This is a genomic window from Streptomyces sp. NPDC050674, assembly GCF_040654575.1.
GTDB lineage: Bacteria > Actinomycetota > Actinomycetes > Streptomycetales > Streptomycetaceae > Streptomyces.
The window spans coordinates 112,896-170,026 of the sequence record NZ_JBFAIG010000002.1; the positions used below are offsets into that span (position 1 = coordinate 112,896).

Below are 57,131 nucleotides of genomic sequence, written 5' to 3' on the forward strand. Positions count from 1 at the left end.
GTCGACGCGGGTGACGCCCTCGACCGCGGAGACCGCGTCCGTCACGCGCTGCGTGATCGTGTCCCGCATCGGGCAGCCCGAGACCGTGAGGTACACGGTGACCGCGACCGCCCCGTCCGCGCCGATCTCCACCGACTTGACCATCCCGAGTTCGGTGATGGGCTTGTGGATCTCGGGGTCGTTCACCGTCGCCAGTGCCTCGCGCACCGCGTCTTCCGTAGCCATAAGGACGATGGTACGGCGCCGTACCGGTGCGTAGGAAAGTGTCTCAGCGGTCGTCTGCGTCACGTCCCCGTGACCGTTCCGCCGGGAATACGACGGGGTCGCGGTGGCCGTTCTGCCGTTCCTCCATCTCCTTGACCATGTCCTGCAGCTCCGAGCGGATCCAGTCGCGGGTGGCGACCTCGCCCAGGCCGATGCGCAGGGCGGCGATCTCGCGGGTCAGGTACTCGGTGTCCGCGATCGACCGCTCGTTCTGCTTGCGGTCCTGCTCCAGGTTGACCCGGTCCCGGTCGTCCTGCCGGTTCTGCGCGAGCAGGATCAGCGGAGCCGCGTAGGAGGCCTGGAGCGACAGCATCAGGGTCAGGAAGATGAACGGGTACTCGTCGAAGCGCAGGTCGCGGGGCGCGAAGATGTTCCACACCACCCACAGGATGATGACGACCGTCATCCAGACGATGAACCGCCCCGTGCCCAGGAAGCGCGCGATGCGCTCCGACAGCCGCCCGAAGGCCTCCGGGTCGTACTCGGGCAGGAACCGGCGCCGGCGGGGCAGCGGCTGGTCGAGCCGGGTGCGCGGCCGAGAGGCGGCCGTGGCGCCCGCCGGGGTGCGTTCGCGCGGGCTCTCGCGCTCAGGAACCATCGGTCGCCACCTCCTCGTCCAGGTGGAACTCCTGCTCCCGCCAGTCCTCCGGGAGCATGTGGTCGAGCACGTCGTCCACGGTGACCGCGCCCAGCAGCGATCCGGCCTCGTCGACGACGGGCGCCGCGACCATGTCGTACGTGGCGAAGAACCCGGCGATGGCCGGCAGCTCGGCCTCCGGGTCGAGCGGCTGGAGATCGGTGTCCACGATCGAGCTGACCAAGGACGGCGGTGGCTCGCGCAGCAGCCGCTGGAAGTGGACCGTGCCCAGGTACTTGCCGGTCGGTGTCTCGTCCGGCGGCCGGCAGACGTAGACCTGGGCGGCCAGCGCGGGGGAGAGGTCGCGGTTGCGGACGCGGGCCAGGGCGTCGGCGACGGTGGCGTCCGGGCGCAGCACGATCGGCTCGGTGGTCATCAGACCGCCCGCCGTGCGGTCCTCGTACGACATCAGGCGGCGCATGTCGGCCGCGTCGCCGGGCTGCATCAGGCTCAGCAGCCGCTCCTGCTCGTCCGTCGGCAGCTCGCCCAGCAGGTCGGCCGCGTCGTCGGGGTCCATGGCCTCCAGGACGTCGGCGGCGCGCTCCTCCTTCAGCTTGCCGAGGATCTCGATCTGGTCGTCCTCCGGGAGCTCCTCCAGGACGTCGGCGAGCCGGTCGTCGTCGAGGGCGGCGGCTACCTCGGCGCGGCGCTTGGGGGAGAGGTGGTGCAGGACGTTGGCGAGGTCGGCGGGGCGCAGCTGCTCGAACGTGGCGAGCAGGTTCTCGGCGCCCTGCCCCTGCTCCTCCAGGGAGAAACCGGTGACGGCGGTCCACTCGACGGTCAGCGCCTCGCCCTTGGCCCGCCGGAAGGCACTGCCCTTCCTGCCCTTGCGGACGAAGACCCGGTCGATCTCCCACTCCCGGCGGGCCGGCAGCTGATGCACCGACAGGTCGAGGACGGTGACCTCCTCGCCGGTCTCGCTGAGCATCACGCGCCGGTCCAGCAGCTCCCCGAAGACCAGCCGTTCGGTGGGCCGCTGCTCGAAGCGGCGGACGTTGAGCACGCCGGTGGTGATGATCTGGCCCGACTGGATGGCGGTGACCCGGGTCATCGGCAGGAAGATACGGCGGCGGGTGGCGAGTTCGACGACGAGGCCGAGCAGCCTCGGTGGCCGCTGCCCCACCCGGAGCATGACGACCAGATCGCGCACCCGCCCCACCTGGTCACCGGCCGGGTCGAAGACGGCGACACCTTGGAGGTGCGATACGAAGATCCGGGGGGCGCCCGCTGCCATGGCCGCGGCTCCTTTTCGTGCGGGGTGGTTCGTGGTGGCTGTCCGGGTGGCTGTCTTTGTGCCTGTGTCTTCCGAATTGCCCGCTCGGGTGGGCTTCAGGCTAGCCCGTCCTGATCGCGGTCGCGTCGGCGGGCGGTCCGGACGGACTGGCTCCGATCCGCCCGCACGACCCCGGTACCCTGCGGTACGCCGTTCAGGTCTCCCGTCAGAGAGGCAGCCCCACCTGTGACTCCGATTCGCCCGAGCCGCAGCCGCAGTCGCAGTGCCGCACTCGCCAGCGCGACGTGCGCGCTGCTCGTGACGGGAATGGTGCTCACCGGCTGTGCGGAGGATCCGAACGAGGGCACCAACGGCGTCGGCAGACTTCCCGCAGCCAAGATCCAGGGCAGGACCCGGTCGGCCGCCGAGTCCGCCGGGGCGGTCCGGGTGCACGGCAATGTCGTCAGCGGCGGGCGCACGTACGCCCTCGACATGCGGCTGAAGGACGACGGCGGTGACGGCTCGGTCACCACCGAGGGTGCGACCTTCAAGCTGCTGCGCATCGGCGAGCAGCTCTACGTCAAGGCGGACGCCGCGTTCTGGGCTCATGGCAGCGGCCAGGGCGAGGACGGCGAGGGGGACGCGGCGGCGGCCTCCAAGCTCGGCGGCAAGTACGTGAAGGTGCCGCAGGGCGACCCTTCGTACAAGAAGTTCAGCGGGTTCACGGACAAGACTCTCCTCCTCGACGGTCTGCTGACCCTGCACGGGACGCTCGCCACGGACGGCCACGACGAGGAGGCGGGCGTCCGCACCATCCGCGTCACCGGCGACAAGGGCTCCGGCGGCACCCTGGAGGTCTCCCTGGAGGGCAAGCCGTATCCGCTGCGCCTGGAGCGGGCCGGCGGAGCGGGCACCCTCACGCTCTCCGCCTGGGGCGAGGACTTCTCCCTGCGGGAGCCGGAGCGGAACGAGACGGTGGACTACGGCAAGCAGCTGCCGGCGTCGTAGGCCGTCAGGCCCGTTTGCGCCGCTTCAGCAGCAGGCGGGGCAGCCCCGCCGGGATCGGCCGACGGGTGATCGCCGGGGACGGCAGGGGCGGCTCGGACAGGGAGCCGTCGGGCAGCGGCGCCGTCGCACCGGTCGGCTCCAGGCGCAGCACCCGGCACTCGCGGGCCCAGCGCTCGGGCATGGCCTCGCCGTCGGGCGCGTTCAGCCGCTTGCCCTTGAGCTCGGCGACCGCCGCGTCCCACGCCTCGGAGCCCGGTGCGAGCCGGGTGACGCGGGCCGTCCAGGTGACCAGCCGGCCGCCCTTGTCCTTGCTGCGGACCGTCACCGTCGCCTCGGCGCCGTCGGCAAGACCCGTCAGCGGCTGCTCGCCGGGCCCGTCGCCGACCAGGCACGCGGCGCCCTCGTGCCACACGTGCCACAGCGCGCGCGCCGGGCCGTCGGGGCCCTGGACCCAGACGAGGCCGGACTTCTTCGTGGCCTCCTCGACGAGGGCCTGGTCGAGCAGCTCGCTTGTCATGGGCCCCAGCCTAACCAGGCCGCTCACAGCCACCCGTTCCGCTTCAGGGCGCGGTGGATGCCGAGACAGACGACCACCGTGAAGCCCAGGATCACCGGGTAGCCGTAGCGCCAGTGCAGCTCGGGCATGTAGTCGAAGTTCATGCCGTACACACCGCACACCATCGTCGGCACGGCGATGATCGCGGCCCACGAGGTGATCTTCCGCATGTCCTCGTTCTGGGCGACGGACGCCTGCGCGAGGTTGGCCTGGAGGATGGAGTTGAGCAGTTCGTCGAAGCCGAGGACCTGCTCCTGGACGCGGGCGAGGTGGTCGGCGACGTCCCGGAAGTACTTCTGGATGTCGGGGTCGATCAGCCGCATCGGCCGCTCGCTCAGCAGCTGCATGGGCCGCAGCAGCGGCGACACGGCCCGCTTGAACTCCAGTACCTCGCGCTTGAGTTGGTAGATCCGCCCGGCGTCCGAACCGCGCGGCGAGCCCTTGCGGCCCGGGGAGAAGACCTCGGTCTCGACCTCGTCGATGTCGTCCTGCACCGCGTCGGCGACGGCGATGTACCCGTCGACCACGTGGTCCGCGATGGCGTGCAGCACGGCCGAGGGGCCTTTGGCGAGCAGCTCGGGGTCGTCCTGGAGGCGGTGCCTGAGGGCCCGCAGGGAGCCCTGCCCGCCGTGCCGGACGGTGATGAAGAAGTCCCGCCCGGTGAAGCACATGACCTCGCCGGACTCCACGACCTCGCTGTTGGCGTCGAGCTGGTCGTGCTCGACGTAGTGGATGGTCTTGAAGACCGTGAACAGGGAGTCGTCGTAGCGCTCCAGCTTGGGCCGCTGGTGGGCCTGGACGGCGTCCTCCACGGCCAGCGGGTGCAGCCCGAACTCACTGGCGATGCCGGAGAATTCGGCCTCCGTCGGCTCGTGCAGGCCGATCCACACGAACCCCCCGTCACGGCGCACCAGGCGCACCGCCTCGTGCGGGGTCAGCGCGTTCTCGGTCTCGAGGCGGCGGCCGTCGCGGTAGACGGCGCAGTCGACGACGGCGGAGGACGCTGCGGGACTGCGGGTGGCGTCGTAGGCGCCGCCCTCCTTGCGCAGCGACACACGGGACGGACGGACGACTGCGCGCAGGTCGCGGATCATCGACATGGCGGGCTCCTTCGCGGGCGTGCAACGAACGGCGCCGGCGACGGGTGGAACAACCCGGAATGAGGACGTAGGAACTACGGATGTTTGGCACGTCCACAAAGCGGGGAGCACCGCACCGTCGCGGTGGCCGGTTTCGTTACTGATTCAGCTACTGAGGCAGATCAGGCAAAGCGAAACGAAGCGCTCTTCCGCGGTGAAGCGAGTGCGAGAGGTGGCAGCCAGGTACAGAAGCAGCTACATCGGCGGCGCGAAGAGCGTGGTGCTACTGCACGGTCGACTTCGATCCATTGCAGCCCCACCTCCTCCGGCCGGTCCCTCGTAAGGGAGTTCCTTCGGCGTCGGGGCTTGATCGCGACGCTTCTGCGTGCTGCCCCGAACCACCGGGCAAGAGTAGCAGCCGACACAACTGTCAAGGTGCTGCTTTGCCCGCTACTGGCGAGTTCTATGCTCGCCGCATGGCAGATGTTCTTCCTCTGGTCGAGGCCCGGTTGCGTACCGCGCTGGGCGAACCGGACGCGCGCGCGGCGGTCACCTTCCTGGGCACGGACCGTATCGAGGTGCTCCGCTTCCAGGAGGGCGGCATCGTCCGCTACGCCACGCTGGGCATGTCCGCGCACCCCATGACGGACCCCACGGCGGTGGTCGCCGACCCCGTCAAGGGGCCGCGCGCCGAGCTGGTCCTCTCCGTCCGTTCCGGGCGGGCCGACACCGACAAGGCGTTCCGGCCGCTCGCCGTGCTCGCGGCGTCTCCGCAGGTGGAGGGTTTGGTCGTGGCCCCCGGCGCGTCCCTCGACGTGGGTGAGCCGCTGTGGCCGGGCGCTCCGTTCACCTCGGTCCTGGTCGCCGAGCCGGGCGGTCTGGTGGAGGACCTGGAGCTCGACGAGCCCCTCGACCCCGTGCGGTTCCTGCCGCTGCTGCCGATGACGCCGAACGAGGCCGCCTGGAAGCGGGTGCACGGCGCGCAGGCGCTTCAGGAGAAGTGGCTCAACTCCGGGACGGACCTCCGGGATCCGTCCCGGAAGTCCGTCCCACTGGAGTGAGGAAGCTCACCAACGCCGGTCCGCGAAGCGTCAGTTGGCGAACACGGTGACGCTGCCCTCGGTCGCGTGCCTCGGCTCGGGTTCCGCCGCCTCGTGCGTGAGCGCCTTGCGACGCACGACGACCACGGCCGCGCCGAGGACCGCGGTGACCGCCGCCACCACGAACGGGACGTGGGCGTCGGTCCACTCCTCGATCTTCGGCGCGAAGAACGGAGCGGCCGCCGCCGCGAACCAGCGCACGAAGTTGTAGCCCGCGCTCGCCACGGGCCGGGGCGCGTCGGAGACGCCGAGGGCCAGTTCGGTGTAGACGGTGTTGTTCACGCCGATGAAGGCGCCGGACAGGATGGTGCAGACCACGGCCGTGGTGTGGGAGCCGTAGCCGAGCACCAGCACGTCGGCCGCGAGCAGCACCAGCGAACCGCCGAGCACCTTCAGGGAACCGAACCGCTTCTGGAGCCGGGGCGCGACGATCACCGAGAAGACGGCGAGCAGCACACCCCAGGCGAAGAACACCGCACCCGACCGGTACGGGCTCATGTTCAGCACGAACGGCGTGAAGGCCAGCACGGTGAAGAACGTGTAGTTGTAGAAGAACGCCGAGACCGCCGCGGAGGCGAGACCGCCGTGGCCGAGGGCCTTGAGGGGGTCGAGCAGCGAGGTCTTGCGGGCCGGCTTGGGCTGCTCCTTCAGGAACACAGTGATGCACAGGAAGCCGACGGCCATCAGGAACGCCGTGCCGAAGAAGGGGTAGCGCCAGCTGGCGTCGCCGAGCAGGGCGCCCAGCAGCGGGCCGCAGGCCATGCCGAGGCCGAGGGCCGACTCGTACAGCAGGATCGCCGCGGCGCTGCCGCCGGCCGCCGCTCCGACGATGACCGCGAGGGCGGTCGAGACGAACAGCGCGTTGCCCAGGCCCCACCCGGCCCGGAAGCCGACCAGTTCGCCGACGGATCCGGAGGTGCCCGCGAGTCCGGCGAACACCACGACGAACGCGAGGCCGAGCAGCAGGGTCTTGCGGCCGCCGATCCGGCTGGAGACCCAGCCGGTCACCAGCATCGCGACGGCGGTGATGAGGAAGTACGACGTGAAGAGCAGGGAGACCTGGCTCGCCGTGGCGTCGAGACCCTGGGCGATGGACGGCAGGATCGGGTCGACGAGCCCGATGCCCATGAAGGCGACGACCGACGCCCCGGCGGTCGCCCACACGGACGTGGGCTGCTTCAGGAGGCCGCCCGCTCCGGCGTCGAAGGGGTCCATTGCTCGCTCCCTTTCCCGAGACTGGGGTAGTTGGTATATGCACACACTAAGTTAGCCAAGCTAATTAATGCAAGCTACATCTAATGTGGCTGGTGAAGGGTTCCCTCCGGATGGGTGATCGTCCTTGACGCGGCGCGGCAGGGGTAGGACCGTGGGGCCCTATGAGGGGCGAACCCAGTTGCCCGAAGTGCGGTGGCCGGGTCAGGGCTCCCGGCCTCTTCTCCGACTCGTGGCAGTGCGATGTGCACGGCACCGTTCACCCGGTGCAGCCCGTGATACCGCCCAGCGTCGACGCCCTCGACGTCGTGGTGCACCGCACCCGGGTCCCGTTGTGGATGCCGTGGCCGCTGCCGGTCGGGTGGCTGTTCACGGGCGTGGCCTGCGCGGGTGACGACCGCACCGGCGGCCGCGCGACCGCCGTCGCCTGCACAGGCCCCGGGCCGCTCGGCGGCATGGGTGAGCTGATCCTGGTGGCCGAGGAACTGGGGGTCGGGCTCGGCGCGCGGTACGCGGGCATGGACGGCCCCGACCCCGGGCCCCACATGGACGTCGAGAAACCGCCCCAGGCGAAGGTGCTGGCCGCCGGGCGTCCCACGCCGTTGTGGCATGTGGCCGGGGCGCCGGAGGACCGGGCCGTCTTCGCCGGTGAGGCGCTGGGCATGTGGCTGTGGGCCGTGGTGTGGCCCGAGCAGTCAGGGCTGCTGATGTACGACGAACTGGTGCTGACGGACCTGCGCGATGCCGGTGCGGAGGTCGAGCTGGTCCCCTGCGGCGCCCTGTCCCCGCGGTTGCTCGGGCCCTGAGGGAGCGGGCCGGAGAGCGGGGAGCGCCGGGAGTGTAGGGGGCGCCTGGCGGGTTCGGGTGTGACATCCGGGGTGGAAAAGCCGGTTATCCTGGAGCAGCCCTGTTCGTGCCGTCCCCGTCTGGAGTCCGTGTCGTGCGCATCGACCTGCACACCCACTCCACCGCTTCCGACGGCACGGACACCCCGTCCGAGCTGGTGCGCAAGGCCGCTGTGGCCGGGCTGGACGTCGTCGCGCTGACGGACCACGACACCACCCGCGGGCATGCCGAGGCCATCGCGGCGCTGCCCGAAGGGGTCACGCTGGTCACCGGGGCCGAGCTCTCCTGCCGGCTCGACGGGATCAGCATGCACATGCTGGCGTACCTCTTCGACGCCGAGGAGCCGGCTCTGCTCGCCGAGCGCGAGCTGGTCCGGGACGACCGGGTGCCGCGCGCCCAGGGGATGATCGCCAAGCTCCAGGAGCTGGGCGTGCCGGTGACGTGGGAGCAGGTGGCGCGGATCGCCGGTGAGGGGTCCGTCGGACGCCCGCACGTGGCGAGCGCGCTCGTCGAGCTCGGTGTCGTGCCGACCGTGAACGACGCCTTCACCCAGGACTGGCTGGCCGACGGCGGCCGGGTCTTCGTGGAGAAGCACGAGACCGACCCCTTCGAGGCCATCCGGCTGATCAAGGGCGCTGGCGGAGTCGCGGTGTTCGCGCACCCCGCGGCCAGCAAGCGGGGGCGCACGGTGCCGGAGGCCGCCATCGCCGAGATGGCCGCCGCCGGGCTGGACGGCCTCGAGGTCGACCACATGGACCACGACGCCGACACCAGGGCGCGGCTGCGGGGGCTGGCGAAGGAGCTCGGGCTCCTCGTCACCGGGTCGTCGGACTACCACGGCAGCCGCAAGACGTGCGTGCTCGGGGAGTACACGACGGACCCCGAGGTCTACGGGGAGATCACCCGGCGGGCCTTCGGGGCGTTTCCCGTGCCGGGCGCCGGCGGAGCCCTCTGAGGTTCTCCCGCCGTAGGCCCGTTCCTCACTTCTTCCTTCTCTCTCACTCGGCGCTGCGCGCCGTGCCCGCCCGTTCCCGCGGAACGGCCCGGCCACGGCCGTAGCCCCCTGCGCAAGGCTCACTCATGTTCGACCTCGCCGTCTTCGGCTCCCTGTTCCTGACCCTCTTCGTCATCATGGATCCCCCCGGGATCACCCCGATCTTCCTCGCGCTCACCGCCGGCCGGCCCGGAAAGGTGCAGAAGCGGATGGCCTTCCAGGCCGTCTGCGTGGCCGGTGGGGTGATCACCGTGTTCGGGCTCCTCGGGCACCAGATCCTGAACTACCTGCACGTGTCCGTGCCCGCGCTGATGATCGCGGGCGGACTGCTGCTCCTGCTGATCGCGCTGGACCTGCTCACCGGCAAGACCGACGAGCCCAAGCAGACCAAGGACGTGAACGTCGCCCTCGTGCCGCTGGGCATGCCGCTGCTGGCCGGGCCCGGGGCGATCGTGTCGGTCATCCTCGCCGTGCAGAAGGCCCACAGCGTCGCCACGCAGGTGTCGGTGTGGGCGGCGATCCTCGCCATCCATGTGGTGCTGTGGCTGGTGATGCGCTATTCGCTGGTGATCATCCGGATCATCAAGGACGGCGGTGTCGTCCTGGTGACCCGGCTCGCGGGCATGATGCTCTCCGCGATCGCCGTGCAGCAGATCATCAACGGTGTCACACAGGTGATCCAGGGCAGCTGACGGCCCCTGCGGGTCCAGAGGTGCTCACGGCCCGCGCGGGTCCAGAGGTTCCGACGGCCCCTCACGCCTGGTGGGTCAGGACGCCGCGGATCTCCCGGGCCACCGCCGGGTGGCCGAGGTACTCGTCCATCTTGTGCGCCCGCTCCCGGCCGTTGCGGACGGCCGGCTGGGAGAGCTTTCCCCACCGTTCGTCCTCCAGGGGGCAGCCGATGGCCACCGCGTCGGTGGGGCACCAGGCGTTGACCCAGTCCCGCACCCGGGGCGGCCGGTGCGGGCCCCGGGCGAGCAGCCGCTCGTTGACGCCGTCCAGCCCGAGCGGGCTGCCCGCGGTGACCAGCAGGACCGGGTCCAGGGTGTCGGGGAGGCGGGTCAGGAGGTCCATGCCCACGACCGTGCCCAGACTGTGCGTGACCAGCACCAGCTCACCGCTGGTGGGCATCGTCTCCATGACGCTGTCCAGCACCGCCTGCCGCACCGCGCCGTCACCGAGGTACAGGTCGACGTCCCGCAGGAACGTCGCGATGGTCCACTCGTCCACGTCGGACTTGGCGGCGAGCCAGCTCAGGGGGCGGTGCAACGCCCCGACCAGGCCCGCACCGAAGCCCTCCGTGGTCGCCGGCCCGTTCTGCGGCATGCCGGCCCGGGCGGCGGCCTCGTACAGCAGCCGTTCGTAGGAACCCGTCGGCGACTGCGCGGCGAACACCTCGGCGGCGACCGCGGCGCTCACCCGGTCCAGGCCGATGGACTCGGCCGCGATGCTCTCCCTGCCGCTCACGAGGTCGTGCAGGCGCACGCCGTAGAACGGGAACCACGCGTCCTGCGGGTCGAGCGGGGGCAGGGACGCGAGGGTGAGCCCGCGGTTCAGGCCGGCCGTCCAGGTACGGCGCAACTCGGCGGGGTCCTGTTTCTGCTGGTCCCGGCCGTGCAGGAAGACCAGGTGCTGCCGGCCGCCGAAGGCGGTGGCGCGGGCCCGGAGCCCGACCTTGGGCCCCTCGCCCCCGGTCCCGGTCTCGGTGACCCGGACGGCGGGGACCGGCGGGCTCGTGACGCCGCCTCCGCCCGGCACCGGCGCCGTCGCCCCGCCGGGCTGCGCCCGGAGGCCGGGCATGGCCGTGTCGGGCTGCGCCCCGAGGCCGGGGGACGCGGGGCCGGGAGACGCGAGGCCGGGTGCCGTGAGAGAGGCCGGCGCGCCTGCCAAGGCCTGGTCGAGACCGCTGTCCGGGCCCATCTCCGCCAGCAGCGCACCCCGCTGTGGGGTGAGGTCCAGCCCGGCCAGGTGCTTGAGGATCGAGCTGATGCGGACGCCTTCGTTCGCGACCCACTCGACGGTGTCGCCGTCGCCCTCCTGCCAGGGCCGGCCGTCCTTGCGCAGCACACGGCCCTGGTCGTCCCGCTTCGGCACGCCGCTGTGGTGCAGCGCCACGACCTCCCACTGGTCGTTGAAGACCGGGGAACCGGAGTTCCCCGGTTCCGTGTCGGTCGTGTAGTGCACGAAGTCGTCGAGCCGGACCAGCACCGCGTTGTCGCGCAGCGCGATCTCCTTCAGCCGCCCCTGAGGGTGGCCGATGATGTTCACCTTCTCGCCGAGCACCAGCTTGCCGATCTGCACGCTCAGCCGGTTCCAGCCGAAGACCTCACCCGGTGGCGGGCCGTCCGGGGCGGGCGCCACCGCCACGAGCGCGAAGTCGAGCCGTCCGTCCGCCGCGAAGAAGGCCCCGGGGTCGAGCTCCATCCGGACGACGGTGTCGGGCTGGTTGTCGGCCGTGACCTGGGCGTTGAACTCCACGAAGCAGGTGCGGGCGAAGCTCTCGTCCGGAAGGACGTGGTGGTTGGTCATCAGCAGCCGCGGCGAGACCAGGAAGCCGGTGCCGTGCGGCAGCTCACGGCCGTCGCGCCGCCGGGTGATCCGGGCGACCGTGGCCCCGGCCCTGACACCGCGCGGCAGGAAGCTCCAGGCCTGGAGCTCGTTGGACAGGTCGATGATCCGCTCGTTGGCGTCGGGCAGGGCCATGGCCTCGCGGTGGATGTCCGCCACCACCGCCGAGGGCGACAGACCGCCCCGGTCCATGATCCGGTCGGCGCGCACGGCGAGCGCGTCAGGGGAGTCCGGGAACCGCACACCGGCCGCCAGCCGGTCCTCGACCCGCTCGCGTTCGGCGGTGGAGTCCTCGTAGCGCCGGGCGGCCTCGGCGGCGGCCCGCTCGTGCAGCTCCCTGTGCGACTGGTCCGTCACCGACATGCTCCACCGTCCCGTCCTGGTTCGCGTGCCCCCCAGCCAGTACGCCCCCGGCCGGTGAGGTCCGCAACAGCGGAGCCCCCGCACGGCCGATGCCGGGCGGGGGCTCCGCGTACGGGAGAGCTGCGCGCGTTATGAGGCCGTGGTCTCGGCCGGGCGGATCCAGAGGCGCTGCCCTACGGCGGCCGCCTGCTGAACGATGCGGTTGACGGAGGCGGCGTCCACGACGGTCGTGTCCACCGGTGTGCCGTCCACGTCGTCCAGCCGCATGATTTCGAAGCGCATGGGCTTCTCCCTTCGTCTGGTCATCCTCCTGAGGAGAACTACTTGGTGGTGCTGCGTTGTCCGGTCCACCGGGTCCGTGCCCGGTGTTCCGTATGAGTCAACAGCGATGGGTGCATCAAACATTCCCTACGCTAAGGAAATTTTTCGAACGGCTAATTACCGAGACGTAAGAGTGTGGTTACGGGACCGACCGGGACCGGTTGTGTTCGCAGTGTGACCGCCCGGACAATGGAGGTGATGAACGACGACCCAGCGGCTCTCCACGCCCGCATCGACCGCACGAACGAGCTGCTCCAGCGCATGCTCGCCGAGGTGGCGAAGACGCCCTCCACCCACGCGATCTTCGTGGACGCGGGGTATCTGTACGCGGCCGCGGGACGCCTCGTCGCCGGCACGGAGGACCGCCGCGCCTTCGACCTGGACGCCGAAGGCCTGATCGACGCGCTCATCGACAAGGCCCGCACGATCTTCGCGGACAGCCGGCTGCTGCGGGTCTACTGGTACGACGGCGCCCGGCGCCGCATCCACACGGCCGAGCAGCAGACCATCGCGGAACTGCCGGACGTCAAGGTGCGCCTGGGCAACCTCAACGCCAACAACCAGCAGAAGGGCGTCGACTCCCTCATCCGCTCCGACCTGGAGTCCCTAGCCCGGCACCGCGCCATCAGCGACGCCGCCCTGCTCGGCGGCGACGAGGACCTGGTGTCGGCGGTGGAGGCGGCCCAGGGGTACGGCGCCCGGGTCCACCTCTGGGGCATCGAGGCACCCGAGGGCCGCAACCAGGCGGAGCCCCTGCTCTGGGAGGTCGACAGCCAGCGCACCTTCGACCTCGACTTCTTCAAGCCGTACGTCTCCCGCCGCACAGCCGCCGTCCATGAGCCGGGAGCGGCCCGGCCCGGCCGTGAGGACGTGCGGTTCGTGGGCGCCCAGATCGCCGCGAAGTGGCTGGCGGCACGCGGCCGGGACACCCTGGTGGAACTGCTGCCCGGACACCCGTACCTGCCCGGTTCGGTGGACCAGGACCTGCTCGTGGAGGCGGAGGGACTCCTGCAGTACTCGCTGCGCGGTCAGGCGGACCTGCGGCGAGCCCTGCGCGACGGCTTCTGGGAGCACCTGAGGACGCAGTACTGAGCCCCGCTCCAGTGCGGGTCGGCCGGATGGCTAGGCCCGCCGCAGGCCGTCCCAGAAGTCCGCGAGGGCGTGGGCCGTCGGAACGGGCCGGTCGGCGTTGGGGGAGTGCTCCGCCCCTGTGATGACGGTGCGGTGCGCGTTCAGCCGCCGGGCCATGTCGTCGAGGATCGCCACCGGCCAGGTGTCGTCGTGCGCGCCCGACAGCACGTGGAACGGCAGCGGCAGCGCCGCCAGTTCGGCGACGCGGTCCGGCTCGGTGCACAACTGGCGTCCGGTAGCGAGCAGTTGGGCAGGACTGTGGCCCAGCCAGCGGCGGCGCAACTGCTCCTCGGTCCCGAGGCCGCGGGCGGGTCCGCCCACCTCCTCCGGCGGGCCCATGGCCCGGATGGCCCCCCACACCTCCTCCATCGACAGCACGGCGAGCGCGTCGCGCAGCAGCTTCACCCGCTGCTGCTGGGAGACGGAGATCTCCGCCGGGCCGGACGAGACGAGGGTGAGGGAGAGGAAGGGGGAGTGGTCGAGCAGCACGGCCGCACGGGCGATCTGCCCGCCGAGGGAGTGCCCGACGAGGTGCACGGGGCCGCCCAGCGCCTCGGCCTGTGCGAGCACGTCCCGCGCCAGTTCCCGCTGGGCGTAAGGGGTTTCGTCGTCCAGGGGGCCGCCGGACTCGTGCTGTCCCCGCCCGTCCACGGCGACGAGCCGGTATCCGCGCTCGGCGAGCGGCTCGTGCAGCAGCCTGAAGTCCTCCTTGCTCCCGGTGAACCCGGGCAGCATCAGGACCACACCCGCGGTCCGCACGCCCGCCACCGGCGACGAGTCGACGGCGGCGAACTCGCCCCGTGAGGTGCGCAGGCGGCGGGCACGGGCGCCCGGGGGCGGAGGGAAGACGGGGTGGCTGGTCACGGGGTGAGGGTAGCGGCTGGGACACCGGCCCGGTGCCCCGGTGAACGCCGGACGGCCCGGCCCCCTGTGAGGGGGACCGGGCCGTCCGAGAGGGGTGTGTCAGCCCTCCGTGGACTCCGCGGCGGCCGTGGCCTTGCGCGGGCGACGGGTCCGGGGCTTCGCCTCGGCCGCGTCCTCAGCGGTCGCGGTGGCCGTGGTCGCCTTGCGCGTCCGGCGCGGCTTGGCGGCGGTCTCCGGCTCCTGATCCGCCTGGGCGGGGATCTCGGTGGGCTCGGCGGCCTTACGGGCGCGGCGGCGCGGCTTGGCCTCCGTGCCATCGGCCGTGTCGGCGCTCGCCTCGGCCGCCGCGGCGGTCTTCCGCGTCCGGCGTGGCTTGGCCTCGACGGCCTCCCCGTCCGGAGCGGCGGCAACCGCCTTGCGCGTCCGGCGCGGCTTCGCCTCCGTGCCCTCGGCCGTGTCGACGCTCGCCTCGGCCTTGGCGGCCGCCGCCTTGCGGGTACGCCGCGGCTTGGCCTCGGCGGTCTCCGGCTCCTGAACCGACTGGGCCGGGATCTCGGCGACGGCGGGTGCGGCCTCGGCGGCCTTGCGGGTCCGGCGGCGCGGCTTGGCCTCGGTGCCCTCGGCCGTGTCGACGGCTTCCTCGGCTGCGACCGCGGTCTTGCGGGTGCGGCGGCGCGGCGCGGCCTCGGTGGCCTCCGCCGTGTCGACGGCCGACTCGGCCGCGGTCGCCTTGCGCGTACGCCGGGGCTTCGCCTCCGCCGCCTCGACGCCGTCCTGTGCCGCCGCGGCGGTCTTGCGGGTGCGGCGGCGCGGCGCGGCCTCGGTCGCCTCGGCCGTGTCGACGGCCGACTCGGCCTGCGCGGCCGTCTTGCGGGTGCGGCGCGGCTTCGTCTCCGACGGCTCCGGAGCGGACTCGGTGGTCCCCTCGGCCGTGTCGACCGCCGCCTCGGCCGCGGAGGCCGTGGCCTTGCGGGTGCGGCGGCGCGGCGTGGCCGCGGCCTCGGGCAGCGCGGCGTCCACGGTGGCCGGGGCGTCGGTCACGACCGTCGCCTCCGGGGCCGACGGCGTCACCGCGGTCTCGGTCTCGACCGCCGTCGGCTCCGAGCGGCGCGTGCGGCGTCGACGCGGCTTGGCAGCCGCCTCAGGCGCCTCGGCCGCAGCCTCGGGCGTCGATCCGGGAGCCGTCGAGGCCGTGCCCTCGGCCGTCGCGACGGCGCCTGCCGCCTGCGCGGACGTGGGGGCCTCGACCGCCGTGACGGAAGCCGGTTCGGACTGGGCACCGCCGCGGGTGCGGCGGCGGCGACGCGGAGTGCGGGGAGTCGTGACGGCGTCCGCCTCGGCGGCGCCCTCGGTGGCCGTGGCCGTGGTCTCCTGGGTGGTGCCGCCGACCGACTCCGGCGCACCGTCCAGCGCGGCACCGCCACGGGTACGGCGGCGGCGACGCGGCGTACGCGGCGACCGCTCGCGGTCGGCCGAGCGGGATTCCTCGCGCTCGCCGCGGCCACCTCGGCCGCCGCGCCCGCGCGGCCCGCGGCCGCCCGGCTCGCCCAGGTCCTCCAGCTCCTCCGCGTCCAGCCCGGCGCGCGTACGCTCCGAGCGCGGCAGGACGCCCTTGGTGCCCTCGGGGATGCCGAGGTCCGTGTACAGGTGCGGAGAAGTGGAGTACGTCTCCGGCGGGTCGTTGAAGCCCAGGTCCAGCGCCTTGTTGATCAGCTGCCAGCGCGGGATGTCGTCCCAGTCGACCAGCGTGATCGCCGTACCCTTCGCACCCGCGCGGCCGGTGCGGCCGATGCGGTGCAGGTACGTCTTCTCCTCTTCCGGCGACTGGTAGTTGATGACGTGCGTGACGCCCTCGACGTCGATGCCGCGGGCGGCGACGTCGGTGCAGACGAGCACGTCCACCTTGCCGTTGCGGAAGGCGCGCAGCGCCTGCTCGCGGGCGCCCTGGCCGAGGTCGCCGTGGACCGCGCCGGAGGCGAAACCGCGCTGCTTGAGCTGGTCGGCCAGGTCGGCCGCGGTGCGCTTGGTGCGGCAGAACACCATGACCAGTCCCCGGCCCTCGGCCTGGAGGATGCGCGCCACCATCTCGGGCTTGTCCATGTTGTGCGCGCGGTAGATGAACTGCTTCGTGTTCGCGACCGTCGCGCCGGCGTCGTCCGGGGAGGTGGCGCTGATGTGCGTGGGCTGCGACATGTAGCGGCGGGCGAGACCGATGACCGCACCCGGCATGGTGGCCGAGAACAGCATGGTCTGGCGCCGCACCGGCAGCATGTTGATGATCTTCTCGACGTCGGGCAGGAAGCCCAGGTCGAGCATCTCGTCGGCCTCGTCGAGCACCAGGCACTTGACGTGCTTCAGGTTCAGCTTCTTCTGTCCGGCGAGGTCCAGGAGCCGGCCCGGGGTGCCGACGACCACGTCGACGCCCTTCTTCAGGGCCTCGACCTGGGGCTCGTAGGCCCGGCCGCCGTAGATGGCGAGGACGCGCACGTTGCGTGCCTTGCCGGCGGTCAGCAGGTCGTTGGTGACCTGCGTGCACAGCTCGCGCGTGGGGACGACGATCAGTGCCTGCGGGGCGTCGGTGAGGTCCTCGGGCTCGGCGCGTCCGGCCTCGACGTCGGCGGGGACGGTGACGCGCTCGAGGAGCGGGAGGCCGAAGCCCAGCGTCTTGCCGGTGCCGGTCTTGGCCTGGCCGATGACGTCCTTGCCCGAGAGGGCGACGGGGAGCGTCATCTCCTGGATGGGGAAGGGGGCGACGATGCCGACGGCCTCCAGGGCCTCGGCGGTCTCGGGAAGGATTCCGAGCTCTCGGAACGTAGTCAGGGTGCTGCCTCTTCTGTGTGGGCGGCGCGAGGCGAGCGCGGGGGTCGTGTCAACCGTGCCGGGGGACGTCGGCTGCCTACGGGCGGGCCGTAGAGCACGGGACCGCGCCGACGCTCTAGCGCTCGTGCCGCTGAGGGTGTCCCTCTCCGGGTCTCGTACGCACTGTGGCGGACGGCCGGGGAAGGCTGTCGGGTCGGAGCCGATCGGGCCACCGACCGGGCATCCTCATACGTGCGGCCTGTCGAGGTACGACGACGTACCAGCAGGCGCATTACCACCATACCCCGGAATCGCGCACATGCGATGGCCGATTTGGTCACGTAGTCGTCGTCACAGTGATCGGCCAGATCCTTACGCCTCCCGGCAGGCGGGCTATTGTGCGCTTCATGACGAGCTCTGACAAGCCTGAGAACGCCTCGGACACCGCCGCCGCCCCCACCTCCGTCGCCGCCCAGGACTGGGCGACGGCCTCGGCCGACCCGCAGTACCGCGCCGCGGTCGTGGACCTGCTCGGCGCGCTCGCGTACGGGGAGCTCGCGGCGTTCGAGCGGCTCGCGGAGGACGCCAAGCTGGCGCCGACGCTGGCGGACAAGGCGGAGCTGGCCAAGATGGCGTCGGCGGAGTTCCACCACTTCGAGAGGCTGCGCGACCGGCTGGCCGAGATCGGGGAGGAGCCGACCCGGGCGATGGAGCCGTTCGTCGCCGCGTACGACGGTTTCCACAAGCAGACGGCCCCCTCGGACTGGCTGGAGGGCCTGGTGAAGGCCTACGTCGGCGACTCGATCGCCAGCGACTTCTACCGCGAGGTCGCCGCCCGGCTGGATTCCGACTCCCGCGACCTGGTGCTGGCCGTCCTCGACGACACGGGACACGGCGGCTTCGCCGTGGAGAAGGTGCGCGCCGCCATCGACGCCGACCCCCGCGTGGGCGGACGGCTCGCGCTCTGGGCGCGGCGGCTGATGGGCGAGGCCCTGTCGCAGTCCCAGCGGGTGGTCGCCGACCGGGACGCGCTGTCGACCATGCTGGTGGGCGGTGTCGCGGACGGCTTCGACCTGGCCGAGGTCGGCAAGATGTTCTCCCGGATCACCGAGGCCCACACCAAGCGGATGGCCGCGCTGGGACTGGCCGCCTAGCCCGGCGCCGTCCGGTCGGCGCCCGTCGTCATCGGCGCCGCCACCACCGGCGATGCCTCAGGCGGTCGCCGACCGGCGGCGCAGTCTTCCCGCGGGGCGCAGCAGCAGCGACAGCGAGGCCACCGAGACGATGACCGCGCCGAGCAGGACGAGCAGCACATGCCCGGCGTCCAGCGCGCTGTGCATGACGAAGGCCCCGAAGAGAGCCCCCGCGACACCGGTGGACAGCACCATGGAGCGGGCCGGGAGCCGGTGCGCCCAGCGGTGCGTGGCCGCCCACGCCAGAGCCAGGCCGAGGATCGCGGAACTCAGCGCTTCCAGGAGCATGTCGGGGTCCCTCCCACATGGCCGGCCTGCCCAATTCGGTCGTAGCCCGTCTTACCCCTGACCTGCGGATTCCAATCCACCCCTGTGGGCGACTTGTGGTCCATCCGTGAAGGAACCGGTGCGCCGCAAGGGGAAGCCGAGCGTTACGGGGGAGGAGTGTCCGAGGGAGGCCGACGCAAACGGGGAGACAGGCGCAAACGCGGACACCGACGCGAACGGGGACACTGACGCGAATGGGGACACTGACGCGAATGGGGGCATCGACGCGAACGGGGTCACCAAGGCGGACGGGGACACCAACACAAAGGGGCGGGACGGCCTCTGGCCGTCCCGCCCCTTCGCGCGTATGCGCCTACAGCGCTCCGAAGCCCACCTTGCGCGGGGCCGGCTCACCGATCTCGACGTACGCGAGACGGTCGGCCGGGACGAGGAGCTTGCGGCCGTGCTCGTCCACGAGGCTGAGCAGCTGCGACTTTCCGGCCAGCGCTTCGGCGACCACGCGCTCGACCTCCTCGGCGGTCTGACCGCTCTCCAGAACGATCTCGCGGGGCGCGTGCTGCACGCCGATCTTGACCTCCACGGCTATGTCCCTCCGACGGTCAGTGATGTGCGCGACCTTCCGCGCCGTACGCAGCACACATTAGCCCGGTGAGGGGACGTACATGCTCCGCCCGGGAACGCCACGAGCGAACACCGGGCGGGAACAAAGTGCCGTCAGTGCTGTGGCTGGTCCATGCCGTGCAGCGGGAAGCCCGCGATGCCGCGCCATGCCAGCGAGGTGAGCAGCTGCACTGCCTGGTCGCGCGGCACGCTGCGGTCGCTGTGCAGCCAGGACCGCGCCACCACCTGGGCCAGGCCGCCCAGACCCGAGGCGAGCAGCATCGACTCCGCGCGCGACAGGCCGGTGTCCTCGGCGATGACGTCGCAGATCGCCTCCGCGCACTCGTTCGTGACCTTGTCGACGCGCTCGCGCACGGCGGGCTCGTTGGTCAGGTCCGACTCGAAGACCAGGCGGAAGGCTCCGCCGTCGTCCTCCACGTAGGCGAAGTACGCGTCCATCGTGGCCCGGACGCGCTGCTTGTTGTCGGTCGTCGACGCGAGCGCGTGGCGGACGGACTGGATGAGCGACTCGCAGTGCTGGTCCAGCAGCGCGAGATAGAGGTCGAGCTTGCCCGGGAAGTGCTGGTAGAGCACCGGCTTGCTGACACCGGCACGCTCCGCGATGTCGTCCATCGCGGCGGCGTGGTAGCCCTGGGCCACGAAGACCTCCTGGGCGGCACCCAGGAGCTGGTTGCGTCGGGCACGGCGCGGCAGGCGTGTGCCCCGCGGGCGAACCGCCTCTGTCTGCTCGATGGCTGTCACGCCGCCTCCCATAGTCGTCCACATGCGGATCTGGCCGCGTCGCCATCGTACTTTTCGGTAACCCTGGTGTGCGCGGTGAGAACGCAGAATTTCACGGACCGGACGGATCCGAAAGCGGTTGCCAAGGTTTCAAACAGGGTCAGAGCGGGCAAAATGCAGCCCCTTTCCTGTTCTCTGGGGCTCCTCGTCGCCGGTCGGCGGCGAACGTCACCGGTAGTCGTCCTCGTCGAGCGAGACGATCCGGGTCTGCTCCACCAGGTCGGCCTCGTTGGCGCGGTCCGGGTCCACGGAGGTCAGCGGGTCGTCGCGGTCCGGCGCGAGATCGGCCTGCTGCTCCGCCGCGTCGACCTCGGGGGCCTCGACGTCGAACTCCCGCGCCTCCTGCGCCTCCTCGGCCTCGAACGTCTCCGGGTCGGTGGGGTCTACGGCCATGCTGGGCTCCCTTCCTACGAACGTCCCTGGGAATGCAGGGGCCACACGCGGGTGCCCTCCCTATGAGCCTAGGAGACACCCGGTCCGGACGCTATGCGATCCGCGTCCGGGACGTGACACAGTGCTCATCCCGTTGACTGCTACCCACGCGCACCCGGGTGCCTCCTCCCGACCCCTCCCAACGGCCGATTTCCTGTGACGGCGAACACAGGCGAACGCATGAGTCACTGCGTGATCGTCTCGTAACATTGCCGCATGTCTTCGACCGAGCTGCCCTTCGTGCCGCCTGCCAATGTGCTGCCGAAGGTGGGGACCGTCCGGGTCGCGGAGGGCGAACGGCTGCGGTCGGTCGAGCTGCCCGGCGTCACCTTGACGGTCCGGTCGAGGCCGCCCGCGCGCGAGGGGCTCCCCCCGGCGCTGTACGTGCACGGGCTCGGCGGCTCCTCGCAGAACTGGTCGGCGCTGATGGCCCTGCTGGACGAGTGCGTGGACAGCGAGGCCCTCGACCTGCCCGGCTTCGGGGATTCCCCGCCGCCGGACGACGGCGACTACTCCGTCACGGGGCACGCGCGCGCGGTCATCCGCTACCTCGAGGCCTCCGGGCGCGGTCCCGTGCACCTGTTCGGGAACTCGCTCGGTGGCGCAATCGCCACCCGTGTCGCCGCGGTCCGGCCCGATCTGGTCCGTACGCTCACGCTTGTGTCGCCCGCCCTGCCCGAGATCCGCGTGCAGCGCACCGCCGTGCCCACGGGGCTGCTGGCGGTGCCCGGAGTCGCCCTGCTCTTCACCCGGCTCACCCGGCAGTGGACGGCGGAGCAGCGGGTGCGTGGCGTGATGGCGCTCTGTTACGGGGATCCGGGGCGGGTGACGCCGGAAGGATTCAGCAACGCGGTGCAGGAGATGGAGCGGCGGCTGCGGCTGCCGTACTTCTGGGACGCGATGGCGCGCTCCGCGCGCGGGATCGTCAACGCCTACACCCTGGGCGGCCAGCAGGGTCTGTGGCGCCAGGCCGAACGAGTTCTCGCGCCGACCCTCCTCGTCTACGGCGGCCGTGACCAGCTCGTCGGCTTCCGCATGGCCCAGAAAGCGGCCCGGGCCTTCCGTGACGCGCGGCTCATGACGTTGCCGGACGCGGGACATGTGGCGATGATGGAGTACCCGGAGACGGTGGCCAAGGCGTTTCGCGAACTCCTCGCAGAATCAGGGGAGTCGGGCACGCAGCGAGCGAGGCGGGCCGGCCGGGCGGACGCCGGGGGCGACGCCCTCGACGGAGCGGGCACCGACGGAAGCATGGGGGGCTGAGGCGCGACGTGGGACGCCACAGCCGCCGCGGGCCGGTCGTCAAGGGCGACAGCGCGGACACAGCGGACACCACCGCAGTACGGAACGGCAGGACCAGGTCCGCGCAGGGCCAGGACCGAGGCCAGGAGCAGGCGACGGACACGGGCCGCAGCGGCCGTCCGGCGCCGCCCGCGGGCCCCACGCAGGGGACTTGGCAGAACCCGGGCCCCCGCCGGGTTCCAGGACCCCGCCCGGCCGACGGCACACCGCCGCAAGGCATGCCACGCCTCCCGGACGGCTGGCTGCCGGACGGCACACCGGCGAGGGGGCTCCCACGGATTCCTGACGGCACGCCACCCCAGGCGGCACGACGTCTTCCTGACGGCACGCCAGCGCAGGGGATGCCGCGCCCTGCTGACGGGGCGTCCGCGCAGGGGATGTCGCGGTCGGCGGCGGACGGTACGCCCGCGCACGGGATTCCCCGGATGTCCGACCGGACCCCGGCTCGGGGCGTTCCGCGGTCGCCCGGCGGGACGGCCGCGCGTGGGAAGTCCCGGGGTGCCGACGGGAGCTCGCACGCCCGGGGCGGTCATCCCGAGCAGCGGGAAGCCGGGGGCGGCTGGGGTGAGTTGAAGGGGAACGGCAGGGGCCCCGCCGGTGTCGGTGCTCCCATACCGCGGCAGCGCCGGGCCTCCGTGCCCGGGCCGCGGCAGGACTATCTCGACGCCTTCGTGGAAGAGGAGGACGACGTCTTCGCGCCCCGTACGCCCGCCTCCGCGCATGCCGCGGACGCCTACGCCTCCGTCACGGACTGGAGCGTCGGCACCCCGGCCGACTCCGGGTCCGGCCACGACGACGCGGGACCCACCCGTGCGCCCGCACCGGGCAGGGGCGGCAAGGGCCGTACCTTCACCGGCATCGCGGCCGCGGCGGTCACCACCGTGCTGGCCGTCATCGTCGCCGGACAGGTCACCGACGACCACGCCGGTGCCGGGGTGCGGTCGCAGTCCGCCACCGACCAGGCCCGCGACGTCCGGGACGCCGCGTCCCGGGCCGACGGCCGGGCCCCCGCCCCCGAGGCCGCGCCGCTGACCTACGACGAGAAGATGGGCCGGACGTACCCGCTCGGTGCCGAGCTCAAGGGATCGGGGAAGTTCGACGCCGTTCCCGGCATCGCCAAGGCGCCGGGCGCCGGGCAGAAGTTCACCTACCGCGTGGACGTGGAGCAGGGGCTCGGGCTCGACGGCGCCCTGTTCGCCGAGGCCGTGCAGAAGACGCTCAACGACCCGCGCAGCTGGGCCCACAACGGAGCGCGGACCTTCGAGCGCGTCTACTCCGGCAAGCCCGACTTCGTGATCACTCTCGCCAGCCCGGGCACCACCGCCGAGTGGTGCGCCAAGTCGGGTCTGGACACCACCCAGGACAACGTCTCCTGCGACTCGGCGGCGACCGAGCGCGTGATGATCAACGCCTACCGGTGGGCACAGGGCTCGGAGACCTACGGGGACGGCAAGATCCACGCCTACCGGCAGATGCTGATCAACCACGAGGTCGGCCACCGCCTCGGCTACGGCCACGTCACCTGCGACAAGGACGGCGACCTCGCGCCGGTCATGCAGCAGCAGACCAAGTTCCTCGACCACGACGGCGTCCACTGCCGCGCCAACCCCTGGCCCTATCCCGGGAGTTGACAGGCGCCACAGGCGATGTGGCGGGGCTCGCGTTGACATGCTCGAAAAGTTCGTTCATATTTCTGGGCATGTCGCCCCGTCACGCCTCCGTTCGCGCCGCCATCGAGCTGGCGCTCATCGGCGTGACCCCGCTCTGCGTGGCCGACATTCACTGTTGCTGACGCCCGCCTCAGGCGCGCGTCGGCGAACCTTCCCGTGACGGTGTCACGGCTTCCTCGACGACCCGGCGCCGGGCAGATGTCTGTCTTCTTCCGTCTCACCCTTCGTCACTTCGTCTCGCGATCCGAGATCAGCGATCCAAAAGATCATGATCCGCGATCCGGACGCCTTCCGAGAGGTCGTCATTCCGATGCGCCAACCGTCCGTCACAGCGCGCCGCGTGGCAGCGGCATCCGTCAGCCTGGTCCTGGCAGCGGGTGCCGCCGCCTGCGGGCCGAAGGACAACGATGCCAAGGGCGCCGGCGGCGACTCGACGCCCCACAAGGGCGGCACCCTCACGGTCCTCAACGCCAACCCGCAGCAGGACTTCGACCCGGCCCGCCTGTACACCTCCGGCGGCGGCAACGTCCCGTCCCTGGTCTTCCGCACCCTCACCACCCGCAACCGCGAGAACGGCGCCGCCGGCGCGAAGGTCGTCCCCGACCTGGCCACCGACACGGGGCGTCCCAACAAGGACGCGACCGTGTGGACGTACACCCTGAAGAAGGGCCTGGCGTACGAGGACGGCACGCCGATCACCTCGGCCGACATCAAGTACGGCATCGAGCGCTCCTTCGCCCCCGAGCTGTCGGGAGGCGCCCCCTACCTGCGCGACTGGCTGGTCGGCGCCGCCGACTACCAGGGCCCGTACAAGGACAAGAAGGGCCTCGACGCGATCGAGACGCCGGACGAGCGGACCATCGTCTTCCATCTGAACAAGCCCGAGGGCGAATTCCCCTACCTCGCCACGCAGACGCAGTTCGCGCCCGTCCCGAAGAGCAAGGACACCGGCACGAAGTACGAGGAGCACCCGGTGTCCTCCGGGCCGTACAAGGTCGTGCGCAACGACAACGACGGCGAGCGGCTGGTCCTGGAGCGCAACCCGCACTGGTCCGCCGCGACCGACGCCGAGCGCAAGGCCTACCCGGACAAGATCGACGTACGGTCCGGACTCGACTCCTCCGTGATCAACCAGCGGCTGTCCGCGTCCCAGGGTGCGGACGCCGCCGCGGTCACCACGGACACCAACCTCGGCCCGGCCGAGCTGGCCAAGGTCAGCGGGGACAAGGACCTCGCCTCGCGCGTCGGCACCGGGCACTTCGGCTACACCAACTACATCGCCTTCAACCCGTCCATCAAGCCCTTCGACAACCCCAAGGTGCGGCAGGCGATCGCCTACGCCGTCGACCGGTCGTCCGTGGTGAACGCCGCCGGCGGATCCGCCCTGGCCGAGCCCGCCACCACCTTCCTGCCGGACCAGAAGTCCTTCGGCTACACGCCCTACGACCTCTTCCCGGCGGGCAAGGCCGGTGACCCGGCCAAGGCCAGGAAGCTGCTGAAGGAGGCCGGGCACCCGAACGGGCTGACCGTCACGCTGACGCACTCCAACGCCAAGGACTTCGAGACCAGCCCCGAGATCGCGACCGCCCTCCAGGACGCCCTCAAGAAGGCCGGCATCACGGTCAAGCTCCAGGGTCTGGAGGAGAACGACTACGCGGACAAGATCCACGACGTGAAGACCGAGCCCGGCTTCTTCCTTGCCCACTGGGGTGCCGACTGGCCGTCCGGAGGGCCGTTCCTCGCGCCCATCTTCGACGGCCGGCAGATCGTCAAGGACGGCGCGAACTTCAACACGGGCCTGCTGAACGACAAGGCCGTCAACGCGGAGATCGACGCGATCAACAAGTTGACCGATCTCGGCCAGGCCGCCGAGCGGTGGGGCGCACTGGACAAGAAGATCGGCGAGAAGGCCCTGACCGTCCCGCTGTTCCACCCCGTCTACAAGCGCCTCTATGGCGAGGACGTCAAGAACATCGTCATCAGCGACTGGACCGGGGTGCTGGACATCTCGCAGGTCGCGGTGAAGTGACGCCGTGAGTGAGGCACTTCTCGCCGCCGAGGCGGCCGTGACGGATCCTGCCGTCCCGGCCGCCTCGGGGGCCCGTCAGTTCTGGCGGCGGCTGCGCACGCAGCGCGCCGCCCTGGTCGCGGCCGTGGTCGTCGCGCTGCTCGTCCTGGTCGCGCTCGCCGCGCCGCTGCTCACCGCCGTCGAGGGCCAGGACCCGACCACCTACCACCCCTCCCTGGTGGACTCCGCACGCGGCGGCGTGCCCGTCGGGTCCCTCGGCGGGGCGAGCGCCGACCACTGGCTCGGCGTCGAACCGCAGACCGGCCGGGACCTGTTCGCGCGGCTGGTGTACGGCGCGCGCGTGTCGCTGGGCGTCGCCCTGGCCGCGACCGTCGTGCAGGTCGCCGTCGGGATCACCCTGGGGGTCGCGGCCGCGCTCGGGAAGCGATGGGTCGACCAACTGCTGAGCCGGTTCACGGACATCATCGTCGCCATGCCGCTCATGATCATGTCGTTGGCGCTGCTCGCGGTCGTGCCGGCGAGCTTCCCGCGGCCCGTGCTCGTCGCGCTCGTGATCGGCCTGATCGGCTGGGGCAACATCGCCCGGATCGTGCGGGCCCGGACACTCACCCTCAAGGAACTCGACCACGTCGCCGCGGCCCGGCTCAGCGGCTGGGGCACCTGGAGCATCGCCCGCCGTGAACTCCTGCCCGGGATCGCCGCGCCCGTCATCACCTACGCCGCGCTGCTCGTCCCGACGAACATCACCGTCGAGGCCGCGCTGTCCTTCCTCGGCGTGGGCGTGAAGCCGCCGACCCCCTCCTGGGGACAGATGCTCACCGCCGCCGACGTCTGGTACCAGGCCGCCCCGCAGTACCTGCTGCTGCCCGCGGGCGCGCTGTTCGTCACGGTGCTCGCCCTCACCGTCCTCGGTGACGGCGTCCGCACCGCCCTCGACCCCCGCGCGGCCTCCCGGCTGCGTGTCGGCACGGGACGCAAGCGGGAGACGAGGACCACCGAGGGAGGCACGGCATGAACGGCCTCCCCGGATTCCTCCTGCGCCGCACCGTCGGTGCCGTGATCACCCTGCTCGCCATCTCGGTGATCGTCTACGTGGTCTTCTACGCCACCCCCGGCAACGTCGCCCAGATCACCTGCGGCCCGCGCTGCTCACCGGAACAGGTGCACCAGGTGGCCCGGCAACTGAACCTGGACGACCCGCTGTTCGTGCGGTACGGGCACTTCCTCCAAGGTCTCCTCGCCGGCCAGGACTACTCGACCGGTACGTCCGTGCAGCACTGCTCCGCGCCCTGCCTGGGCCTGTCGTACCAGAGCGACCAGCAGGTCACGCGGCTGATCTGGGCGAAACTCCCGGTCAGTCTGTCCCTGGTGACCGGCGCGATGGTGCTGTGGCTGATCCTCGGCGTCGGCACCGGGGTGCTCTCCGCCTGGCGGCGCGGCCGGTTGACCGAGCGGGTGCTGACCGGCCTCACACTCGCCGGCACGGCCACCCCGGTCTTCGTCATCGGCCTGGTGCTGATGATCGTCGTCTGCGGCGAACTGAGCCTGCTGCCCTTCCCGCAGTACGTGGCGCTCGGCGACGACCCCGAGCAGTGGGCGTGGAACCTGCTGCTGCCCTGGCTGTCGCTCGCCCTCATCGAAGCCGCCGCGTTCGCCCGGTTGACCCGGGCGTCGATGCTGGAGACGCTGGCCGAGGACCACATCCGCACCTTCCGCGCGTACGGCGTCGGCGAACGGTCGATCGTCGGACGGCACGCGCTGCGCGGGGCGTTCGCGCCGGTCATCGCGCTGAACGCCAACAACGTCGGGTCGGCGATCGGCGGCGCGGTGCTCACCGAGACGCTGTTCGGCCTGCCCGGCATCGGACAGGAACTCGTCCACGCCGTCAAGGTGGTCGACCTGCCGGTCGTGGTCGGCATGGTCCTGGTCATCGGATTCTTCGTGGTCCTCGCCAACGCCGTCGCGGACGTCATGTACGCGGTGGCCGACCGACGGGTGGTGCTGACATGAGCCTGGTCGACGTGACCGGCCTGCGCGTGGACTTCGGCGCGCTGCGCGCCGTCGACGGCCTCTCCTTCCGCCTGGAGGAGGGCGCCGCCCTGGCCCTGGTCGGTGAGTCCGGCTCCGGCAAGTCGACCGTGGCGTCCGCCCTGCTCGGCCTGCACCGCGGCACGGGCGCGCGGGTCGAGGGCTCGGTCGAGGTGGCCGGCATCGACGTGCGGCGTGCGTCCGACGAGGAACTGCGCCGGCTGCGCGGCGGACGAGCCGCCATGGTGTTCCAGGATCCGCTGTCCTCCCTCGACCCGTACTACGCGATCGGCGACCAGATCGCCGAGGTGTACCGCGTGCACACCCGCGCCTCCCGGCGGGCGGCACGCGCGCGTGCCGTCGAGGTGCTGGACCGGGTGGGCATCCCTGACGCGGCCCGACGAGCGCGGTCCCGGCCGCACGAGTTCAGCGGCGGCATGCGCCAGCGCGCCCTGATCGCCATGGCGCTCGCGTGCGAGCCCCGGCTGCTGATCGCCGACGAGCCGACGACCGCCCTCGACGTGACCGTCCAGGCCCAGGTCCTCGACCTCCTGCACACCCTGCGTGAGGAGACCGGCATGGGCCTGCTGCTCGTCACGCACGACGTGGGCGTCGCCGCCGAGAGCGCCGACGAGGTGCTGGTGATGCGGCACGGCCGGGCGGTCGAACACGGCCCGGTCACCGGCGTGCTGGGCGCGCCCGCCGAGCCGTACACCCGGGAGCTGCTGGCCGCGGTTCCCCGGCTGGACGCGCCGCGCGAGACCCCGACGGCGCCCGGGGAGGTCGTCCTGGAGGCGACCGGCCTCCGGCGCGCGTTCGGACGCGGGAAGCGGGCGGTCACAGCCGTGGACGACGTGTCGCTGACCCTGCGGCGCGGCGAGACCCTCGGCATCGTCGGCGAGAGCGGCAGCGGCAAGACGACCCTCGGGCGCATGCTCGTCGGACTGCTGGAGCCGACGGCGGGATCGCTGACCTTCGACGGCCGCGCGCACACCGGGGTGAACCCGGCCGTGCAGATGGTCTTCCAGGACCCCGTCTCCTCCCTCAACCCCCGCCGCAGCGTGGGCGAGGCCGTCGCCGACCCGCTGCGGGCCCGGGGCGAACGGCAGGAGGGGCGCATCCGGGAGCGCGTGGGAGAACTGCTGGAGCGCGTGGGGCTCGAAGCGGCGCACTACGACCGTTATCCCCACGAGTTCAGCGGCGGGCAGCGCCAGCGGGTCGGCATCGCCCGGGCCCTCGCGGCCGGCCCGCGCGTCATCGTCTGCGACGAGCCGGTCTCGGCCCTCGACGTCACCACCCAGGCCCATGTCGTCGCCCTGCTCGGCGAGTTGCAGCGCGAACTCGGGCTCGCGCTGGTCTTCGTCGCGCACGACCTGTCCGTGGTCCGCCAGGTCAGCGACCGGGTCGCGGTGATGCGACGGGGCCGGATCGTCGAGGAAGGGCCCGTCGGGGAGGTGTACACGTCGCCGCGCGACCCGTACACCCGGCAACTGCTGGCCGCCGTACCGGCGCTCGGCCCCGAGGCCGCCGCGCGCCGCCGGGCACGACGACGGGAGTTGGCCGCGGCATGACGATCCGTGTCCGCTTGATCTCCTAGCGCGACGGAACGCGACCCGCACGGGAAAGTTACGACCGTTCACCCCTTTTGGTGGTGCGATGGACAACCGTCCGTCGCACCACCGCCTTGTCCGCATACGTTCGTCCCGCTGCGAGCCGCCGGGCAACGGCGGCTCCCCATACGGGAGATCGGGGGTGCACTCGTGCGCATCGGACTGCTTACGGAGGGTGGCTATCCGTATGTGAGCGGTGACGCCAGGCTCTGGTGCGACCGGCTGGTCCACGGACTCGCCCAGCACGAGTTCGACGTCTACGCGCTCAGCCGCAGCCAGCACCAGGAGGACGAGGGCTGGATCCCTCTGCCGCCGAACGTCCGCCGGGTCCGCACCGCGCCGCTGTGGACGGCCGAGGACGACGAGGTGGTGCTCGGGCGTCGCGCGCGCCGGCGCTTCACCGACTGCTTCGGGGAACTGGCCGCCGTGCTCTGCGGAGCGTCCGGGAGCGCCTCCTCCACGGGGCGGCCCGGGAGTGCGCCGACCTCTGAGGCGGACCGTTTCGCCAACGCTCTGTACGGGCTCGCCGAACTCGCCCGCGACGAGGGCGGGCTGGTGGGGGCCCTCCGCTCGGAGACCGCCGTACGCACCCTGGAACGCGCCTGTCGTGCGCCCGGCGCACACCGCTCCGCGCGTGAGGCCCGCGTACCGGCCCTGCTCGCTGTCGCCGCGCACCTGGAACGCACCCTGCGCCCGCTCTCCCTCGACTGGTACGAGGACGCGGGGCTCGGTGCGGTCGACCTCTGCCACGCCGCGTCCGGCGGCACCGCCGCCCTGTCCGGGCTGCTGGCCCGGCACTTCACCGGCGTCCCCCTGATGGTCACCGAGTACGGCGTGCGCCTGCGCACCCACTACCTCTCCGCCCCCGACGCCCCGCCCGCCGTGCGGTCCCTGCTGGCGGCCTTCCACGGCCGGCTCGCCGCCGAGGCCTACGGGCGCGCCGAGGTGGTCACCGCCGGCAACACCCACGCCCGCCGTTGGCAGGAGCGCTGCGGCGCCGACCGCGACAAGCTCCGCACGGTCTACCCCGGCATGAACGCCCGGCCCTTCGCCGAGGTGGGCGAGTCCCCGTACGGCGCCGACCCGGCCACACTCGTCTGGGTCGGCCGCGTCGAGCCCGCCAAGGACCTGGTCTCCCTGCTGCACGCCTTCGCGGAGATCCGCAAGCGGGAGCCCAAGGCCCGCCTGCGCATCGTCGGCGCCCCGGCCGGCCCCGAGGGCGCGGCCTACCTCGGCCACTGCCGGACCCTGGCCGCCCAGCTCTTCCCCGACGAGGCCGAGGGCCCGCACACCGCGGGCGACAACCCGGTCTCCTTCGAGGAGGTCGGCGGCCCCGAACTCCCGGCCGCCGCCGACGCCTACGCCTCGGGCGCCGTGACCGTCCTCTCCAGCGTCGTCGAGGGCTTCCCCCTCAGCCTCGTCGAGGCCATGCTCTGCGGGCGCGCGACGGTGTCGACGGACGTCGGCGCGGTCGTGGAGGTCATCGGCGGTACGGGGCTCGTCGTGCCGCCGCGCAATCCACGGGCGCTCGCCGAGGCGTGCGTGGCGCTGCTGCGCGACCCCGAGCGCCGTGCGCGACTGGGCGCCGCCGCTCGCGCCCGTGCCCTCGAACTGTTCACGGTCGAGCAGAACATCGAGGCATTTCACGGCATCTACCTGGAGATCGTCTCGCGTGCGCCCGTCCGCCGGGTCCTCGACGGGGCCGGAGATCCGCTGCCGTTCGCGGTTCCCGCCGAGGCGCACGTGCCGGTCCGCTGGAGCGCCGCGTCACCCCCCCTCGCCCGCGGCGCATCCGGCTGGCCGGGGGGCAAGCCCGTACGCGCCACCACGTCCGTCCACGCCCCGGAGGCAGCGCGATGAACGACTTGGGCGAACTGGACCGCCCGGGAACGGGAACCCCGACCGGCCCCGGGGCGCGGGATGCCCACTCGGAGCGGGATGCCCACCCGGAGCGGAAAGAGGAGCGGGGGAGGGAGCGGGATCCGGCGACCATGGACTCACCCGGTCCCGGCACCGACGCGGGAAGGGCGGAGCCGGGGGAAGGCACGCCGCCGGGGGAGCAGGGTGCCGCTACGGGGGCCGCTACTGGGGGCAAGACGCCGGTGCAGTGTGAGTCGGCCACCGACCGTGAGGTGCCGTTTGAGCGGCGCGAGTCGGCCACCGACCCCGATGCGGCGTCCGTTCGGCGTGAGCCGGCCGCCGGCCGCAAGGCGTCCACCCCGCGACGGGGGGCCGCCGATCCCGTGAAGGCGCTGATGCACCGTCACCGGGAACTCTGCGAACGCGCGGTGGACCCCCTGGAGATCGCCGCCGGCCTGGAAGCCCACGGCATCACCGACCGGACCGCCGCCCGCTTCCGCCACCGGGACGTCTTCTCCCTCGCGGAGGAGATGTACGCCCGAGTGTCGCCCGACGGAGACACGCCCCCGCCCGCGCCGCCCGCCGCGCCCCGGGTGCGCGCCGACTGGGCCCTCCTGACGCTCCTGCCCGGGGCGCTGTGCGCCGCCGCCGTGACCGCCATGCACCTCACCCATGGCCGGACGCGCCTGTTCGCGGCCGCTGCCGGTGTCCTCGCCGTGGTCCTGGCCCTCCGCGCGGCCCTGCGCCGAGGGCCCCTGAGCAGGACCGACGCGGACCGGCCCGGACCGCGTCCCGGCGCGACCGACGGCCGAACCGCGCCCTGGACCCTGTGGCTCGTCACCTACTCCCTCCTCGGCAACGGTCTGCTTCCCAACGCCCTCTCCGGAGGCCCCGACGTGCTGCCCGACGGCACGACCGACGGTCCCTGGCCCCTCACCGTCGCCCCGGTCCTGGCCCTTGCCCTGGCCTGCGCGCCCGCCGCCTGGACGGCGTACCTCTTCAGCACGCGGGCCCGCCGCCGACTGGCGGCCAGCCGTGGCCTCGAGGACTTCGCCGCTGCCGTCCGGCCTCTCCTGCTCGGCGCGATCGCCCTGTTCCTGGGTGCCCTGACGGTCCTGCTCACCCTCTGCGCGACAGTCCTCGACGAGCCCGCGGCCTACGCGGAGGTCCTCACCCTGGGCGCCCTCCTCTTCCTCGCCCGGCTCCTCACGACGTACGGCTTCACCTACGCCCCGGCGGTCGTCCTCACCGCGGCGGCCACGGCGGAGGCGGCCGCCCTCGCCTCCGTCTTCGCCTCCCGCCTCCCCGGTCTCGGCCTCCTGGCCACCCCCGCCGACACCCTCGTCACCACCTGGGGCACCGGCAGCGTCCCCACCCTCGCCTGCGGAGCGGCGGCCCTGGCCCTCCTGGTCCACACCACCCGCAAGCTGACCCGGGCCTCGGCCCACGCACCGCCGGAGTCCGCGCGGTGACCGCTGCGGCCACCGGCCCCACCGCGACAGGCACCGGCGCCACCGCCGCAGGCAGGAACCGCACAGGCAGCAACACCCGCCCCACCCAATCCCCCTTCCTTCCCGCATCGAGGAGAACCGCATGATCACCCACCCAGGAACCCCGGCGAACAGGGGAGCCGCGCGATGAGAGTCCTGCTGATCGGAGCCAATGGCTACATCGGCCGCTTCGTCGCCGACCGCCTGCTCGCCGACCCGGCCGTGCAGCTCACCGCCCTCGGTCGTGGTGACGACGCCGACGTCCGCTTCGACCTCGCCTCCGGCAGCCCCGGCGCCCTCACCCGCTTCCTCGACGCGGTCCACCCGGGTGTCGTCGTCAACTGCGCCGGCGCCACCCGCGGCGGGGCCCGCGAGCTGACCCGCCACAACACCGTCGCCGTGGCCACCGTCTGCGAGGCCCTGCGCCGCAGCGGCTGCGGAGCCCGCCTGGTGCAGATCGGGTGCAGCGCCGAGTACGGCCCGAGCCAGCCCGGCTCGTCCACGGCCGAGGACGCCGTGCCCCGGCCCGGCGGCCCGTACGGCGTCAGCAAACTCGCCGCCACCGAACTCGTCCTCGGCTCCGGCCTGGACGCCGTCGTCCTGCGCGTCTTCTCACCGGCCGGACCCGGCACCCCCGCCGGCTCCCCGCTGGGCCGTCTCGCCGAGGCCATGCGCCGGGCCATGCAGTCCGGCGACGGCGAACTGAAGCTCGGCGGCCTCGGCGCACAGCGCGACTTCGTCGACGTCCGCGATGTGGCCCGCGCCGTCCACGCCGCCTCGCTGTCCGCCGCGCAGGGCGTGATCAACATCGGCTCCGGCCGCGCCGTGCGTCTGCGCGACGCCGCCGCCGTCCTCGCTCGCGTCGCCGGATACGGCGGTGCCCTCCACGAACTCGACGGTCCGCCCGGCGCCCTGCGCACCGCCATCGGCCACCCCCGCCCCGACCCGGACCACGCACCGCCCGTCGCATACCCGTACCCGGACGGCTGCGGCAGCTGGCAGCAGGCCGACGTGCGCACCGCGCGCGACCGGCTCGGCTGGCGCCCGCGCATCGGACTGGAGGAGTCCCTCGCCGACATCTGGATGGAGGCGGCATGCCGCATCTGACCAGCACCCGGCGGCGCACCTCGGACACGGAACTCCGCCCCGGCGTCGGAGTCCCGGGGTACGCGCATCCCCTCCTCGCTCCCACCGAGTGGGGCGAACTGACCCGCCCCGGCACCCCACTGCACTGGGTGGTCCTGAACGTGGCCGACGGCCCCGGAGCCCGCCCCGACCCGCACTGCCTGGAAGCGGCCGGGCGTCTGCGCAACGCGGGCGTGCGCGTCCTCGGCCATCTCGACACCCGGTACGGCACCCGGAACTTCGGCGAGCTGATCTCCGACGCCCACCGGTTCGTGGACTGGTACCAGGTCGACGGGTTCCTCCTGGAGCGCTGCCCGGCGGACCACGCCGGGCTGCCCGAGGTACGCCGCACGGTCGCCACGCTGCGAGTGATCCGTGACGCTGCCCACATCGTCCTGGCGCACGGCATCCACCCGCACCCCGGCTACGTCGAGCTCGCCGACCAGCTCGTCACCTTCTCCGGCCCCTGGAGCGACTACCGCTGGTCGCAGGTGGCCGAGTGGACCACCGACCATGAGCCCGGGCGGTTCTGCCACTTCGTCCACGGCGTGCCCCACCCCCACCTGGCCGAGGCGTTGCGCATCGCCCGCCGGCAAGGCGCCGGGACGGTCTGGATCACCGACCACACGGACCGGGGCGGTCACACCGACCCCTGGGAGGCCATGCCCGGCTACTGGGACGAATTCGTCTCGCGTGTCGGAACAGGTGTCTCGGAATGAAAAAGGGCATGGCACTGTTACGGGGAGAACAACCGTAGTGATTGACCGACCAACGGAGTCCCCGTGTCGCTGCCACCCCTGGTCGAGCCGGCTTCCGAGCTCACCGTAGACGAGGTCCGCAGGTACTCCCGCCACCTGATCATCCCCGACGTGGGGATGGACGGGCAGAAGCGGCTGAAGAACGCCAAGGTGCTGTGTGTGGGCGCCGGCGGCCTGGGCTCGCCGGCGCTGATGTACCTGGCCGCCGCGGGCGTCGGCACCCTCGGCATCGTGGAGTTCGACGAGGTCGACGAGTCGAACCTGCAGCGCCAGATCATCCACAGCCAGGCCGACATCGGCCGCTCCAAGGCGGAGTCCGCCCGCGACAGCGTCCAGGGCATCAACCCGTACGTGAACGTGATCCTTCACGAGGAGCGGCTCGAGGCCGACAACGTGATGGACATCTTCAGCCAGTACGACCTGATCGTCGACGGCACGGACAACTTCGCGACCCGCTACCTGGTCAACGACGCCTGCGTGCTGCTGAACAAGCCGTACGTATGGGGCTCGATCTACCGCTTCGACGGCCAGGCGTCCGTTTTCTGGTCCGAGCACGGTCCCTGCTACCGCTGCCTGTACCCGGAGCCCCCGCCCCCCGGCATGGTCCCCTCCTGCGCCGAGGGCGGTGTCCTGGGCGTGCTGTGCGCCTCCATCGGCTCCATCCAGGTCAACGAGGCCATCAAGCTCCTCGCCGGCATCGGTGAGCCGCTGGTCGGCCGGCTGATGATCTACGACGCCCTGGAGATGCAGTACCGCCAGGTCAAGGTCCGCAAGGACCCGAACTGCGCGGTCTGCGGCGAGAACCCGACCGTCACCGAACTCATCGACTACGAGGCCTTCTGCGGCGTCGTCTCCGAAGAGGCCCAGGCGGCGGCCGCCGACTCGACGATCACTCCCAAGCAGCTCAAGGAGTGGATCGACGACGGCGAGAGCATCGACATCATCGACGTCCGCGAGCCGAACGAGTACGAGATCGTCTCCATCCCGGGCGCCCGGCTGATCCCGAAGAACGAGTTCCTCATGGGCACCGCCCTGGAGAGCCTCCCGCAGGACAAGAAGATCGTCCTGCACTGCAAGACGGGTGTCCGCAGTGCGGAAGTCCTCGCGGTCCTCAAGTCCGCGGGGTTCTCGGACGCGGTCCACGTCGGCGGTGGCGTGATCGGCTGGGTCAACCAGATCGAGCCGTCCAAGCCGGTCTACTGAGCCGCATCCGGCTCGCCTTTGTGAACGGCGGGGGTTTCGCGCACCACGGGTGCCCGGAACCCCCGCCGTCGTCATGAGCAGACCTTGCCGTCCTTCGGCACCGAGCCGTCCAGCAGATACGCGTTCACCGTGGAGTCGAGGCAGTCGCTCCCACTGCCGTAGGCGCCATGACCCTGGCCGCGCCAGGTGAGCAGCACTCCGACACCCTTGCCCAGCTCGCCGGCCATCCTGCGGGCCCCCTCGTACGGTGTCGCCGGGTCGCCCGTGTTGCCGACGACCAGGATCGGTGCCGCGTCGGGGGCGCTCACCTCCGGGGTGTCGTGCTGTCCGGCCACCGGCCAGTCGTGGCACCAGCCGGCCGTGTCCCAGCCGAGGGAGGTGCCGAAGACCGGAGAGATCTCCTCGAACCGGGGCAGCAGCTTTTTTGTCTCGTCCGGGGTGGGCCGCTGCCTGTCGTCCAGGCACGATATGACCCGCTGGGAGTGGGTGGTGGTGCCGTAGCGCCCCGAGGGGTCGCGTTCGTTGTAGCGGTCGGCGAGGACCAGCAGCTCCGAGCCGTCGCCCTTCTCGGCCGCCTCGAGGGCACCCGTGAGGGCCGGCCAGCTGTCCTTGCTGTACAGCGGCAGGATGATGCCGGTGATCGCGAGGCTCTGCGTCAGCTTCCGCCCGGGTGTGCCCGTGGGGAGGGGGCGCGCGTCGATCCGCCGCAGCAGGGCCGCGATCTTCCGTGAACCCGCCCGGGGGTCCTGGCCGGTGGATGCGAGGTAGCCGTTCAGCGCGAGTTGGAAGCCCTGGGCCTGGTTCCGGGCGTGGCCCACGGTGTCGGCGGTGGGGTCGACGACCGCGTCCAGCGTCATGCGTCCCACGTTCCTCGGGAAGAGGTGGGCGTAGGTGCCGCCCAGTTCCGTGCCGTAGGAGATGCCGAAGTAGTTCGTCCTGGTGTCGCCGAGGGCCTTCCGGATGCGGTCCATGTCGCGGGCCGAGTCGGCGGTCGACACGTGCGCCATCAGCTTTCCGGCGTGCTTCTGGCAGCCCTTGGCGAAGGCGGCGGCGTCCGCGAAGTACGCCTTCTCCTCGGCCGGGGTGTCCGGTGTGGCGTCCACCGATTCGGCGGCCTGGATCTCCTTGTCGCCACGGCAGCGCACCCCTTCGCTGGCGCCCACACCGCGCGGGTCCCAGCTCACCAGGTCGTACCGCTCACGCAGCGAGGAGACGGTCGGGGCGTACGACGGCATCATGGACACGCCCGAGGCGCCCGGGCCACCGAAGTTGAACAGCAGCGATCCGGCGCGGTCCTCGCCGCGGGCCCTGGCGCGGATCAGTGCCAGACCGATCGTCTCGCCGTCCGGCTTCGACCAGTCCAGCGGCACCTTCAGCGTCGCGCACTGCCATTCGCTGCTGGGCGCGGGAGCGTCGGCGGTGGCCTTGCAGCGGCTCCACGCCAGGCCGCTCTTGTCGTCGTCGGACGAACCGCCGCCGCAACCGGCGGCCAGCAGGGCCGAGGCGGCCGCCAGAGCGGTCCACCGAACGTAGCGCGTCATTGCCCATCCCCCCTCGCAGGCCGTCCGCTCGGTGCCGCGGATGGCGTCAGGCCATGGTAGGCAGATCCCCACTTCGGCCGTTTCGGCCTGTGGATAACCTTCTGACCTGCATGTTCGTCGCGAGGCGTGTGGGCGTCAGGTGCAGACGGTCCCTGTCGGCGGCACCTTCCCGTCCAGCAGATATCCGTTCACCGCACCCTGCACGCACGGGTTCTTGCTGTCGTAGGCGCCATGCCCCTGACCCCGGTACGTGAGCTCGACACCGACGCCCTTGCCCAGCGCGTTCACCATCGCCTTCGCGCCCTCGTACGGCGTGGCCGGGTCACCGGTGTTGCCGACGACCAGGATGGGCGCCGAACCCGGAGCGCTCACGTCCGGATGGTCGGCCGCGCCCGCCACGGCCCAGTCGGTGCAGCCGATCATGCCCCAGGCCAGGGAGTCGCCGAACAGGGGTGAAGCGGCCCGGAACTCCGGCAGCCGACGCTCGACGTAGGCGGCGTCGTAGCGCGGTTTTGCGTCGGCGCAGCTGATGGCGGTGAAGGCGGCGGTCGAGTTGTCGTACTCGCCGTTCTCGCTGCGTCCGTTCATCGAGTCGGAGAGGAGCATCAGGGTGCTGCCGTCGCCGTCGTAGGCCTCCTCCAGACCTTCGGTGAGGAACTCCCAGAAGTCCTGCGAGTACAGGGCCTGCAAGATGCCGCTGGTCGCCGCGGTCTGGGTCAGCCGGCGGGGGAAGATCCCCTGGATAGGATTGCCGTCGAGGTCCTTCAGCAGCGTGGCGATACGGTTCTTCACGTCCTGCGCGCTGTCCCCGATCGGGCACTCCTCTGTCTTCGACACACAGTCCTCGGCGAAGTTGTCGAGCGCGAGCTGGAAGCCCTTGGTCTGCCCGAGCGTGCTCTGTTCGGGGTCCTGGGTGGGATCGACGACGGCGTCGAACACGGCACGGCCGACCCGCCGGGGGAACAGGTGGGCGTAGACGCCGCCCAGTTCGGTGCCGTAGGAGATGCCGAAGTAGTGCAGCTTGTCGTCGCCGAGGACATGGCGCATCAGGTCCAGGTCGCGGGCCGCGTCGGTGGTGCGCACGTGCGGGAGGATCTTCTTCGACTCCTGCTCGCAGGCGTCGTTGAACTCCTTGGTGCTGTCCAGGAGCTGGGTGCGCTCGGCGGCGTCGTCGGGGGTGCCGTCCTGCTGGAAGTAGGCGTCGAGCTGCTGGTCGTTCTCGCAGATCACGGGGTCGCTGCGGCCGACGCCGCGCGGGTCGAAGCTGACCAGGTCGTAGCGCGTGCGCAGTTTCTCGTAGTCCTTGGCGAAGGCGGGCAGCGTCGCGACGCCCGAGCCGCCGGGGCCGCCGAAGTTGAAGAGGAGCGAGCCGATGCGTTCGTTCCCGGTGCCGGTGCTCCTGACCCTGATCAGTTCGAGGCCGATCGTGTCGCCCTTGGGGTCGTTCCAGTCGAGCGGGGCCTTCATCGTCGCGCACTGCCATTCACCGTCGTCCGGCAGGGGAGTGGGTGCCGGGCCGCCGCCCTGGGCCTCGTCCGGGGCCGGGCAGGCCTTCCAGCTCAGTTCCTGCCGGGTCACGTCCTCGTCCTGGGCGTCGTCGCCGCAGCCCGCCAGCACGCTGGAGAGCAGCACGGCGGAGGCGGTCAGGGCGGCGGCGCGCAGCCGGAGGCGGGTTGGCATGGTTCCATCCTGCGGCGGCCCCGGGCGGGGCGCGCGGGACGCGTGCCGTATGAGGGAGCAGTGGCCGGCGAGGCCGACGGGGCGCTTTCGCCCCGGTCGCGTCAGAGGGCCTGTTTGCGCGTGAGGTGGGTGAAGGCCAGCCAGCCCGGCAGCACGGGCAGCCACAGGGTCAGCAGGCGGAACAGCAGGACCGCCGGTGCCGCGACCTCCTTGGGCAGCCCGACGGCGATCAGACCGACCGTCAGGGTCGCCTCGACCGCGCCCACACCACCCGGTGTCGGCGCCGCGGACCCGAGGGCGTTGCCCGCGAGGAAGACGACGGCGACGCTGGCGATGCTGATCGAGGTGGACTCGTCGCCGAACGCGCGGATCGACGCGTCCAGGCACATCACGAAGCAGGCGGTCAGCAGCAGCATGCCGCCGATGCCCGTGACCAGCTTCTGCGGCCGCTGGAGCACGTCCAGCATGCGCGGTACGACACCCGCGAACAGCGACCGCACGCGCGTGACGACGAACTTCCGCAGGAACGGCACCGACGTCACCACCAGCACCAGCACCGCCACCGTCAGCAGACCGGCGATGACCGTCCGGGAAGGCGACAGCGAGGGCGTCTTCTCGGTGCCGGTCAGGTAGCCGAACGACAGCAGCATCAGGATGTGACAGCCGAGCCCGAACAGCTGCGACGCGCCGACACTCGCCACCGCGAGCCCCGGCCGCACACCCGCGCGCTGCAGGAAGCGCGTGTTCAGCGCGACCCCGCCGACCGCCGCCGGGGCGACGATCTTCACGAACGACCCGGCGACCTGGGCCGCCACGGTCCGCACGAACGGCACCCGCTCGGGCACGAACCCCAGCAGCGCCATCGCCGCGGCGACGTAGCTGCACATCGAGAACAGCACGGCCGCGGCGACCCAGCCCCACTCGGCGTGCGCGATGAGCGGCCCGAACTCGATGTGCGTGAGCTGCGTCAGCAGGAAGTACGCGCCGATCGCGCCCGCGATGAAACTGATCAGGGTGCGCGGACGCACCCGCTCCAGCCGGGCCGGCTCGACGGGTGCCTGCGGCCTGATCCGCAGCACCGCGTGCCGGATCTGCGTGAGCAGGTCCTCCTCGCGTGCCTCTTCCAGGGCCTCGTCGATCGCCCGCTTCTCGGCCCGCTGCTCCGCCCGCACGGCCTTCTTGTCGGGCTTCTCCAGCACGGACACGGACTCGTCCGCGTCCTCCTCCAGCCGGGCCTGCTTGGCCTGCCGGGACGCCTCCAGCACCGCGTCCCGCTCGCGCTGCGCCCGCTCCCGGGCCAGTCTGCGCAGCGTCGCGCGCGTGGAGCGGCTGAGCGCGATGGGCTGGAGCATCGGCAGGCAGTTCGCGACCGCGTCCGGGCCGAGCACGCCCACCGCCGAGGCCACCGCGCGCTCGGCGCCCACCCGCAGGCCGAGGGTCACCAGCAGCTGGGAGGTGTCCATGCGCAGCAGCAGATCGCCGGCCGCGATCTCGCCGACGCGCAGGTCGGTGAGGATCACCGTGCCGGAACGATCCACCAGGATCGCGTCTCCCACCAGCCTGCGGTGCGCGATGCGCCGCGACTGCAGGGCCTTCACCTGGTGCCAGGTGTCCCGCAGCAGGTCGTCGGTGATCTCCTCGTCCGGCAGCGAGTCGAGGGTGCGCCCGCCACTGTGCTCGTAGACGAGCATCACCGCGTCCGGGCCGAGCTCGGAGGTGGCGATCAGCTTGGGGGCGTTGGCACCGGCCGCGATGGCCGCGTACGCCAGCAGCGCCTCCTGCTCCAGGGCCTGCCGCAGCGACTGGAGGCTGCTGCGGGTCGCGAAGCCTCGCAGGGTGAGGTTGCGCCAGGCGCGGTAGAAGAACCCCTGCGCCTGCTGCTCCCGGTCGACCACGGTCACGTCCAGGGGCGGACCGTCCTCCAGGGTGACGAAGTAGCGCCGGCCCCGGTCTCCGGTGTCCGGGTTGTCCGAGGTGTCCTCGCGGGACGCGCTGACCGGGCGGAACCCCACGGTCCGCAGACCGGCCATCAGCGTCTGCCCGGTGGGCCGGACGTTGGGCGAACCGACCGCGTAGAGGGTGCCGTAGGCCACGGTCCAGCCGATCAGCACCGTCAGGATGATCGAGAACGGAGTCGTGTAGCCGGTGACGAGCATCGAGAAGGCGTCGAGGAGCAGCACGACCCACAGCACCGCGCGCCACCTGGGTCTGCGCGACATGCCGACGGCCGTCATGTAGGCGATGACCGGGGCCAGGTAGCCGTGCACGGGGTCGGTCAGCGCGTGGATGTCGCCGGGGGAGGGCTGGGTGAGCGCCTCCTGGATCGAGTCGGGCGCGGCCCGGGCGACCCACAGGTCGGTGGCGAGGGTCACACCGTGTGCGAGGACCGCCGCCAGGACGCCGTCGGCGATCCGCAGCCCGTCCCGCTTGATCAGCCGCTCGATGGCGAAGGCGACCGGCACCAGCAGGATCGCGATGCTGGAGGCCAGTCCGGCGATCTTGATGAGCAGGTCCGGCGCCTGTCCGGTGCCCTTGTTGATGTCCTGTTCGAGGCCCGAGGTGGTGCCGTGCGCGAACGCGGCGATCCCGATCAGGATCGCGACGGCGAGCACGCCCACCAGCAGACGCATCAGGTCGGACGGGCGGTGCACGCGCGCGGGGAGCAGCGGTTCGTCGCCCTCCACCTCGTCGATGTGCGCGAAATCGGGCTCCTCGCCGGACGTCCGGGGCTTCTTCGCGGCCCCCTTGGGACCGTCGTCCGGAGCGGCCGGGCGCGACGAAGCGTCAGAGGTGCCTTCCGCGTCCTCCGGGTGCGCACCCTGCTGCTTCATCGTCTCTTCTTGGTCTCGTATCACCGATCACCGCCCGCACGATGGTGGCATGCCGCACCGGCACACGGGGCATTCAGGGTGCACATGCGGGGGCGGACAGTCTGCCCGACGCGCTCCCGCCGGGCGAGGAGAACGCCCGGGAACGCCCCAGGCCCGTTGTCGGTGGGGTGCGGCAGGATGGGACGGATGAGTGAGCAGAGCCCTGAGGGGGGCCGGTACGAGGACGGGCCCGCGCAAGCGCTGCCCGAGTACGCCGAGCGGGTCCTCGACGTCGCCGAACTGATCCCGCCGGGCCGTGTCATGACCTACGGGGACGTCGCCGAGTGGCTGGAGCAGGGCGGTCCGCGGCAGGTCGGCCGCGTGATGGCGCTCTACGGGGGAGCCGCCCCGTGGTGGCGGGTCGTCCGCGCGGACGGCGTCCTGCTGCCCGGGCACGAGCAGCGGGCGCTCGGCCACTACCGGGCGGAGGGCACGCCCCTGAAGGAGGCGAGCCGCGCCGCCGAGGGCCACCTGCCGCGCATCGACATGAGACGGGCGCGGTGGGACGGCGGCGATCGCGCGGAGGGTCACACCTGACAGCTTCCGCCATCGGACGGCCTCTCGTGTGACCCGTGATCCGTACGGGGGAATCGGGACACTCCGGGGGGATGACGTACGTTCGTGAGGCGAGGGGCATGAGTGCCAGGCGTGCCGGCAGTGACCGGCGGGAAAAAGGGGAAGCCCTGCTTCCGCCTCATTACCCGGCGTAGCGTCGGCTGCGCGTGCCCCCGTCACCCTGCGGCCACCGCCCGACACACGGTGGCCCGCCAACCAGCACTTCCACCAGAACCGGCGAACCACGTGAGCTCCTCTTCCTTCACCAGCGGCCTGTCGCACCCCCGGGTACGGCGGGGGAGCCGTGGCGCTTACCGACTGGTACGTACCCCTCCTGCCCGGGTGGACCCCCCTCGTCTGGACGCCTCACAGCGCTCCGTGGTTGACCACCCGGGCGGCCCGCTGCTCGTCCTGGCGGGTCCGGGCACCGGCAAGACCACCACGCTCGTCGAGTCCGTGGCCCGGCGCGTCGCCCGGGGCGCGGATCCCGAGCGCGTGCTGGTGCTCACCTTCAGCCGCCGCGCGGCCGTCGAACTGCGCGACCGCATGGCCCTGCGCACCGGGGCGGCCCGCGCGCCCCGGGCGACCACCTTCCACTCGTTCTGCTACGCCCTGGTCCGCGCCCACCAGGACAGCGACCTGTTCGTGGAGCCGCTGCGGCTGCTGTCCGGCCCCGAGCAGGACGTCTCCGTGCGCGAGCTGCTCGCGGGCCAGACCGATCTGGAACGGCTCGGGCTCGCCCACGTGCGCTGGCCGGACGAACTGCGCGCCTGCCTGACCACCCGTGGTTTCGCCGACGAGGTCCGCGCGGTCCTCGCCCGCAGCCGCGAGCTGGGCCTGGGCCCCGACGCCCTGGACGCCTTCGCCCGCCGCACGGGACGCCCCGACTGGCGTGCCGCGGCCGCCTTCCTCGCCGAGTACCTCGACGTGCTCGACCTCCAGGGCGTGATCGACTACGCGGAGCTCGTCCACCGCGCGGTGCTCCTCGCCCGCCGCCCCGACGTCGCCGCATGGCTCGCCGCCCGGTACGACGCCGTCTACGTCGACGAGTACCAGGACACGGACCCCGCCCAGGTGCGGCTGCTGGACGCCCTGGCAGGCGGCGGCCGCACCCTCGTGGCCTTCGGCGACCCCGACCAGTCGATCTACGCGTTCCGCGGCGCCGACGTGAACGGCATCCTGGACTTCCCGCACGCCTTCCCGCGCGCGGACGGCCGCCCGGCCCCCGTCTCGGTGCTGCGCACGTCCCGCCGCTCCGGCGCCGGCCTGCTGGCCGCCACCCGGCTGCTCACCCGGCGCATGCCGCTGACCCGCCTGCCCGCCGAGAAGGTGCGCGCCCACCGCGAACTCGCTCCCGTGCGCGACGGCGGCCACGTCGAGGTGTACACGTACCCGACGTCCGGTACGGAGCTGGACAACATCGCCGACATCCTCCGCAGGGCCCACCTGGAGGACGGCGTCCCGTGGCGCGACATGGCCGTGCTGGTGCGCGCCGGCTCGCGCACCATCCCCGCGTTCCGCCGCGCCCTCACATCGGCGGGCGTCCCCGTGGACGTCGACGGAGACGACGTGCCGCTGCGGCACGAACCGGCGGTCGCACCGCTGCTGACGGCACTGCGGGCGGTGGCCACGGCGGAGGCCGGAACACCCGAGGCCCAGGAGCCCGAGCCGGATGACCCGCCCGAGGACGCCCCCGCCACGCACCAGGACACCTCCTGGCTCGACACCGAAACCGCCCTCACCCTCCTCACCTCCCCCCTGGCCGGCATGGACGCCGCCGACCTGCGCCGCCTCGGCCGCGCCCTGCGCGACGAGGAACGCGCAGCGGGCAACCCCTTGCCGCCGCCCTCCGACGTGCTGCTCGCACGGGCGCTCGCCGAACCGGAACGCCTGACCGTGCACGACCCCACGTACGCGCGTGGCGCCCAGCGCCTCGGCGCGCTGCTGCGCAAGGCCCGCGAGCGCCTGGCCGGCGGCGGCACCGCCGAAGAGGCGCTGTGGGACCTGTGGGAGGGCACACCCTGGCCCGGCCGGCTGGAGCGGGCCGCCCGCCGGGGCGGCGCCGCCGGTCGCAACGCGGACCGCGACCTGGACGCCGTCTGCGCCCTGTTCGCCACCGCCGCCCGCGCCGAGGAGCGCATCGGCGGCCGGGGCGCCCTCAACTTCCTGGAGGAGATCGACGCCGAGGACATCGCCGCCGACACCCTCACCCGGCGTGCCGTACGCCCCGACGCCGTCCGCCTGATGACCGCGCACCGCTCCAAGGGCCTGGAGTGGCGTCTGGTGGTCGTCGCGGGCGTCCAGGAGGGTCTGTGGCCGGACCTGCGCCGCCGCGGCTCCCTCCTGGAGGCCGACCGCATCGGCCGCGACGGACTCGCCGAACCCCTCACCCCCGGCGCGCTGCTCGCCGAGGAACGACGCCTGTTCTACGTGGCCGCCACGCGCGCGCGTGAACGCCTCGTCGTCACCGCGGTGAAGGCCCCCGCGGACGACGGCGACCAGCCCTCCCGCTTCCTGACCGAACTCGGCGTCGAGCCCAAGGACGTCACGGGCCGCCCCCGCCGCCCGCTGTCCGTCGCCGCACTCGTCGCCGAACTGCGCGCCACCACGGTCGACCCGCGCGTCTCCGACGCCCTGCGGGAGGCCGCCGCGCACCGCCTGGCCCGGCTCGCCGCCCTCGCCGACGAGGACGGCCGCCCCCTGGTGCCGTCCGCGCACCCCTACCGCTGGTGGGGCATGTTCGAGCCGACCGAGTCCAAGGTGCCGCTGCGCGACCGCGATCAGCCCGTGGTGCTCTCCGGCAGCGCCCTCGACCAACTGGCCAACACCTGCGCCCTTCAGTGGTTCCTCGGCCGCGAGGTGAAGGCCGACGCGCCCGCGACGGCCGCCCAGGGCTTCGGCAACGTGGTGCACGTCCTCGCCGACGAGGTCGCCTCCGGGCGCACCCCGGCCGACCTCGGCGTCCTCATGGAACGCCTCGACTCCGTGTGGAACGCCCTCGCCTTCGACGCGCCGTGGAAGTCGGCCCAGGAGAAGGACAACGCGCGCGTGGCGCTCGAACGGTTCCTCCAGTGGCACGTCATGAACCGCACCGGGCGCACCCCGGTGGCCAGCGAACACGACTTCGACGTCACCCTCGAAGCGGGCGACTACCAGGTGCGCATCCGCGGCCAGATGGACCGGGTCGAGGCGGACGGTGAAGGCCGCGCCTATGTGGTCGACTTCAAGACCGGCAAGCAGGCGCCCAGTTCCCACGAGGTGGAGCGGCACCCGCAGCTGGCCGTCTACCAGCTGGCCGTCCGCGAGGGTGCCGTCGACGACGCCTTCGACGGCGTACGCCCCGAGCCAGGCGGCGCCGAACTCGTCCACCTCCGGCAGGGAGCGGCCAAACGCGACGGCGGCGAGACCCTGCCCAAGGTGCAGGCCCAGGAGCCGCTGGAGGGAGAGTGGGTCGGCGACCTGCTGGCCACCGCCGCGGGCAAGGTCCTCGACGAGCGGTTCACCCCGTCCGCCGGCCAGCACTGCACGCACTGTGCCTTCCGGGCCTCGTGCAGCGTGCGGCAGGAGGGGCGTCACGTCGTCGAGTGAGGTAACGCACCACATGTGCTGACCTGCGCTCCTTCCGCCCCTGAGGCCGATCCGGTCACCGCTGTCAGTGGGCGCCGCTAGCCTTTCGATGTGCCCGCCCGTATCACCGATCCCGAGCAGCTCAAGGAGCTCCTCGGCATCCCCTTCACCCCGGAGCAGACGGCCTGCATCACCGCGCCGCCCGCCCCGCAGGTGATCGTGGCCGGAGCCGGCTCGGGCAAGACGACGGTGATGGCTGCGCGCGTGGTGTGGCTGGTCGGCACCGGCCAGGTCGCCCCCGAGCAGGTGCTCGGCCTCACCTTCACCAACAAGGCCGCCGCCGAACTCGCCGAGCGCGTCCGCAAGGCCCTGGTCAAGGCCGGCGTCACGGACCCGGACGTCATCGACCCGGACAACCCGCCCGGCGAGCCGGTGATCTCCACGTACCACGCCTTCGCGGGCCGCCTGCTGACCGACCACGGCCTGCGCATCGGTCTCGAGCCCACCTCCCGGCTGCTCGCCGACGCCACCCGTTTCCAGCTCGCCGCGCGTGTCCTGCGCGAGGCCCCGGGGCCCTACCCGGCCCTGACCCGCTCCTTCCCGGACCTGGTCGGTGACCTCCTCGCCCTCGACTCCGAGCTCGCCGAGCACCTCGTACGCCCGGAGGCCCTGCGCGCGTACGACGCCGAGCTGCTGCTGACCCTTCGGGGCGGCAAGCTCAGCAACGCCGATCTGCGCAAGGTCCCCGAAGCGGCCGCCGCCCGGCGTGAACTCGCCGAGCTGGTCACCCGCTACCGGACCGCCAAGCGCGAGCGGGACCTGCTCGACTTCGGCGACCAGATCGCCCTGTCGGCCCGCCTCGCCGGTGTCCCCGAGGTGGGCGGCGCCCTGCGCGACGAGTTCCGGGTCGTCCTGCTCGACGAGTACCAGGACACGTCGGTCGCCCAACGCGTCCTCCTGGCAGGTCTGTTCGGCGAGGGCACCGGCCACCCCGTCACCGCGGTCGGCGACCCCTGCCAGGCGATCTACGGCTGGCGCGGCGCCTCGGTCGCCAACCTCGACGACTTCCCCGAGCACTTCGCCCACGCCGACGGCCGCCCCGCCACCCGCCAGGCCCTCAGCGAGAACCGCCGCAGCGGCGGCCGCCTCCTCGACCTCGCCAACGGCCTCGCGGAGCCCCTGCGCGCCCTCCACGCGGGCGTGGAGGCCCTCCGCCCGGCCCCCGGCGCCGAACGCGACGGCATGGTCCGCTGCGCCCTGCTGCGCACCCACGCCGAGGAGATCGACTGGGCCGCCGACTCGATCGCCCACCTCGTCCGGACCGGGACGGCACCCGGCGAGATCGCCGTCCTGTGCCGCACGGCGACCGACTTCGCCGAGATCCAGGGCGCCCTGGTCGCCCGGGACGTCCCCGTCGAGGTCGTCGGCCTGTCCGGGCTGCTGCACCTGCCGGAGATCGCCGACCTCGTCGCCGTCTGCGAGGTCCTCCAGGACCCCGGCGCCAACGCCTCCCTCGTACGCCTGCTGACCGGCCCGCGCTGGCGCATCGGCCCGCGCGACCTCGCCCTGCTGGGGCGGCGCGCCCGGCTCCTCGTGGCCCACGCGCGCGTGGCGGACGACGACGACCGGGACCGCCGCCTCGCCGAGGCCGTCGAGGGGGTCGACCCGTCCGAGGTGATCTCCCTCGCGGACGCCCTCGACACGTTCCTCGAAACACCGCTGGACGGCCGCGGGGACGACGACGGCCTGCCGTTCTCGCCCGACGCGCGGGTGCGCTTCGCCCGGCTGGCCACCGAACTGCGCGAGCTGCGCCGCTCCCTGTCCGACCCGCTGATGGACGTCCTGCACCGTGTCCTCGCCGTCACGGGCCTGGAGGTGGAGCTGTCGGCGTCCCCGCACGCCCTGGCCGCCCGCCGCCGCGAGACCCTGTCCAACTTCCTGGACGTCGCCTCGTCCTTCGCCGCCGGCGACAACGAGGCGTCCCTGCTGGCCTTCCTCGCCTTCCTGCGCACCGCCGCCCAGTACGAGAAGGGGCTCGACAACGCCCTGCCCGGTGGCGAGAACACCGTCAAGGTGCTCACGGCCCACAAGTCCAAGGGCCTGGAGTGGGACGTCGTGGTCGTCCCCGGCCTGGTCACCGGCACCTTCCCGAGCAGCAAGGGCCGCGAGAAGTGGACCTCCCAGGGCAAGGTCCTGCCGCACGGACTGCGCGGTGACGCCGACACCCTGCCGGACGTGACGTCCTGGGACGCCAGGGGGCTGAAGGCCTTCCACGAGGCCATGAAGGACCACCAGCACACCGAGGAACTCCGCCTCGGCTACGTCACCTTCACTCGCCCCCGTTCCCTCCTCCTGGGCTCCGGGCACTGGTGGGGGCCGACCCAGAAGAAGCGCCGGGGACCGTCCGCGTTCCTCCAGGCCCTCTACGAGCACTGCCGGGCCGGGTACGGAGAGATCGAGGCCTGGGCGGACGAACCCGCCGAGGACGAGGAGAACCCGGCCCTGCACCAGGCGACGGCCGACCAGGTGTGGCCCCTGCCCCTGGACGCGACGGCCCTCGCCCGGCGCCGTGCGGCCGCCGAGACCGTCCTGGCCCACCTGGAGGACCTCGCCTCCCAGGAGCACGGACACCCCACGGCCGTGCACGCCCCGGACGGCCGCGTCGACGACCCGGAGTGGCCGCCGCCCCCCGAGGACGACGAGCCTCCTTATGAAGGGCCTCCGTACGACGAACCGGACCCGTTCGAGACGGATCCCTTCGACATGGATCCCTTCGACGCGGACCCGTTCGACACGGACCGGATCGACACGGACCGGATCGACACGGACCGGATCGACACGGACCGGTTCGGCGAGCACCCCTCCGGCGAGCACCCCTCCGGCGAGGACCCGGTCGTGGCCGAGGCCGTCGTGGAGAACCCCGTCGACGACGCCTGCCGAGAAGCCCCTGCGGGAGCGGACGCCCGGAAGGAGAGCCACCCCACCGTCCCCCACCAGGCGGCCCCGGCGGAGCCCCCGCCGGTCCGCGCGCACCCCGGTGCACCCGAGGCCCCCGGCCGCGGAGGCCGCGACCACTCGCGGCTCACCCCGGAGGAGGCCCGCACCATCGCCTCCTGGGACCGTGATCTCGACGCCCTCACCGGCGAGCTGCTGCGCGCCCGGGACAGCGTCACCGACGTCCCTCTGCCGGTGTCGCTCTCGGCGACGCAGCTGCTGCGCCTGGCCGCCGACCCGGACGGCTTCGCCCAGGAACTGGCCCGCCCCATGCCCCGGCCGCCCCAGCCCGCGGCCCGGCGCGGCACCCGCTTCCACGCCTGGGTCGAGTCCCGCTTCGAGGCGCTCACGCTGCCCATGCTGGAGCCCGGGGAACTGCCCGGCAGTGACGCCGAGATCGCCGACGAGCGGGACCTCGAAGCGCTCAAGGAGGCCTTCGAACGCACCGAGTACGCACGCCGCACGCCCTACCGGGTGGAGGCCCCCTTCCAGCTCGCGATCGCCGGCCGGATCGTCCGGGGCCGCATCGACGCCGTCTACAGGCAGGGCGAGGGGAAGCACGCGACGTACGAGATCGTCGACTGGAAGACCAGCCGCTCCCGCACCGCCGACCCGCTCCAGCTCGCCGTCTACCGTCTCGCCTGGGCCGAGCAGCAGGGCGTCTCCCCGGAGTCGGTCACGGCCACCTTCCTGTACGTGCGTACCGGCGAGGTCGCCCGCCCGCGCGATCTCCCCGGCCGGGCCGCCCTGGAGCGACTGCTCCTGGACGAGCCGGCGGGAGGGGAGCTCGGTGAGCAACCGCACTCGGAGGACGTCGGTGCGGGCCGATAGGCTCGTGACCATGAGCCAGACCCCGGACAGCGTCGTCCGTACGTACATCCAGCAGCACCGCGCCGCCTTCCTCGACGACCTCGCCGAGTGGCTGCGCATCCCGTCGGTGTCCGCCCAGCCGGACCACGCGCCCGACGTACGACGCAGCGCCGACTGGCTCGCCGCCAAGCTGACGGAGACCGGCTTCCCGACGGCCGAGGTCTGGCCCACCCCGGGCGCGCCCGCCGTCTTCGCCGAGTGGCCCTGCGACGACCCGCAGGCGCCCACGGTGCTGGTCTACGGCCACCATGACGTGCAGCCCGCCGCCCGGGAGGACGGCTGGGACAGCGAGCCCTTCGAGCCGGTCGTGCGCGGCGACCGCCTCTACGCGCGCGGGGCGGCCGACGACAAGGGCCAGGTCTTCTTCCACACCCTCGGAGTCCGCGCCCACCTCGCCGCCACCGGGCGCACCACCCCGGCCGTGCACCTCAAGCTGCTGATCGAGGGCGAGGAGGAGTCCGGCTCGCCGCACTTCCGCGCCCTGGTCGAACAGCACGCCGAGCGGCTCGCCGCCGACGCCGTGATCGTCTCCGACACCGGCATGTGGTCCGAGGACACCCCCACGGTCTGCACCGGCATGCGCGGCCTCGCCGAGTGCGAGATACGCCTGTACGGCCCCGACCAGGACATCCACTCCGGGTCCTTCGGCGGCGCGGTGCCCAACCCGGCGACGGCCGTCGCCCGGCTGGTCGCCGCCCTGCACGACGAGCACGCGCGCGTGGCGATCCCCGGCTTCTACGACGGCGTGGTCGAACTCACCGACCGCGAGCGCGAACTCCTCGCCGAACTGCCCTTCGACGAGCAGCAGTGGCTGCGCACCGCCAAGTCGCACGCCACCGGGGGAGAGGCCGGCTACACCACCCTGGAGCGGATCTGGGCCCGCCCCACCGCGGAGGTCAACGGCATCGGCGGCGGCTACCAGGGCCCCGGAAGCAAGACGATCATCCCCTCCTCCGCCCTGGTGAAGCTGTCCTTCCGCCTGGTGGCGGGGCAGGACCCCGGCCATGTGGAGAAGGCCGTCCGTGCCTGGGCCGCGCAGCAGGTGCCGCCCGGGATCCGCTGCGACATCACGTTCAGCGGGGCCACGCGCCCGTGCCTGACGCCGCTGGACCACCCGGCCCTCCGGTCGGTCACCCGCGCCATGGGCCGCGCCTTCGAGAAGCCGGTCCGCTTCACGCGCGAGGGCGGCTCGGGCCCGGCGGCGGACCTCCAGGACGTCCTCGACGCCCCGGTGCTGTTCCTGGGCATCTCCGTCCCCTCGGACGGCTGGCACGCCCCGAACGAGAAGGTCGAACTCGACCTGCTCCTCAAAGGCGTCGAGACCACCGCGTACCTGTGGGGTGACCTCGCCGAGAACTGGCGCCATGCGCCCTGAGTGACCCGAGCCGTCCGGACCGGGCACGCGCGCGGGGGCACACTGGAAGCGCCGCCCCGCACCGCCCGAGCCCGAGGCCCCGGTCCCCTCCTGCCGTACGTCCCGCCGAACCGCCTGCCGAACCCGACCGTCCCACCGGGGAGTTGGAAGCACCCGTGACCACCTGGACCGACCACAACGCCGACCGCCCCATCTCGCTCACCGCCCCGAGCGGCATCGACCGGGCCGCCCACCACCGGCTCGACGAAGCCTGGCTCGCGGCGGCGTGGAGCCACCCCACCACCCGCTGCTTCGTGGTCTCCGGCGGACAGGTCCTCATCGACGAGACGGCGGACGGGCGCACCGAACTCGTCATGACCCCCTCTTTCGAGGCACCCCTGACCGAGGCGCACCGCTACTTCCTCGGCATCGACGAGGACGGCGTCAGCTACTTCGCCCTCCAGAAGGACTCCCTGCCCGGGCGCATGGACCAGTCCGCGCGCCCGGCGGGTCTGCGTGAGGCGGGCGCGCTGCTGTCGGCCCGCGACGTGGGTCTGATGGTGCACGCCGTGGGTCTGGAGAACTGGCAGCGCACCCACCGCTTCTGCTCGCGCTGCGGCGAGCGCACCGTCATCGCCGCCGCCGGGCACATCCGCCGCTGCCCGGCCTGTGGCGCGGAGCACTACCCGCGCACCGACCCGGCGGTGATCATGGCCGTGAGCGACGAGGACGACCGGATCCTGCTCGGCCGCCAGGTGCACTGGCCCGAGGGCCGCTTCTCCACGCTCGCGGGTTTCGTCGAGCCCGGCGAATCCATCGAGGAGTCGGTGCGCCGCGAGGTCCACGAGGAGGTAGGGATCAGCGTCGGCCAGGTCGAGTACGTCGCCAGCCAGCCGTGGCCCTTCCCCTCCAGCCTCATGCTGGGCTTCATGGCCCGTGCCACCTCGACCGAGATCGAAGTCGACGGGGACGAGATCCACGAGGCACGCTGGTTCTCCCGCGACGAGCTGGGCGCCGCCTTCGAGTCCGGAGAGGTGCTCCCGCCCTACGGCATCTCGATCGCCGCCCGCCTGATCGAACTCTGGTACGGCAAGCCCCTCCCGACCCGGAGCGCCGCCTGACAGGAGCCGCCGGCATGGCTGGTCCGCACTCGGCCGACCCCTACTGGAATCACAACGTCCATCACCACCCGGCCGTCCTCGCCGCCGTGCCGGGCGGCTGCGCCGCGGCCCTCGACGTGGGCTGCGGCGACGGCCTGCTCACCCGCAAGCTCGCGGCCCGGGCGGCCTCCGTCACGGGGGTGGACCGGTCCCCGGAGATGATCAGGCTCGCCCGCGAGCACGCGCACGTGCCCGCCAATGTGCGGTACCGGGAGGCGGACTACCTCCTGGACGCGACCCTGGCCGAGGGCGCGTACGACTTCGTGAGCGCGGTGGCCGTGGTCCACCACGCCCCGTTCGAGCAGGCCGTCACCCGTCTCGCGCGGCTCACCGCGCCCGGCGGCCGTCTGGTGATCGTCGGCATGGCCGCCAACCGGACGGTGCCTGACTGGCTCATCAGCGCCTGCGGCGTACCCGCGAGCGTGCTGCACGCCCGCCGCCACGGCGGCAAGCGCGGTCCGGTCGGCATGCCGATGGAAGACGTGCACATGTCCTGGTCGCAGATCCGGCGGGCGCTGCGCCGCCTCCTGCCCGGCTGCGACGTTCGCCGCACGCTGCTGTGGCGCTACGTCGTCCTGTGGGACCGTCCACGAGAAAGCGGCCCCTGAGTCGCCTCAGAAGCCGCCTTCCCCGCACCGCCACACGGCGACTAGGCGCCGATCTTCTGCTTCACCTGCGCAAGCGAGGGGTTCGTGAGCGTCGAGCCGTCCGGGAACAGGACGGTGGGCACCGTCTGGTTTCCGCCATTCGCCTTCTCCACGAACGCGGCGGACTCCGGGTCCTGCTCGATGTTGATCTCGGTGTACGCGATGCCCTCGCGGTCCATCTGGCTCTTCAGCCGGCGGCAGTAGCCGCACCACGTGGTGCTGTACATCGTCACAGTGCCCAGCATGTGTCTCGTGCTCCTTCGTTGGCTCGGGGCGGGTGGTCGCAGTGAGGGAACGTATGTGAAAGGTCCAGCATTCCCGTGCCCCGGGCGCGGCCGGACATGACGCCTGCCGCATTGATACGACTATCGGTGCGTGCCTGTGGACAACCGGCGCGGCCGTCTCTCGCGACCTGGCAGCATGGCTGTGTGACAGCAGCAACGCACTCCACCCTGTTCCCGCAGGTACCGGACTCCGCCGACGCGGTGCTCGAGGGGCTCGACCCCGAGCAGCGCGAGGTGGCCACGGCCCTGCACGGTCCGGTGTGCGTCCTGGCGGGCGCGGGCACGGGCAAGACGCGGGCGATCACCCACCGCATCGCCTACGGAGTGCGCGCCGGCATCCTGCACCCCTCCAGCGTCCTCGCCGTCACCTTCACCAACCGCGCAGCGGGAGAGATGCGGGGCCGGCTGCGCCAGCTCGGCGCCGCCGGGGTCCAGGCGCGTACGTTCCACTCCGCCGCCCTGCGCCAGCTCCAGTACTTCTGGCCGAAAGCGATCGGTGGCTCCATGCCCCGGCTCGTCGACCGCAAGATCCAGCTCGTCGCCGACGCGGCGGCCGCCTGCCGCATCCGGCTCGACCGCGGCGAGCTGCGGGACGTCACCGCGGAGATCGAATGGTCCAAGGTCACCCAGACCGTCCCCGCCGACTACGCACCCGCCGCCGCCAAGGCCGGCCGCGTGTCCCCCCGCGACCCGGCCGAGATCGCCCAGCTCTACGCCGCCTACGAGGACGTCAAGCGCGAGCGGTCCGTCATCGACTTCGAGGACGTGCTGTTGCTGACCGTGGCCGTCCTCCAGGACCGGCACGACATCGCCGAGCAGATCCGCGCCCAGTACCAGCACTTCGTGGTCGACGAGTACCAGGACGTCAGCCCCCTCCAGCAGCGCCTGCTCGAACTGTGGCTGGGCGAGCGGGACAGCCTGTGCGTGGTCGGGGACGCCAGCCAGACGATCTACTCGTTCACCGGCGCGACCCCGGACCACCTGCTCGACTTCCGCACCCGCCACCCCGGTGCCACCGTCGTCAAACTGGTCCGCGACTACCGCTCCACCCCCCAGGTCGTCCACCTCGCCAACGGACTGCTCGCCCAGGCCCGGGGACGGGCCGCCGACCACCGCCTCGAGCTCGTCTCCCAGCGCGCGCCCGGTCCCGAGCCGGTCTACGCCGAGTACACGGACGAGCCGGCCGAGGCGGAGGGCGCGGCCCGCCGGATCCGCGAGCTCGTCGACTCCGGGGTCCCCGCCTCCGAGATCGCCATCCTCTTCCGCACGAACGCGCAGTCCGAGACCTACGAGCAGGCCCTGGCCGACGCCGGAGTGCCTTATCAGCTGCGCGGTGCCGAACGGTTCTTCGACCGCCCCGAGGTGCGCAAGGCGGGCATCGCACTGCGCGGCGCGGCCCGCTTCGGCGGCAACGACGCCCTCCTCGACGACGTCGTCGACCTGCCCTCCCAGGTGCGCGCCGTGTTGTCGGGCGAGGGCTGGACGTCGCAGCCACCGGCGGGCTCCGGCGCCGTCCGGGAGCGCTGGGAATCCCTGGCCGCCCTCGTGAACCTCGCCCAGGACTTCGCCGCCGCCAAGCCGGGCGCCACCCTGGCCGACCTCGTCGCCGAACTCGACGAACGGGCCAACGCCCAGCACGCCCCCACCGTGCAGGGCGTCACCCTCGCCTCCCTGCACTCGGCCAAGGGCCTGGAATGGGATGTCGTCTTCCTGGTCGGCGTCGCCGAGGGCATGATGCCGATCACCTACGCCAAGAGCGACGAGCAGATCGAGGAGGAACGCCGTCTCCTCTATGTCGGGGTCACCCGCGCGCGGGAACACCTCCATGTCTCCTGGGCGCTCTCCCGCTCACCGGGCGGCCGCCCCAGCCGCCGCCCCAGCCGCTTCCTCGACGGGCTGCGCCCCGGCTCGACGGCCACCGTGGGCCGGACCGCCGCCGGCGGAGCGGGCGGAATCGAGCGCGGAATCCCCGGAACCAGGGGGTCCGCCCCGAGACGGACCCAGCGTGTCCCCGCCCGCTGCCGGGTATGCGGCCGCACGCTCACCGACCCGGGCGAAATGAAGCTGATGCGGTGCGACGACTGCCCCTCCGACATGAACGAGGGCCTGTACGAGCGACTGCGCGAATGGCGTGCCGGCCAGGCCGCCAGCAGTGGTCAGCCCGCGTTCTGCGTGTTCACGGACAGGACCCTGATGGCGATCGCCGAGACCGCTCCCGACGACGAGCGCGCACTCGCCCGCATCCCGGGCGTCGGCATGCGCAAGCTCACCCGCTACGGGGCCGACGTACTGGCCATCTGCGCAGGCCAGTCGGGCGCGCAGACCACAGAGGACGACTGACACGAACTCGTCGAAAAAATAGTTTGCGCATGCCCCAGCAATCCCCATAGGTTCTTAGGCACGAGAACAGCGGCCTTCTCCGAGGCCCTGATCCCGTGATGTACTTGCATATCCGTAGGACTGGTTCGTCCAGTCCCCCGAGACGCCGAGAGGAGGCGAGTCCAGTGATCAGCATCAACACCAGCTCCGTCAGCATCGTGAAAATGACCGATCGCTCGGCCGTCTCCGCGTGCATGCTCGGCGTTTCGAACCTGGGCACCGGTCTGTCCGGCATTCGTGCCGTCCGTCCGGCGTCCTCCTCCGTCGCTCCCGCGGGTCTTCCCGTTCGTGAGCGCAATGAGCGACCGACCAAGGCACTGGAAGCGGCAGTAACGGCACAGGCGCAGGCCTATGCCTTTACGGCGACCGGTGCCGGATTCCGGAAGCAGACGACGCAGCACCACCAGATGTGGGCCTTCCGTGGGCCAGAACCCTGGAGTGATCCAGCCTGATCGTCGATCAGGCCGGCGCCTTCAGGGCCGCGGAACCCCATCCGGGATCCGCGGCCCTTCTGTTTGTCCCTGAACAGGGATGACGGACCGAAGGAGCCTCGGGACAAGCAAAGAACCCGGTACCACCACCCCCGGCCAACCGGCCGGAACGACCAGACGAGGAAGACGACCCGTGCAACTCGAAGCGCACGCCCCGTCCGTACCGCCTTCCGACACGATCCCCAAGCCCGGCTCCACGGAGGACCCCGCCTTGACCCCGCTCACCGCGCTCACCGCGCTCGACGACGCCATCGAGAACCTCGGCGTACCCGTCCCGTGCCGTTCCTACGACCCGGAGGTCTTCTTCGCCGAGTCGCCCGCGGACGTCGAGTACGCCAAGTCCCTCTGCCGTACCTGCCCGCTGGTCGAGGCCTGCCTCGCCGGCGCCAAGGAGCGGCGTGAGCCCTGGGGCGTCTGGGGTGGCGAGCTGTTCGTCCAGGGTGTCGTCGTCGCCCGGAAGCGGCCGCGTGGCCGCCCGCGCAAGAACCCGGTCACCGCATGAACACCGCAGGAACAATCGACCGTCCCCTCACGCACGACCCCCAGAAGCAGGCCCCGATGAAGCCGTCCACTTACGAGCCCGCCGGCTCCGCTACCCAAGACTTCACCATCAGCGGCGCGAAGGACTCGCGTCAGAACAGGACCCGAGAGATGCAACTCATTCCAGAAGCCATGGCTCGTGCGCATATGCGCGACCGACTGCAAGAGGCGGAGCGAGACCGACAGGCAGTGCGCCTGGTGGCCGCCCGCCGGATGCAGCGCAGGGCGGAGCGCGCCTCACTGCGCGCCCGCCGGGCGCTCGCCCTGGCAGTCATGCAGTGATCCACCGCACCTGAAGCGGGCGCCTCCCGACCGGGAGGCCGCATGTCCCACGCGGGGGCCGGACCGTGCCAACGGGTCGGCCCCCGCCGGGCGTTGTAGGGGGCGGGACGGCGCGCGGTGTCCGTGCCGGGGCAGCCGCGCCCACTTGGCCGAGGTGTTGTGCGCCATATCGGCAAGGGCATAGCGGCTTCCCAGTGAGGGCTTTTGCGCTCTCCCGGCGCGGGTGGCGCACCGGCGAAGCCCCACGGCGCTGTGCCCGGCGAGCCGCCCGGTGCGGGGATATCGTCGGTGGATGACGAGTCCTCCAGGAGTCGGCGACGACGGATCCGCCGCCGAGCCGCGGCGCTTCGTCTGCGCCCGTTGCGGTACGACGGCCGATGTCCCGACCGAAGATCCGCCCCTGACCTGGACCTACTCCATTGAGGGCGGGGCCCGCCGTCTCTACTGCGAGGCCTGCTCCCGGGAACACCTCAGGTCAATCGAAGGGCGCCTGGAGTCGGACTGGTGGTGAGGCCCGGGCGGGAGCTCACCCTTCCGCCACTGCCTCCTCGTCATCCGCCAGGTCCTCCGGTA

The 57,131-nt window shown here is 72.3% G+C and carries 49 protein-coding genes (2 of these 49 cut by a window edge); 30 read left to right on the forward strand and 19 right to left on the reverse strand.

Features of this window, described 5'->3' with window-relative positions; all coding sequences use genetic code 11:
- The 3 genes in view from AB0I06_RS03830 to AB0I06_RS03840 are tightly spaced (at most 43 nt apart) and all read right to left on the reverse strand, a layout consistent with a single transcriptional unit that may run on beyond the window.
- On the reverse strand, positions 1-225 hold the 5' end (the start) of the coding sequence (locus tag AB0I06_RS03830; protein ID WP_363117126.1) for an Mrp/NBP35 family ATP-binding protein. It extends 909 nt beyond the left edge of the window; only the first 225 of its 1,134 coding nucleotides appear in the window; the start codon lies at positions 223-225; its stop codon lies beyond the left edge, outside the window.
- 43 nt (positions 226-268) lie between these two features.
- Positions 269-862, reverse strand: a complete 594-nt coding sequence (locus tag AB0I06_RS03835; RefSeq protein ID WP_363117127.1) for a DUF1003 domain-containing protein — start codon at positions 860-862, stop codon at positions 269-271.
- Complete coding sequence (locus tag AB0I06_RS03840; RefSeq protein WP_363117128.1) at positions 852-2,135, reverse strand: CBS domain-containing protein; 1,284 nt, start codon at positions 2,133-2,135, stop codon at positions 852-854. Before AB0I06_RS03840 ends, AB0I06_RS03835 begins: the two co-directional genes overlap by 11 nt.
- A 225-nt stretch (positions 2,136-2,360) precedes the next feature.
- On the opposite strand from AB0I06_RS03840, the gene AB0I06_RS03845 reads away from it, so the two are divergent.
- A complete protein-coding gene (locus tag AB0I06_RS03845; protein WP_363117129.1) occupies positions 2,361-3,122 on the forward strand; it encodes a hypothetical protein in 762 nt (253 codons plus the stop codon).
- Between the two features lie 4 nt (positions 3,123-3,126).
- Here AB0I06_RS03845 and AB0I06_RS03850 read toward each other — a convergent pair whose 3' ends face one another.
- Positions 3,127-3,639 carry a hypothetical protein gene (locus AB0I06_RS03850; RefSeq protein WP_363117130.1) on the reverse strand — a complete coding sequence of 171 codons (513 nt, stop codon included), beginning with the start codon at positions 3,637-3,639 and terminating at the stop codon, positions 3,127-3,129.
- Positions 3,640-3,662: 23 nt separating this feature from the next.
- Complete coding sequence (locus AB0I06_RS03855; RefSeq protein ID WP_363117131.1) at positions 3,663-4,778, reverse strand: magnesium and cobalt transport protein CorA; 1,116 nt, start codon at positions 4,776-4,778, stop codon at positions 3,663-3,665.
- 455 nt (positions 4,779-5,233) lie between these two features.
- Here AB0I06_RS03855 and AB0I06_RS03860 point away from each other — a divergent pair, with 455 nt between their 5' ends.
- On the forward strand, positions 5,234-5,818 hold the full coding sequence (locus AB0I06_RS03860; RefSeq protein WP_363117132.1) for a suppressor of fused domain protein: 585 nt from the start codon (positions 5,234-5,236) through the stop codon (positions 5,816-5,818).
- Positions 5,819-5,848: 30 nt separating this feature from the next.
- Here AB0I06_RS03860 and AB0I06_RS03865 read toward each other — a convergent pair whose 3' ends face one another.
- Positions 5,849-7,072: an MFS transporter gene (locus tag AB0I06_RS03865; protein ID WP_363117133.1), complete on the reverse strand. Its 1,224-nt coding sequence runs from the start codon at positions 7,070-7,072 to the stop codon at positions 5,849-5,851.
- A 161-nt stretch (positions 7,073-7,233) separates the two neighbouring features.
- On the opposite strand from AB0I06_RS03865, the gene AB0I06_RS03870 reads away from it, so the two are divergent.
- The 3 genes from AB0I06_RS03870 to AB0I06_RS03880 all read left to right on the forward strand — a co-directional run bounded on the left by AB0I06_RS03870 (position 7,234) and on the right by AB0I06_RS03880 (position 9,601).
- Positions 7,234-7,875 (forward strand): DUF6758 family protein, encoded by a 642-nt coding sequence (locus tag AB0I06_RS03870; RefSeq protein WP_363117134.1) that lies wholly within the window; start codon positions 7,234-7,236, stop codon positions 7,873-7,875.
- Between the two features lie 134 nt (positions 7,876-8,009).
- Positions 8,010-8,870, forward strand: coding sequence for a PHP domain-containing protein (locus AB0I06_RS03875; protein ID WP_363117135.1), 861 nt, complete (start codon positions 8,010-8,012; stop codon positions 8,868-8,870).
- 125 nt (positions 8,871-8,995) lie between these two features.
- On the forward strand, positions 8,996-9,601 hold the full coding sequence (locus AB0I06_RS03880; RefSeq protein WP_363117136.1) for a MarC family protein: 606 nt from the start codon (positions 8,996-8,998) through the stop codon (positions 9,599-9,601).
- Between the two features lie 61 nt (positions 9,602-9,662).
- On the opposite strand, the gene AB0I06_RS03885 is transcribed toward AB0I06_RS03880, so the two are convergent.
- Both AB0I06_RS03885 and AB0I06_RS03890 read right to left on the reverse strand, forming a co-directional pair.
- Positions 9,663-11,840, reverse strand: a complete 2,178-nt coding sequence (locus AB0I06_RS03885) for a serine protease (RefSeq protein ID WP_363117137.1) — start codon at positions 11,838-11,840, stop codon at positions 9,663-9,665.
- A 129-nt stretch (positions 11,841-11,969) separates the two neighbouring features.
- Entirely contained in the window at positions 11,970-12,122 is a 153-nt protein-coding gene (locus tag AB0I06_RS03890; protein WP_363117138.1) for a hypothetical protein, read from the reverse strand.
- Positions 12,123-12,359: 237 nt separating this feature from the next.
- Here AB0I06_RS03890 and AB0I06_RS03895 point away from each other — a divergent pair, with 237 nt between their 5' ends.
- Positions 12,360-13,253 carry an NYN domain-containing protein gene (locus tag AB0I06_RS03895; RefSeq protein WP_363117139.1) on the forward strand — a complete coding sequence of 298 codons (894 nt, stop codon included), beginning with the start codon at positions 12,360-12,362 and terminating at the stop codon, positions 13,251-13,253.
- Positions 13,254-13,283: 30 nt separating this feature from the next.
- Here the strand turns inward: AB0I06_RS03895 and AB0I06_RS03900 are convergent, their stop codons facing one another.
- Positions 13,284-14,156 (reverse strand): alpha/beta fold hydrolase, encoded by an 873-nt coding sequence (locus tag AB0I06_RS03900; RefSeq protein WP_363117140.1) that lies wholly within the window; start codon positions 14,154-14,156, stop codon positions 13,284-13,286.
- 99 nt (positions 14,157-14,255) lie between these two features.
- Positions 14,256-16,886: a DEAD/DEAH box helicase gene (locus AB0I06_RS03905; protein ID WP_363117141.1), complete on the reverse strand. Its 2,631-nt coding sequence runs from the start codon at positions 16,884-16,886 to the stop codon at positions 14,256-14,258.
- 476 nt (positions 16,887-17,362) lie between these two features.
- On the opposite strand from AB0I06_RS03905, the gene AB0I06_RS03910 reads away from it, so the two are divergent.
- Complete coding sequence (locus tag AB0I06_RS03910) at positions 17,363-18,109, forward strand: ferritin-like fold-containing protein (protein WP_363117142.1); 747 nt, start codon at positions 17,363-17,365, stop codon at positions 18,107-18,109.
- A gap of 57 nt (positions 18,110-18,166) precedes the next feature.
- Here AB0I06_RS03910 and AB0I06_RS03915 read toward each other — a convergent pair whose 3' ends face one another.
- The 4 genes from AB0I06_RS03915 to AB0I06_RS03930 form a co-directional block, all read right to left on the reverse strand.
- Positions 18,167-18,436: a hypothetical protein gene (locus AB0I06_RS03915; protein WP_363117143.1), complete on the reverse strand. Its 270-nt coding sequence runs from the start codon at positions 18,434-18,436 to the stop codon at positions 18,167-18,169.
- Between the two features lie 352 nt (positions 18,437-18,788).
- On the reverse strand, positions 18,789-19,016 hold the full coding sequence (locus AB0I06_RS03920) for a DUF3107 domain-containing protein (RefSeq protein WP_030854792.1): 228 nt from the start codon (positions 19,014-19,016) through the stop codon (positions 18,789-18,791).
- A 134-nt stretch (positions 19,017-19,150) separates the two neighbouring features.
- Positions 19,151-19,798: a TetR/AcrR family transcriptional regulator gene (locus tag AB0I06_RS03925; protein WP_363117144.1), complete on the reverse strand. Its 648-nt coding sequence runs from the start codon at positions 19,796-19,798 to the stop codon at positions 19,151-19,153.
- A gap of 207 nt (positions 19,799-20,005) precedes the next feature.
- Positions 20,006-20,230: a hypothetical protein gene (locus AB0I06_RS03930; protein ID WP_363117145.1), complete on the reverse strand. Its 225-nt coding sequence runs from the start codon at positions 20,228-20,230 to the stop codon at positions 20,006-20,008.
- 255 nt (positions 20,231-20,485) lie between these two features.
- Between AB0I06_RS03930 and AB0I06_RS03935 the strand changes: the two genes are divergently transcribed.
- The 12 genes from AB0I06_RS03935 to moeZ all read left to right on the forward strand — a co-directional run bounded on the left by AB0I06_RS03935 (position 20,486) and on the right by moeZ (position 35,344).
- Positions 20,486-21,532: an alpha/beta hydrolase gene (locus AB0I06_RS03935; RefSeq protein WP_363117146.1), complete on the forward strand. Its 1,047-nt coding sequence runs from the start codon at positions 20,486-20,488 to the stop codon at positions 21,530-21,532.
- Between the two features lie 8 nt (positions 21,533-21,540).
- Entirely contained in the window at positions 21,541-23,202 is a 1,662-nt protein-coding gene (locus AB0I06_RS03940) for a DUF3152 domain-containing protein (RefSeq protein ID WP_363117147.1), read from the forward strand.
- Between the two features lie 68 nt (positions 23,203-23,270).
- The gene (locus AB0I06_RS03945) at positions 23,271-23,363 is read left to right on the forward strand and encodes an Ms4533A family Cys-rich leader peptide (RefSeq protein ID WP_324614289.1); all 93 of its coding nucleotides are present in this window, start codon (positions 23,271-23,273) and stop codon (positions 23,361-23,363) included.
- A gap of 188 nt (positions 23,364-23,551) precedes the next feature.
- On the forward strand, positions 23,552-25,270 hold the full coding sequence (locus AB0I06_RS03950) for an ABC transporter substrate-binding protein (RefSeq protein ID WP_363117676.1): 1,719 nt from the start codon (positions 23,552-23,554) through the stop codon (positions 25,268-25,270).
- A gap of 4 nt (positions 25,271-25,274) precedes the next feature.
- Entirely contained in the window at positions 25,275-26,285 is a 1,011-nt protein-coding gene (locus tag AB0I06_RS03955; protein WP_363117148.1) for an ABC transporter permease, read from the forward strand.
- The gene (locus tag AB0I06_RS03960; RefSeq protein WP_363117149.1) at positions 26,282-27,280 is read left to right on the forward strand and encodes an ABC transporter permease; all 999 of its coding nucleotides are present in this window, start codon (positions 26,282-26,284) and stop codon (positions 27,278-27,280) included. The genes AB0I06_RS03955 and AB0I06_RS03960 overlap by 4 nt, the downstream gene beginning before the upstream one ends.
- Positions 27,277-28,869 (forward strand): ABC transporter ATP-binding protein, encoded by a 1,593-nt coding sequence (locus tag AB0I06_RS03965; protein WP_363117150.1) that lies wholly within the window; start codon positions 27,277-27,279, stop codon positions 28,867-28,869. Before AB0I06_RS03960 ends, AB0I06_RS03965 begins: the two co-directional genes overlap by 4 nt.
- 189 nt (positions 28,870-29,058) lie before the next feature.
- Complete coding sequence (locus tag AB0I06_RS03970; RefSeq protein WP_363117151.1) at positions 29,059-30,768, forward strand: DUF3492 domain-containing protein; 1,710 nt, start codon at positions 29,059-29,061, stop codon at positions 30,766-30,768.
- Positions 30,765-32,240 (forward strand): hypothetical protein, encoded by a 1,476-nt coding sequence (locus tag AB0I06_RS03975; RefSeq protein ID WP_363117152.1) that lies wholly within the window; start codon positions 30,765-30,767, stop codon positions 32,238-32,240. The genes AB0I06_RS03970 and AB0I06_RS03975 overlap by 4 nt, the downstream gene beginning before the upstream one ends.
- Before the next feature lie 165 nt (positions 32,241-32,405).
- Positions 32,406-33,365: an NAD-dependent epimerase/dehydratase family protein gene (locus AB0I06_RS03980; RefSeq protein WP_010047687.1), complete on the forward strand. Its 960-nt coding sequence runs from the start codon at positions 32,406-32,408 to the stop codon at positions 33,363-33,365.
- The gene (locus AB0I06_RS03985; protein WP_363117153.1) at positions 33,353-34,102 is read left to right on the forward strand and encodes a spherulation-specific family 4 protein; all 750 of its coding nucleotides are present in this window, start codon (positions 33,353-33,355) and stop codon (positions 34,100-34,102) included. The genes AB0I06_RS03980 and AB0I06_RS03985 overlap by 13 nt, the downstream gene beginning before the upstream one ends.
- A 63-nt stretch (positions 34,103-34,165) precedes the next feature.
- Positions 34,166-35,344 (forward strand): adenylyltransferase/sulfurtransferase MoeZ, encoded by a 1,179-nt coding sequence (gene moeZ / locus AB0I06_RS03990; RefSeq protein ID WP_363117154.1) that lies wholly within the window; start codon positions 34,166-34,168, stop codon positions 35,342-35,344.
- A 71-nt stretch (positions 35,345-35,415) separates the two neighbouring features.
- On the opposite strand, the gene AB0I06_RS03995 is transcribed toward moeZ, so the two are convergent.
- The 3 genes from AB0I06_RS03995 to AB0I06_RS04005 all read right to left on the reverse strand — a co-directional run bounded on the left by AB0I06_RS03995 (position 35,416) and on the right by AB0I06_RS04005 (position 41,396).
- Positions 35,416-36,885, reverse strand: coding sequence for an alpha/beta hydrolase (locus AB0I06_RS03995; protein ID WP_363117155.1), 1,470 nt, complete (start codon positions 36,883-36,885; stop codon positions 35,416-35,418).
- A gap of 135 nt (positions 36,886-37,020) precedes the next feature.
- Positions 37,021-38,565, reverse strand: a complete 1,545-nt coding sequence (locus AB0I06_RS04000; protein WP_363117156.1) for an alpha/beta hydrolase — start codon at positions 38,563-38,565, stop codon at positions 37,021-37,023.
- A gap of 101 nt (positions 38,566-38,666) precedes the next feature.
- Entirely contained in the window at positions 38,667-41,396 is a 2,730-nt protein-coding gene (locus tag AB0I06_RS04005) for a lysylphosphatidylglycerol synthase domain-containing protein (protein ID WP_363117157.1), read from the reverse strand.
- Positions 41,397-41,582: 186 nt separating this feature from the next.
- On the opposite strand from AB0I06_RS04005, the gene AB0I06_RS04010 reads away from it, so the two are divergent.
- The 6 genes from AB0I06_RS04010 to AB0I06_RS04035 all read left to right on the forward strand — a co-directional run bounded on the left by AB0I06_RS04010 (position 41,583) and on the right by AB0I06_RS04035 (position 52,543).
- Entirely contained in the window at positions 41,583-41,972 is a 390-nt protein-coding gene (locus AB0I06_RS04010; protein ID WP_260461299.1) for an MGMT family protein, read from the forward strand.
- Positions 41,973-42,236: 264 nt separating this feature from the next.
- Complete coding sequence (locus AB0I06_RS04015) at positions 42,237-45,578, forward strand: ATP-dependent DNA helicase (RefSeq protein ID WP_363117158.1); 3,342 nt, start codon at positions 42,237-42,239, stop codon at positions 45,576-45,578.
- 90 nt (positions 45,579-45,668) lie between these two features.
- Positions 45,669-49,382, forward strand: a complete 3,714-nt coding sequence (locus AB0I06_RS04020; protein ID WP_363117159.1) for an ATP-dependent DNA helicase — start codon at positions 45,669-45,671, stop codon at positions 49,380-49,382.
- A gap of 10 nt (positions 49,383-49,392) precedes the next feature.
- Positions 49,393-50,796, forward strand: coding sequence for a dipeptidase (locus tag AB0I06_RS04025; protein WP_363117160.1), 1,404 nt, complete (start codon positions 49,393-49,395; stop codon positions 50,794-50,796).
- A 143-nt stretch (positions 50,797-50,939) separates the two neighbouring features.
- Entirely contained in the window at positions 50,940-51,896 is a 957-nt protein-coding gene (nudC, locus tag AB0I06_RS04030) for an NAD(+) diphosphatase (RefSeq protein ID WP_363117161.1), read from the forward strand.
- Between the two features lie 14 nt (positions 51,897-51,910).
- Positions 51,911-52,543, forward strand: a complete 633-nt coding sequence (locus tag AB0I06_RS04035; protein WP_363117162.1) for a class I SAM-dependent methyltransferase — start codon at positions 51,911-51,913, stop codon at positions 52,541-52,543.
- Positions 52,544-52,584: 41 nt separating this feature from the next.
- On the opposite strand, the gene AB0I06_RS04040 is transcribed toward AB0I06_RS04035, so the two are convergent.
- Positions 52,585-52,827: a mycoredoxin gene (locus tag AB0I06_RS04040; RefSeq protein WP_003992805.1), complete on the reverse strand. Its 243-nt coding sequence runs from the start codon at positions 52,825-52,827 to the stop codon at positions 52,585-52,587.
- 96 nt (positions 52,828-52,923) lie between these two features.
- On the opposite strand from AB0I06_RS04040, the gene AB0I06_RS04045 reads away from it, so the two are divergent.
- The 5 genes from AB0I06_RS04045 to AB0I06_RS04065 all read left to right on the forward strand — a co-directional run bounded on the left by AB0I06_RS04045 (position 52,924) and on the right by AB0I06_RS04065 (position 57,069).
- Positions 52,924-55,206, forward strand: coding sequence for an ATP-dependent DNA helicase UvrD2 (locus AB0I06_RS04045; protein ID WP_363117163.1), 2,283 nt, complete (start codon positions 52,924-52,926; stop codon positions 55,204-55,206).
- A gap of 164 nt (positions 55,207-55,370) precedes the next feature.
- Positions 55,371-55,697: a hypothetical protein gene (locus tag AB0I06_RS04050; RefSeq protein WP_234850634.1), complete on the forward strand. Its 327-nt coding sequence runs from the start codon at positions 55,371-55,373 to the stop codon at positions 55,695-55,697.
- A 172-nt stretch (positions 55,698-55,869) separates the two neighbouring features.
- Complete coding sequence (locus AB0I06_RS04055) at positions 55,870-56,238, forward strand: WhiB family transcriptional regulator (protein WP_033313877.1); 369 nt, start codon at positions 55,870-55,872, stop codon at positions 56,236-56,238.
- On the forward strand, positions 56,235-56,558 hold the full coding sequence (locus tag AB0I06_RS04060) for a hypothetical protein (RefSeq protein WP_363117165.1): 324 nt from the start codon (positions 56,235-56,237) through the stop codon (positions 56,556-56,558). Before AB0I06_RS04055 ends, AB0I06_RS04060 begins: the two co-directional genes overlap by 4 nt.
- Positions 56,559-56,850: 292 nt before the next feature.
- Complete coding sequence (locus AB0I06_RS04065; protein ID WP_363117166.1) at positions 56,851-57,069, forward strand: hypothetical protein; 219 nt, start codon at positions 56,851-56,853, stop codon at positions 57,067-57,069.
- A 15-nt stretch (positions 57,070-57,084) separates the two neighbouring features.
- Here the strand turns inward: AB0I06_RS04065 and AB0I06_RS04070 are convergent, their stop codons facing one another.
- Positions 57,085-57,131: the 3' end of an AarF/ABC1/UbiB kinase family protein gene (locus AB0I06_RS04070; RefSeq protein WP_363117167.1), read on the reverse strand. The gene runs 1,324 nt beyond the window's last position; the window shows 47 of its 1,371 coding nt (coding positions 1,325-1,371); the start codon falls outside the window, past its right edge; it ends in the stop codon at positions 57,085-57,087.

What these genes read in the sequence shown, in the direction of transcription:
- AB0I06_RS03870 (WP_363117134.1), top strand. Translation starts at nt 7,234, where the DNA reads ATGAGGGGCGAACCCAGTTGCCCGAAGTGCGGTGGCCGGGTCAGGGCT.
- AB0I06_RS03975 (WP_363117152.1), top strand. Translation starts at nt 30,765, where the DNA reads ATGAACGACTTGGGCGAACTGGACCGCCCGGGAACGGGAACCCCGACC.
- AB0I06_RS04035 (WP_363117162.1), top strand. Translation starts at nt 51,911, where the DNA reads ATGGCTGGTCCGCACTCGGCCGACCCCTACTGGAATCACAACGTCCAT.
- AB0I06_RS03835 (WP_363117127.1), bottom strand. Translation starts at nt 862, where the DNA reads ATGGTTCCTGAGCGCGAGAGCCCGCGCGAACGCACCCCGGCGGGCGCC.
- AB0I06_RS03960 (WP_363117149.1), top strand. Translation starts at nt 26,282, where the DNA reads ATGAACGGCCTCCCCGGATTCCTCCTGCGCCGCACCGTCGGTGCCGTG.
- AB0I06_RS03995 (WP_363117155.1), bottom strand. Translation starts at nt 36,885, where the DNA reads ATGACGCGCTACGTTCGGTGGACCGCTCTGGCGGCCGCCTCGGCCCTG.
- AB0I06_RS03890 (WP_363117138.1), bottom strand. Translation starts at nt 12,122, where the DNA reads ATGCGCTTCGAAATCATGCGGCTGGACGACGTGGACGGCACACCGGTG.
- AB0I06_RS03985 (WP_363117153.1), top strand. Translation starts at nt 33,353, where the DNA reads ATGCCGCATCTGACCAGCACCCGGCGGCGCACCTCGGACACGGAACTC.
- AB0I06_RS03865 (WP_363117133.1), bottom strand. Translation starts at nt 7,072, where the DNA reads ATGGACCCCTTCGACGCCGGAGCGGGCGGCCTCCTGAAGCAGCCCACG.
- AB0I06_RS03945 (WP_324614289.1), top strand. Translation starts at nt 23,271, where the DNA reads ATGTCGCCCCGTCACGCCTCCGTTCGCGCCGCCATCGAGCTGGCGCTC.
- AB0I06_RS03910 (WP_363117142.1), top strand. Translation starts at nt 17,363, where the DNA reads ATGACGAGCTCTGACAAGCCTGAGAACGCCTCGGACACCGCCGCCGCC.
- AB0I06_RS03840 (WP_363117128.1), bottom strand. Translation starts at nt 2,135, where the DNA reads ATGGCAGCGGGCGCCCCCCGGATCTTCGTATCGCACCTCCAAGGTGTC.
- AB0I06_RS03905 (WP_363117141.1), bottom strand. Translation starts at nt 16,886, where the DNA reads ATGACGCTCCCCGTCGCCCTCTCGGGCAAGGACGTCATCGGCCAGGCC.
- AB0I06_RS03930 (WP_363117145.1), bottom strand. Translation starts at nt 20,230, where the DNA reads ATGGCCGTAGACCCCACCGACCCGGAGACGTTCGAGGCCGAGGAGGCG.
- AB0I06_RS04065 (WP_363117166.1), top strand. Translation starts at nt 56,851, where the DNA reads ATGACGAGTCCTCCAGGAGTCGGCGACGACGGATCCGCCGCCGAGCCG.
- AB0I06_RS03855 (WP_363117131.1), bottom strand. Translation starts at nt 4,778, where the DNA reads ATGTCGATGATCCGCGACCTGCGCGCAGTCGTCCGTCCGTCCCGTGTG.
- AB0I06_RS04060 (WP_363117165.1), top strand. Translation starts at nt 56,235, where the DNA reads ATGAACACCGCAGGAACAATCGACCGTCCCCTCACGCACGACCCCCAG.
- AB0I06_RS04040 (WP_003992805.1), bottom strand. Translation starts at nt 52,827, where the DNA reads ATGCTGGGCACTGTGACGATGTACAGCACCACGTGGTGCGGCTACTGC.
- AB0I06_RS03895 (WP_363117139.1), top strand. Translation starts at nt 12,360, where the DNA reads ATGAACGACGACCCAGCGGCTCTCCACGCCCGCATCGACCGCACGAAC.
- AB0I06_RS04025 (WP_363117160.1), top strand. Translation starts at nt 49,393, where the DNA reads ATGAGCCAGACCCCGGACAGCGTCGTCCGTACGTACATCCAGCAGCAC.
- AB0I06_RS03850 (WP_363117130.1), bottom strand. Translation starts at nt 3,639, where the DNA reads ATGACAAGCGAGCTGCTCGACCAGGCCCTCGTCGAGGAGGCCACGAAG.
- AB0I06_RS03860 (WP_363117132.1), top strand. Translation starts at nt 5,234, where the DNA reads ATGGCAGATGTTCTTCCTCTGGTCGAGGCCCGGTTGCGTACCGCGCTG.
- AB0I06_RS04005 (WP_363117157.1), bottom strand. Translation starts at nt 41,396, where the DNA reads ATGAAGCAGCAGGGTGCGCACCCGGAGGACGCGGAAGGCACCTCTGAC.
- AB0I06_RS03885 (WP_363117137.1), bottom strand. Translation starts at nt 11,840, where the DNA reads ATGTCGGTGACGGACCAGTCGCACAGGGAGCTGCACGAGCGGGCCGCC.
- AB0I06_RS04010 (WP_260461299.1), top strand. Translation starts at nt 41,583, where the DNA reads ATGAGTGAGCAGAGCCCTGAGGGGGGCCGGTACGAGGACGGGCCCGCG.
- AB0I06_RS03915 (WP_363117143.1), bottom strand. Translation starts at nt 18,436, where the DNA reads ATGCTCCTGGAAGCGCTGAGTTCCGCGATCCTCGGCCTGGCTCTGGCG.
- AB0I06_RS03935 (WP_363117146.1), top strand. Translation starts at nt 20,486, where the DNA reads ATGTCTTCGACCGAGCTGCCCTTCGTGCCGCCTGCCAATGTGCTGCCG.
- AB0I06_RS03980 (WP_010047687.1), top strand. Translation starts at nt 32,406, where the DNA reads ATGAGAGTCCTGCTGATCGGAGCCAATGGCTACATCGGCCGCTTCGTC.
- AB0I06_RS03950 (WP_363117676.1), top strand. Translation starts at nt 23,552, where the DNA reads ATGCGCCAACCGTCCGTCACAGCGCGCCGCGTGGCAGCGGCATCCGTC.
- AB0I06_RS04045 (WP_363117163.1), top strand. Translation starts at nt 52,924, where the DNA reads ATGACGCCTGCCGCATTGATACGACTATCGGTGCGTGCCTGTGGACAA.
- AB0I06_RS04000 (WP_363117156.1), bottom strand. Translation starts at nt 38,565, where the DNA reads ATGCCAACCCGCCTCCGGCTGCGCGCCGCCGCCCTGACCGCCTCCGCC.
- AB0I06_RS03880 (WP_363117136.1), top strand. Translation starts at nt 8,996, where the DNA reads ATGTTCGACCTCGCCGTCTTCGGCTCCCTGTTCCTGACCCTCTTCGTC.
- AB0I06_RS03965 (WP_363117150.1), top strand. Translation starts at nt 27,277, where the DNA reads ATGAGCCTGGTCGACGTGACCGGCCTGCGCGTGGACTTCGGCGCGCTG.